Source organism: Methylobacterium sp. 10 (genome assembly GCF_000519085.1).
Classification (GTDB): Bacteria; Pseudomonadota; Alphaproteobacteria; order Rhizobiales; family Beijerinckiaceae; genus Methylobacterium.
The window spans coordinates 4,799,289-4,853,717 of the sequence record NZ_KI912577.1 but is presented as its reverse complement, the minus strand read 5'-3'; the positions used below and the strand labels follow the sequence as shown (position 1 = coordinate 4,853,717).

Below are 54,429 nucleotides of genomic sequence, written 5' to 3'. Positions count from 1 at the left end.
CCGATGCCTTTGGACGCCGCGACCCTGGAGCCCGACACCGTTCCACGCTTCCGCCCCGTCGTCCCGCGCCCCCGGCGCGAACAGCCGGGGTTGTTCGCCTTCCTCAAGGCCGTGCGTGCCAACCCGATCACCACCTGGCTCGACGAGCATTTCGTGGAGCCCGTGGTGGCGCGCGAAGGCGCCATGGGCCGCGTCACCGTGGTCAGCGACCCGGCCCTGATCCGCTATCTGTTCGTGGAGAACGCCGCCAATTACCGCAAGGACGACCTGCAGCGCCGGGTGCTCGCGCCGGGCCTCGGCAACGGCCTCCTCACGGCGGAGGGCGAGGAGTGGAAGCTGCAACGGCGTACCCTGGCGCCAATCTTCTCCGCCCGCCACGTCCTCGGCTTCGCCGCCCCCATGAACGAGGCCGGCGCTCGGATCGGCCGTCGCCTCGCCCGGCGCGATGCCACCACCGTGGACGTGGCGCTGGAGATGACCCGCGTCACCCTCGACGTGCTGGAGAGGACCATTTTCACCGAAGGTCTCTCCAGCGACCCCGATGCGCTGGGCCGCGCCATCACGCGCTTTCTCGAATCGGTCGGGCCGGTGGATCCGATGGACGTGTTCGGCGTGCCCGCCTTCGTGCCGCGCATCGGTCGCCTCCGGGCGCGGCCGGCGATCCGCTTCTTCGAGGAGGTGGTGAATGCCCTCATCGCGCGTCGGCGCACCCAGCTCGACGCCGGGACGGCACCCTCCGACCTCCTGACCCTGCTGCTTCAGGCGCAGGATCCGGAAACCGGCAAGGGCCTGAGCGATTTCGAGGTGAGGGCCAACATCGTCACCTTCATCGCCGCCGGTCATGAGACCACGGCAAACGCGCTCACCTGGGCGCTCTACTGCCTGTCACAGGATCACGAGGCCCGGGCCTGCGTCGAGCGCGAGGTCGATGCGGTGCAGGGCGACGGGTTTGATGCCGACGCGCTGCCCTACACCAAGGCTGTGATGGAAGAGACGATGCGGCTGTTCCCGCCGGTGCCGTTCCTGAGCCGGCAGGCGATCGCGGAGGACCGGATCGGCAGGATCAAGATCCCCAAGGGCTCGCTCATCATGGTGGCGCCCTATGTGCTCCACCGCCACCGCACCCTATGGGACGATCCGGAGGCGTTCGTGCCGGAGCGCTTCCTGCCCGAGAACAGGGCTGCGGTTCAGCGCTTCTCCTACCTGCCGTTCGGCGCGGGACCGCGCGTCTGCATCGGCCAGAGCTTTTCGCTGCAGGAAGCAGTGATCGTCCTGGCGCATATCGCCCGCGCCGCGCGCTTCTCGGTGGCGCCCGACCACGCCCCCGTCACGCCGCTGCAGCGGGTGACACTGCGCCCCGAACACGGCTTGCGGATGGAGGTGGAGCGGCGGACATGACACCCGCTGCGGCCGGAGCCCAGCGCGAGACGTAGTGAAGCGCCCCTAACCTCAGCTCTTCTTGCGGAACGCGTCGAGGCTGACGACCTCGGCACCGGCCTCGCCGCCTTCGGTCTTCTTGGCCGCCGGACGGGCCGACTTCCCGTCCGCGCCCTCGTCCGTCTTGTCGAGGTTCTGGCTCGCGCCCTGCGCGGGCAGGAGCTTGGGGACGCTGGCGCCGATCGCCGAGACGGCATTGCCCTTCGGCATGATCTCGCTCGGCTCGGAGGCAGCACCACGCGCGGCGTTCTTCGTGCCGGGAGGTTGCGGCGCATCGTCCTGCGCGTCCTCGTCCGCCGTCTCGTTCAGGTCGAACTTGAGGCCGAACTGGACCGACGGGTCGAAGAACCCGCTCAAGGCGTCGAACGGCACGAGCAGGCGCTCGGGAACGCCGGAGAAGGACAAGCCGACCTCGAAGGAATGCTCGGTGACGCCGAGATCCCAGAACTGGTGCTGGAGGACGATGGTCATGTCCTGGGGATACTTCTCCCTCAGGCGCTGCGACATCCGCACCCCCGGCGCCTCCGTCCGGAACGACACGTAGAAATGGTGCTCCCCGGCGAGACCTTCGCGGGCCGCGTCGGTCAACACCTTGCGCACGACGCCGCGCAGGGCATCCTGAACCAGGAGGTCGTAACGGATGAGATCGTCTGCCATCGCTTGTCGCTTTGCCCGGCACCTGCCGGAATGTCGCGCCGACGGCGCACCGGGTCGGTGAATTGACGTGAAGGCTTGCCGGACTTGGGCACCGGTTTCAATCGCGCCGTTTCCACCGTGGTCTCCACGGGGAGTGGTGAATTGACACCGTATCCACGTACCCGGGATTCTGGTGAAAGCGCCGGGATCGAGCGGCCTTCGCCGAAGATTGTCAGGCACCCAGTTCGGCCTCTCGACCGAACGAAAGGAATATAGAGGGAGAGGCGTCGCTTTTGAAGCCCGATCCTGACGTGGAGTTGTCCGACGACCGGGCAATCGGCGCAATGCTGGCCGCCACCGGTGGCGGCCCGCCGCGCCGCCAGCCGCTCCGCCTCGCCATTGCCGCCTTTCGCGATGCCATCGGCCTCGTCCTGGCGACGTTGTTCGTGATGGTGGCGGCGGCCATCGCCGCCCTGCTCATCGTGCGCGTCGGCGCGGACATCCTGCAGGGCATAGACCCCTTTGCCGCCGAAGCGCGCCGCCCCCGGTTGTATCCGCAGCAGCTCGTCCTGCGCGAGGTGGCGAGCGACATCCTGCGGCAATGCCTCATCGTCGCCATCGTCATCGGCGCGGCGATCCGGTCCAGTGGCGATGCGTGGCACGCCAGGCTCGCGCTGACCCCCGTCGGGGCGCCGGGCCTCGCTCCCTCGCGGCTCCTCGCCATCCTGCTGCTCTGGCCGTTCCTCCACATCCTGTGGGTGATCGGGACGGCGGAGGTCTTCCACATGGCGTTCGGCCGCAATGTCGGCCTGTCGCCGCTGCTCAGCAGGACCGGGGCGATCGGCTGGCTCGCCTTCACCATCGTGCTGGCGCCGGTGGCGGAGGAAATGCTGATGCGCGGGGCGATGTTCGAGCGGGCCTCGCGATTCCTCAAGCCGTGGGGTGCGATCCTCTCCACCTCCGCCCTGTTCGTGCTGCTCCACATCCAGGTCGGCAGCATCGCCCGCCCGGTCTCGCTCATTCCCCTCGCCCTGATGCTCGGCTGGCTGCGCTGGCGGACCGGGCGGCTCTGGCCCTGCATCCTGCTCCACGTCTGGAGCAATCTCGCCGTGGTCGCCTACTTGCTGTGGCCGGGCCCCGCCTGACCGCTCGCCTCGCGGCCCCGTTCGCGGTATCGCGGGGGACGGAACACGGGACCCCGATGCACACGTATCACCAGCTCCTCGAACGCATCCTTTCCGAGGGAACGCGCAAGGACGACCGGACCGGCACGGGGACGCTCTCGGTCTTCGGCCACCAGATGCGCTTCGACCTGGCGAAAGGCTTTCCCCTCGTCACGACGAAGCAGCTGCACCTGCGCTCGATCATCCACGAATTGCTGTGGTTCCTCACCGGTGACACCAACGTGCGTGCCCTGCAGGCCAACGGCGTCACGATCTGGGACGAATGGGCCGATGCGAACGGCGATCTCGGCCCGGTCTACGGGAAGCAATGGCGCTCGTGGGCGAAGCCCGACGGCGGCGCGGTGGACCAGATCGCCTGGCTCGTGGACGAGATACGGCGAAACCCCGATTCCCGCCGGTTGATCGTCTCGGCCTGGAACCCGGCCGACCTCGACAGGATGGCGCTGGCGCCCTGCCATTGCCTGTTCCAGTTCTACGTCGCCGACGGCCGGCTCTCGTGCCAACTCTACCAGCGCTCGGCGGACGTGTTCCTCGGCGTGCCCTTCAACATCGCCTCCTATGCGCTCCTCACCGCGATGATCGCCCAGGTGACGGGCCTGGAGCCGGGAGACTTCGTCCACACCCTCGGCGACGCCCATCTCTATGTGAACCATCTCGAACAGGCCCGGCTGCAGCTCACCCGGGAGCAGCGTCCCCTGCCGCGCCTCGTCCTCGCCCCGGAGGTCCGCTCGGTGTTCGATTTTCGTTTCGAGGACATCGCCATCGAGGGCTATGAACCGCATCCCGCCATCCGCGCGCCGGTGGCGGTCTGATGGCGCCCGGCACCCATCGCCCTCTCGTCAGCCTCATTGCGGCGGTGGCCCGCAACGGGGTCATCGGCCGCGACAACGGCCTGATCTGGCGCCTCGGCAGCGACCTGCGCCGCTTCAAGGCGCTGACCATGGGCAAGCCGGTCCTGATGGGCCGCAAGACCTACGATTCCATCGGCCGGCCGCTGCCGGGCCGGCGCATCCTCGTCCTCACCCGTGACCGGTCGTTCTCGGCCGCCGACGTGGCCGTCGTCCACGATTGGGCGGGCGCCCTGGCAGCGGCGGGGGAGGCCGAGGAACTGATGGTGGCGGGGGGCGGCGAGATCTATGCCCTGGCGCTGCCCCATGCCGACCGCATCCATTTCACCGATGTGGAGATCAGCCCGGAGGGGGATACGGTGTTCCCGGCCTACGAGACGGGTGACTTCCGCGAAGTCTCGCGTGTCGCGCACCCGCCCGGCGAGCGGGATGAATGCGCCTTCGCGTTCGTTGATCTGGAACGGGTCCGGTAACTCTACGCCGCGACGCATCGCGCAAGAGCGCTCGGCGCTGTTGCCTTTCCTCTTGGCGATGCCCACTTGCCAGCCTTGACAGGACGGAGTGGCGACACTCAGTACCGTGAGACGGATCGGCCCGAGGCGAGAGCGCGCCGGGTCGGCCCCGAACGACACTGCCTCAGCAGGAGATATCGGCGAGCATGCCTTGGAGCAATCAAAGCGGCGGCGGTGGCGGCAACGGGGGAGGGCCCTGGGGCCGTGGCGGCGGCGGCAATGGAGGCGGGGGCGGCCCGTGGGGTAGCGGCGGTGGCGGCGGCGGCGGAAAGACGCCTCCGGACCTCGAAGAGATCCTCCGTCGCGGCCAGGACCGTCTGCGCGGGATCATCCCCGGCGGCTCCATGGGCGGTGGCAAGGGTGTCGCCATAGCCGGTAGCCTCGTGGTGGCGGCGTGGCTGCTCACCGGCTTCTACACCGTGGCACCGCAGCAGGTCGGCATCGAGACGATCTTCGGGCGCTACACCAGCACAACGGGCCAGGGCCTGAACTACAATTTCCCCTATCCGATCGGTGCCGTGACCAAGCCGAATGTCGGTCAGGTGAACAGCGTCCAGATCGGCTACCGCGTCGGCGTCGGGTCGCAGTCGCGATCCCGCGATCTGCCGGAAGAGAGCCTGATGCTCACGGGTGACGAGAACATCGTCGACCTCGATTTCGAGGTGCAGTGGCGCATCAACCCGCCGAAAGCGTCTGACTACGTCTTCAACCTCGAGAATCCCGAAGGCACCATCAAGGCGATCTCCGAGAGCGCCATGCGCGAGGTGATCGGTCGCCGCAACATCCAGGCGATCCTTACCAACGAGCAGTCGAGCGTGGCCCAGGAGGTCAAGGAGATCACCCAGAAGGCCCTCGACGAGTACGGTGCCGGCGTACGGATCGAAGTGGTCCAGCTCGTGGCGGTCAATCCGCCGCCGGATGTCAGGCCCGCCTTCATCGACGTCAACGCCGCCCAGCAGGATGCCGAGCGCGCGCAGAACGAGGCCCGCACCTATGCGAGCCGCGAGGTTCCGCAGGCTCGTGGTAAGGCTTCGCAGATCGTGCAGGCGGCCGAGGCCTACAAGACGCAGGCGACGGCGGATGCCACCGGTCAGGCGGCCCGCTTCCAGCAGGTCTACGAATCCTACAAGCTCGCACCGGCGATCAGCCGTGAGCGCATCTTCCTCGAAACGATGGAGCGGGTCCTGGGCTCGGTCAACAAGGTCATCATCGACCAGAACGGAACCGGCGTGGCCGGTGGTGCAGCGGGCGCGGGCGTCGTCCCTGTGCTTCCGCTGACCGAATTCGGCAACCGCAACGCCAATACTGGAGCCGCCCGATGAACGGTTCCGCACTTCGCACGGGCGGTGTCTTCCTCCTGGCAGTGATCGCCGTCGCCCTCTACGCCTCGGTCTTCACCGTCGGGCAGATGCAGCAGGCCCTGGTGATCCAGTTCGGCCGTGTCCGCACGGTCCTTAACCAGACGGGAACCGAGAAGCCCGGCCTCTACTTCAAGGTCCCCTTCATCGAGAACGTCGTGCTGTTCGACAAGCGCGTCCTCGATCTCGACCTTCCGGTCCAGACGCTCCTGACCGCCGACAGGCAGAACCTCGAAGTCGACGCCTTCGCGCGCTATCGCATCATCGACCCGCTGCGCTTCTACCAATCGGCCAACAACGTGCTGCGCGCCAACACGCTGCTGGCGAGCTTCACCAACTCGGCACTGCGCAACGTGCTGGCCCGCTCGACCCGTGACGCCATCGTGCGGACCGAGCGCTCGCACCTGATGAACGTGATCCAAGGCGACGTGAACACCCAGGCAAAGGAACTCGGCGTCGAGATCGTCGACCTGCGCATGACCCGCGTCGATCTGCCGGCGCAGAATTCCACCGCCGTCTACAAGCGGATGATCACCGAGCGTAACCGCGAGGCCGCCGACATCCGTGCCAACGGCGACCAGATCTCGGCGACGATCAAGGCGAAGGCCGACCGCGACGTGACGGTGCTGCTCTCCGAGGCCAACCAGACCGCCGAGACCCTGCGCGGCCAAGGCGACGGCGACAGGAACCGCATCCTCGTCGAGGCATTCGGGAAGGATGCGGATTTCTTCGCCTTCTACCGGTCGATGCAGGCCTACGAGACGAGCTTGAAGGGGCCGGAGACGCGCCTCGTCATCAACCCGAACTCGGACTTCTTCCGCTACTTCAACGACCCGCAGGGCCGTGCTCCGGCAACCGCCCCGCGGGCCGCCGGAGCGGCGGAGGCGGGTGCGACGAGCGGCGCGCCGCGCTGAAGCCCGGTCCTCATCGCCGACCGGCCCTTGATCGTCCGCCCCGGCGGACGATCTAATGCCTCGTTCCAACAAGAGGTCGACCATGATTTCCGCTGCGGGCGCCACGACGGCGCGACGTCCCCGGGCATTCCGCCACTCCGCGCGCTCGGCCTTCGCCGCCCTGTCGCTCGCCACCGCGGTGGCCGTCACCGGCCTCGCCGGCCCAGCTCTGGCGAAAGGCCCCGAATCGCTCGCCGACCTCGCGGACAAGGTCACCGACGCGGTGGTGAACATCTCGGCCTCCACCACGGTGGAAGCCAAGGCGCCCGGCCGGACGATGCCCAAGCTGCCTGAGGGCACGCCGTTCGAGGATCTCTTCGAGGAGTTCTTCAACAAGCGGGGTCAGCGCGGCGACGGGGAGTCCCAGCGCCCTCAGTCGCGCAAGTCGAACTCCCTCGGCTCGGGGTTCATCATCGACGCCTCGGGCATCGTGGTGACCAACAACCATGTCATCGGCGACGCCAACGACATCCAGGTGATTCTGCACAACGGGACCAAGCTGAAGGCCGAGATCATCGGCAAGGATCCCAAGATCGATCTCGCCGTCCTGAGGGTGAAACCCGAGGCCGACAAGCCACTGAAGGCCGTGCCGTTCGGCGATTCCGAGAAGATGCGCCCCGGCGACTGGGTCATCGCCATCGGCAACCCGTTCGGCCTCGGCGGCTCCGTCTCGGCCGGCATCGTGTCCGCGCGCGGACGCAACATCGAATCTGGCCCCTACGACAATTACATCCAGACCGACGCGGCCATCAACAAGGGCAATTCTGGCGGGCCGCTGTTCAACATGGACGGCGAGGTCATCGGCATCAACACGGCGATCCTGTCGCCGACGGGCGGCTCGGTGGGCATCGGCTTCGCCGTTCCCTCCGCCACTGCGTCGCAGGTCATCGATCAGCTCCGCGAGTTCGGCGAGGTCCGCCGCGGCTGGCTCGGCGTGCGCATTCAGAACGTCGACGATGCCACCGCCGATGCCCTCGGCCTCAAGGGCGGCGCCAAGGGTGCGCTCATCGCGGGCGTCGACGAGAAGGGCCCCGCAAAGACGTCGGGTCTCGAGGTCGGCGACGTCATCACCAAATTCAACGGGACGGTGGTGAAGTCCTCCAGCGACCTGCCGCGCATCGTCGCCTCCACGCCGGTGGGCAAGGTGGTCGAGGTCATCGTGGTCCGGAAGGGCGCCGAGACGACGAAATCCGTCACCCTCGGCCGTCTCGACGACCCCGAGAAGCCACAGCTCGCCAACGCCAAGCAGCCGGAGGCGGCGGAACCCGCCATCCGTCAGGCCCTCGGTCTCAACCTGTCGGGGATCACCGACGAGCTGCGCCGCCGCTTCAGCATCAAGGACAGCGTGAAGGGCGTGGTCGTCACGCGCGTCGACCCGAATTCCACCGCCGCCGACAAGCAGATTAAGCCGGGTGAGGTGATCGTCGAGGTCGGCCAGGAATCCGTCTCTTCCCCCGCCGACGTGACGAAGCGAGTGGATCAGTTGAAGAAGGAGAACCGCAAATCCGTTCTCCTGCTCGTGGCCGCCGCATCGGGCGACGTGCGCTTCGTGGCGATCGGTCTCGACTAGGCCACGTCCTATGGATGGCACATTGGCCCGTCCCGCCTGATGGGACGGGCCGATCTGTATCGCGTCGCATGGCCGGCCGGCTTGTACGACCCGCCGGCCGATGCCTATTCTGGTTCCTCGACGAGAGACCGAAGAACCGATGAGTGCCGTTGCTTTCGACACGTTGAAATTTGCCCGCTCGCTCCGCGAGAAGGCGAAGCTGTCGTCCGAACAAGCCGAAGGCCTCGCGGACGCGTTCACCGAACTGTTTCAAGGCGACATCGCCACGAAGTCCGATATCGGATCGGTGAAGGTCGATATCGAGGCGCTTGGCCTGTCGATGCGATCCGATGTCGAATCTCTTCGCCTGTCGACACAAGCTGATATCAAGGCGCTTATGCTGTCGACCCAGGCGGATATCAAGGCACTTAGCTTGTCGACCCAGACGGATATCGAGGCGCTTCGGCTGTCGACCCGCGCAGATATCGAAGCTCTCAAGTTGTCGACCCAATCCAATTTACGAGAAGCCGAGTCACGGCTGGAAGCCAAGATCGAAGCGACGAAGACCGAGATCATCAAATGGATGTTCGGGACGATCGGCTTTCAGACCCTGATCATCCTCGGCGCCGTCATCACCCCGGCCCGGATCGTCCGCTGACCGGCCGGTGCTAGGCGACGAACTCGCTCGCCCCATACCCCTGCAGGTAGAGGAGCGCGGTCAGGTCGCCGTGGTCGATGCGAACATCGGCCGCCGCGGCGACCTTGGGCTTGGCCCGGAACGCCACGCCGAGGCCGGCCTCGCCGAGCATGTCGAGGTCGTTCGCCCCATCGCCAACAGCCAGCGTATCCGCACGGTCGAGGCCGAAACGCGAGCGCAGGGCGACGAGCGTCGCGCGCTTGGTCTCCTTGCCGACGATGGGCTCCAGCACCTCGCCGGTGAGATGGCCGTCCTTCACCCCGAGGGTGGTGGCGTGCGCCTCGTCGAAGCCGATCGTCGCCGAGATCGGTCCCGTGAACAGGGTGAACCCGCCGGACACCAAGCAGGTATGGGCGCCGTTGGCCTTCAGCGTCCGGACGAGGCTGCGCCCCCCCGGCGTGAAGGTGATGCGATCCCGGATGAGGTCGTCCACCACGCCGACGGGCAGGTCGCGCAGCAGGGCGACACGCTCGCGCAGGGCCGGTTCGAAGGCGATCTCGCCGCGCATGGCCCGCTCGGTGATGGCGGCGACGCGGTCCTTCAGGCCGATCGTGTCGGCGAGTTCGTCGATGCATTCCTGCTCGATCATGGTGGAATCCATGTCGGCCAGGAACAGGCGCTTGCGGCGGTGGGCGCCGGTCACCTGTACGGCGACGTCGAAAGGTTCGGCGGCGAAAGCCGCCCGTAGCCGTCGCGCCATCGCGGGCACTTCTTCGACCGATCCGGGAAACAGGATCTCGGCGGCCACTTCGCCATGGAGGATGCGCGGCTGATGCTCCGTCCGCAGCACGGCGCGGGCTTCCGCCAGCACCGCATCGGTGATGGCGGGCCGGCTCTCGTTTGCTATCAGGGTCGCGACGAGGGTCATCGGGGAGTGTCCACGCCTTGCCGCCGGTCACGGACGGATCACACAGACAGGCGCCCCCGGCGGCGATCCTCATCGCAGGGCCCACCGCCTCGGGCAAGTCCGGCCTCGCGACGGAACTCGCGCGCCGTCACGACGGCGTGGTGGTCAACACCGATTCCATGCAGGTCTATGCCGACCTGCGGCGGCTTTCGGCGCGGCCGAGCGTCGATGAGGAAGCGCAGGCACCTCACCGGCTCTACGGCGAGGTGGATGGAGCGGTGAACTACTCCGCCGGCCATTTCGCCCGCGATGCCACGAACCTTCTCGACAGCCTGGAGGGCCGGCTTCCGATCTTCGTCGGTGGCACCGGCCTGTATTTTCGCGCCCTGGAGGAGGGGTTGTCGGACCTGCCTCCGGTCCCCGATGAGATCCGGACCGCGCTTCGCTCACGGGCCGAGGACCGGGCCACCGAACGGCTCCATGCCGACCTCGCGGAGGTCGACCCCGCCGGGGCGGAAACGCTGCGACCCACCGACCGCGCCCGGATCATGCGGGCGCTCGAAATCTTCGCCGCCACCGGGCGGCCGATCTCGGCGTTTCACGGCGAGCGCGTCGCCGGGCCACTGGCGGGCAAACGCCTAGTCAAGCTGTTCCTCGCCCCCGAGCGGGAGACCCTGCGCGCCCGGATCGATCGGCGTTTCCTGGCGATGATCGAGGAGGGCGCCCTCGACGAGGTCGCGGCGCTAAGGGAGCGCCGCCTCGATCCGCTCCTGCCGATCATGCGCGCCCACGGCGTGCCGGGTCTCATCGCCCATCTCGACGGGGCGATCCCTCTCTCCGAGGCGATCCAGCGCGGCCAGGGCGATACGCGGCGCTACGCCAAGCGCCAGTTCACCTGGTTCCGCCACCAGATGGGCGAGGACTGGACCTGGACGGATCCAGACACGGCCCTCGCCGTGGCGACCGGCCTTATTTCTCCAGGCGGGCGATGAGGCTCGACGTGTCCCAGCGGTTCCCGCCCATGGCCTGCACGTCGGCATAGAACTGGTCGACGAGGGCGGTGACCGGAAGCTTGGCCCCGTTGCGCCGGGCTTCCAGAAGCAGGATGCCGAGATCCTTGCGCATCCAGTCGACGGCGAAACCGAAATCGAATTTTTCGGCATTCATGGTCCGGCCGCGATTCTCCATCTGCCAGGACCCGGCTGCACCCTTCGAGATCACGTCGAGGACCGCGTCCACGTCGAGCTCGGCGCGCTTGGCGAAGTGGATCGCCTCCGACAGGCCCTGGACGATACCGGCGATGCAAATCTGGTTGACCATCTTGGTGAGCTGGCCGGAGCCCGCCGGTCCCATCAGGCGCGAGGCCTTGGCGAAGCTCAGGATCGCGGGCTCGACCGTCGCGTAGGTGGCCTCGTCCCCGCCGCACATCACGGTGAGCGCCGCGTTCTCGGCGCCGGCCTGTCCGCCGGAAACGGGGGCGTCGATGAAGCCGAGGCCGAGTTCGGAAGCGGCCTGGGCCAGTTCCCGCGCAACCTCCGCCGAGGCCGTGGTGTGATCGACGAAGATCGCGCCCTTCTCCATCCCGGCGAAGGCGCCGTCCTCACCGAGGGTGACCCCGCGCAGGTCGTCGTCGTTGCCGACGCAGGCGAAGACGATCTCCTGCCCGGCCGCCGCCTCGCGGGGCGTCGCCGCGAAGGTGCCGCCATTCGCCGTAACCCAGGCTTCCGCCTTGACCGTCGTCCGATTGTAGACGGTGACGGAATGACCCTTTTTGGCGAGGTGACCCGCCATCGGGCCGCCCATCACGCCGAGGCCCAGGAACGCGACCTTCGCCATCATCCGTCTCCATCCGTCACTATGTGTGCGGCGGGTCTAGATTCGATGGTTCAAGGGGTCAAACGCGCGGGCGGGCTCAGCCGCCGGTGACGCTCATGTGCCGCGGCACGGCGGCCGGGCGGGCGCGCTCGATGACGAAGTCGTGGCCCTTGGGCTTGCGCGCGATGGCGTCGGTGACGGCCTGCGTGACGAGGGCGTCGTCCGGAGAGGCGCGCAGAGCATGGCGCAGATCGGCGGCATCCTCCTGGCCGAGGCACATGTAGAGCTTGCCGGTACAGGTGAGGCGGACGCGATTGCAGCTCTCGCAGAAATTATGGGTCAGCGGCGTGATGAAGCCGAGCCGTCCGCCGGTCTCGGCGATGCGGACGTAGCGCGCCGGTCCGCCGGTCCGGTCGGGCAGGGGCACCATGGTGTAGCGCTGTTCGAGACGGGCGCGGGCGACGGAGAGGGGGAGGAACTGGTCGGTGCGGTCGCCCTCGACCTCGCCGAGCGGCATGACCTCGATGAGGGTCATGTCCATGCCGTCGCCATGGGCCCAGGCGATCATGTCGGCGATCTCGTCCTCGTTGACGCCCTTCAGCGCCACGGCGTTGATCTTGACCTTGATCCCGGCCTTGCGCGCCGCCTCGATCCCGTCGAGCACCACCTTCAGGTCGCCGCGCCTCGTGACGGCGCGGAACTTGTCGGGGTCCAGGGTATCGAGGGACACGTTCACGCGCCTGACGCCGAGTTCGGCGAGTTCCGGAGCGAACCGTCCGAGCTGTGTCCCATTCGTCGTCATCGTCAGCTCTTCGAGAGCGCCGGTGCCGAGATGGCGGGACAGCCGCCGGAAGAGATGCATGATGTCACGGCGCAGGAGCGGCTCGCCGCCCGTGATCCTGAGCTTGCGCACGCCCCGGTCGATGAACACGCCGCAGAGCCGGTCCAGCTCCTCGAGGGTGAGCAGGTCGCGCTTGGGCAGGAATTTCATGTCGTCCGACATGCAGTAGACGCAACGCAGGTCGCAGCGATCCGTCACCGAGATGCGAAGGTAGGTGATCGCGCGTTGGAAGGGGTCTATCAAAGGCGCCGGCGCCCTCGATGCGACGCGTTCGGCTAAGGCAACACCCATGGTGGACTCGGGACTCGGGCCTGGGGGGACTTCCGGAGCGTGGTCGCGCGATGAACCTAGCATGTCCGGCATATGAGGCGCGACGGCGGATAGGGCAAGCAGGGTGGGACGCATGCCCCCCGCGCACTACACATATATTGCATCCAATCCGGTTTCGGGCATGAGATTTCCCACATGAGCCAGCATCACGCCGATCCCCACTCCACCGGCCGGCAGGTCGCCCCGCCGGAGCGCTGGCCCACCGAGATCCGCCTGTCCGGCGACAAGCGAACGCTCAACGTCTCCTTCGAGGATGGCGGCAAATTCGCCCTGCCCGCCGAGTACCTGCGCGTGTCCAGCCCCTCGGCGGAAGTGCAGGGTCACTCGCCATCCGAGCGCAAGGTCATCGGCGGCAAGCGCGACGTGGCGATTCTCTCGGTGGAGCCGGTGGGCAACTACGCGGTGAAGCTGACCTTCGACGACATGCACGATACCGGGCTGTTCGGCTGGGGCTATCTCTACGACCTCGGCCGGGAATACCGGAACCGCTGGGCGACATACCTGTCCGAACTCGACGAGCGCGGTCTCGCGCGCGACGCAGCCCGGCGGCCGGCCGCCAGCCCGGCCAAGGGCGAGCCGCCCAAAGGCGAGGGAAGCTGCGGCAGCGGGTGCGGATGTCACTGACCGCCACCGCCGATTCCTCTGTCGGGGTGACGCCGGTTCCGGCCACAAGCCGCCGCATCCTGGCCCTGGCTCTGCCGATGACGCTGGCCAACGTCACCACCCCGCTCCTCGGCTTCGTCGGGGCGGCGGTGATCGGGCGCCTCGGCGATCCCGCGCTCCTCGGCGCCATGGCGCTGGGGGCGGTGATCTTCGATGCGGTCTTCTGGTCCTTCGGTTCGCTGCGCATGGCGACGGCGGGTCTCACCGCCCAGGCGGTGGGCGCGCGAGATGCCGCGGAGATCGACCGGATCCTCGCGCGCTCCCTGGCGGCGGGCCTCGTCGTCGGCCTTCTCATCACGGCGGCCCAGGTGCCGATCGCCGCCGGGGCCTTCGCCCTCAGCGGCGCCAGCCCGGCGGTGATCGCGGGGCTCGCCACCTATTTCCACATCCGCATCTTCGCGGCGCCCTTCACATTGGCAAACTACGCCATCCTCGGTTCGGTGCTCGGGCGCGGGCGGACCGATCTCGGCCTCCTGCTGCAGGTGGCGATCAACCTCGTCAACATCGCGCTCACCCTCGTCCTCGTGCTCTGGGCGGATCTCAGCGTCGCGGGCGCCGGCATCGCTACCCTCCTGGCCGAGGCCGCCGGGACCGTCCTCGGGCTCGTTCTCCTGGCGAGGCTCGGTTCGCGGCCGTTCTCGGTGCCGCTCCGCGTCATTCGCGATCCGATGGCGCTGGCGCGCATGGTCAGCGTCAACGCCGACGTGATGATCCGGACCCTGCTTCTCGTCGGCGCCATCGCCCTGTTCTCGGCCCTCGGGGCGCGGTCGGGCGACGTGGTCCTGGCGGCCAATGCGGTGCTGTGGAATCTCTTCCTCATCGGCGGCTTCTTCCTCGACGGGTTCGCCACGGCGGCCGAAACCCTGTGCGGGCAGGCGGTGGGCGCCCGGGACGAGGACGGGTTCCGCCGAGCGGCCCGGCTGAGCCTGGTCTGGTGCGTCGCCTTCGGTCTGGCGGTGGCGACGCTGTTCCTCGTGTTCGGCGCGGCCTTCATCGATACCGTGACCACGAGCCCGGAGGTGCGCGAGACGGCGCGCGCCTATCTCGTCCCCGCCGCCCTCGCGCCCCTCGTGGCCTCGGTACCCTTCGCCTATGACGGGATCTATATCGGCTCGACCTGGACGCGGGCGATGCGCAACCTGATGATCGCGGCAACCGGCATCTATGCCCTCGCCATCGGCCTCGCCCATGCGGGCGGCTTCGGCAACATGGGCCTCTGGCTCGCCTTCCTGACGCTGCTGGCCGCGCGCGGCGCCAGCCAGGCCCTGGCCTATCCGGGCCTCGCCCGGCGGACCTTCGCGACGCCGTCCGGCGCCTGATCCTCGCACCGGACGGCTGCCGTTCAGTTTGACGCCGGTAAGGTCCGGCTCTCTCACCTGCCGGGAAACGGAAGCGGGCCAAGCCCGCGCCGCCCCATCGGAGTCCCTCGTGCCCTACTCGACCCTCGCCGACGTCGCCCCCGGGATCGACACGTCGCCCCGCTTTCCCAACGCGGCCCCGGACACCGTCATCGCCATCCCGGTCCGCAACGAGGCCGAGCGGATCGAGGCCTGCCTTCGCGCCATCGACGCACAGGAGGGTGTGCGGCCGGGGAGCCTCGGCCTGTACCTGTTCCTCAACAACTGCACCGACGGCACGGACCGGATCGTGGTGGCCCTCGCGCAGGGGATGTCGATCCCCGTCCGCATCCGCAGCGTGACCTTCGAGGGCGCCCATGCCGGCTGGGCCCGGCGCGCCGCCATGGATGCCGCCGCCGAATGGATCGGCCCGGAGGGCACGGCGGGAACGATCCTGACCTCGGACGCCGACAGCCGCGTGCCCACGGATTGGGTGGCCCGGAACCTCGCCGCCTTGGACGCCGGCGCCGATGCCGTGGCCGGGCGCATCCAGATCGATGAGGACGAGTGGGCAGCCCTGCCCCAATCCCTGCGCTCGCGCGGCAAGCTGGAGGACGCCTACAGCGACCTCCTCACCGAGGCCGAGGCGCGGATCGACCACGACCCGCACGATCCCTGGCCCTGCCACCGCACGACGATCGGCGCCACGCTCTCCGTCCGGCTCTCGGCTTACCGGCTGGTGGGTGGCATGCCGATGATCCCTCTCGGCGAAGACGGGGCCTTCGTGGCGGCCCTGCTCCAGCACGGGCTGCGGGTCCGGCACGCCAAGGACGTGGTCGTCACCGTGTCGGGGCGACTGGTCGGCCGGGCACCCGGCGGCGTCGCCGATACGATCCGGGCTCGTTGCGAGATCCCCGACAGCCTGTGCGATGCCCGCATGGAAGCGGTTCCGCGGGCACTCTACCGATATTTGTGGCGTCGTCGCCTGCGCCGGCTCCACGCCACGGGGCGTCTGGCGACCACGCAGGCCTGGTTCCGCAAACTCGCGATCCCTGCGGCGGATGCGGCCCGGATCGCCCAGCAACCCCTCGTCGGCCTCGCCGTCGCGGAGATCGAGCGTCTCAGCCCCAGACTGGTCTATCGCCCCCTCGGACCGAAGCAGCTGCCCCGCCATATCCGCGTGGCGTCCCTCGTCCTCGTCGTGCTGCGCGCGGCCTCGGCGCTGCGGAGCCGCCTGCCGTCCCCGGCCCCCGCATCGCCCCTGCTGCCGGAGGCGAAAGCCATGGCGGCCGATCCCGTTTCCCGCTGAAACGACAGCAGGGCGCGACACGCCGGCCGATCAGTCATGGTCGGCGTCGATCTTCCGTCGGGCCGCATTCATCCGGACGACGCGCTGCGCCGTGATGACGGAGAGGGCCTGGAACGCCTCCGTCATCCCGCGCATCACCTCGGGCGGCGTCTCCCGCTCCGATTTCGAGGCCATGAACAGCCTCAGGATCTTCCAGCCGAACCTCACCGAGCGGACGAGGTAGAGCAGCGGCTCGTAGGAGGGCGCCTGGTAGGCCTCGATGGCCATCGCGCTGGGAACCCCGGCGAGGCGGGCGAGCGCCACCAGCGCTTCCGTCTCGCGGCCCGAATCGAGCCAGCCGACGATGAGGGTCTCGTTGACCTCGCCCTGGCGGAACTGGGCACCCACGAACACCTCGGCCGCGAAGATCGCGCGGACCGGATCGTCCGGGGATGGCGGGGCGATGCCGTCCCATAGTTCATCCTCCCGCGCCAGGATGTCCGGGACGTCGTCGCGGTCGCCGAGCCGCGCGGCGAGTTCCGGATCGGACAGGCTGCGGTCGAAGAGCTGCCTGTAGCCCTCGAGGGAGAATCGCGCGCCGGGATTGCCCGCCACCGAGCGCGATACTGCGGCGTCCCCCCGCTCGACGATGATGTTCGTGAGGAGCTCGATGAGGATCTTCCGACGGGAGAGGGCCATAAGCTGGGGCTGCCCGCAGACCCGCGCGATCGCGGTCAGGTCGTCGAGGGTCAGCAGTACCGCCGCCTCGAGGGTCGGAACGGACACGGAGGCGGCGGGATCGAAGGCGAGGTCGCGGATCAGGCGCGGCGGCGCGTTCGCGATCGGGGCGAGGCGGCGCGACAGCTCGCCTCTCGCGACCTCCTCCATCGACCGGGAGAGATGCAGCATCACCATGTCGAAGGCGCGGACGTGGTCGATGCCGAGACGCGGCGCGTATTCGGCGAAAAGAGAGGTGAGATTCCGCAGGATCGACTGGCGGCGCTCCATCGAGGCACCCGCCATGGTGCGGTCGAGTTGTTGAACGAGGGCCACGAGTGGAGTCGCCATAGGCGCTGATGTCTCCGGCCAACCTTGGGTGCCAGCGTCTCGACGGGAACGCGATGATGGCCGCGCCACCGTTAACGGGCGGTTCGTCCGGCCGAGGCGACCGGCGGCCCGTTCACTCTGCGAGCAGCCGGTGCGGCATAGAGACCGTCGCACGAGCCATCGGCCATCGTTTCAAGGGCAACCGCAACACCTTGGAATCATTCTGATATATCGATTCGGCAAAGAAGCGCCTTTGCATCGGCGGAACGCTGGTTTACGCGCTAGAGACGATGCGCAAGATCACTCACTCCGCACTGATTTCCGCCTCCCTGCTGGCCTTCGCGGCCCTGGGCACCGGCTTCGCCTCAGCTAAGGAGACGCCGATCGGCCCTCCCATGCTGAAGGACGGGCTGGAAGTGACGGCGGTCTATCTTCAGCCGATCGAGATGGACCCGCCGGACATGATGCGCGCCGCCGCGCAATCCGACATCCACCTCGAAGCCGACATCCGCGCGACCAAGGACAACCGCAACGGCTTCGCCGAGGGCGATTGGCTCCCCTCCCTCGACGTGAGCTTCGAACTGACGAAGCTGGAGGGCGAGGCCGCCACGGGTCCGAAGGTGAGCGGCTCGCTGATGCCGATGGTCGCCAATGACGGCCCGCATTACGGCGACAACGTCAAGCTGAGCGGCCCCGGCCGCTACCGCCTCAAGCTGACGGTGGCGCCCCCCGGCAAGAACCAGCATTTCGGCCGCCACGTGGACAAGGAGACGGGCGTCGCCGAATGGTTCAAGCCGTTCGACCTCATCCAGGACTTCACCTTCGCCGGCACCGGCAAGAAAGGCGCGTATTGAGCACCGTGATGCAGCACGTCCGCGGCCTCGTCCTCGCCGGCGCCTTCATGGCAGCCGGTATCGCTGCCGCATGGGCCAACGACATGCCGGTGATCAAGGTCGAGATGAAGGACGGCGTGATCATCCCGGAGATCATCGAAGTCCCGGCCAATACCCGCTTCAAGCTGGAGATCAGCAATACCGGCACCTCGCCGGTGGAGTTCGAGAGCATGGAACTGAAGCGCGAGAAGGCCCTGGCCGCCGGCTCGACCTCGGGAATCGTCTTCCGCACCCTCGACCCCGGCACCTACGACGTGTTCGACGACTTCCACCCGGAAGCCAAAGCCAAGCTGGTGGCGAAGTAGCCCGATGACGGCGAGCGTCTCGACGGACCTGCGTGAAGCCTGGATCGACCAGCGCCTCGCGGAACTCGGCCATTGGCTGCAGCGCCACGGTGGAATCATCCGAAGCGTGCAATGGGCGGTGGTGGCGGTCTACCTCGTCCTCGTGGCCGTGCCTGCCTTCCTGCCGCTTCCGGACCGGACCGCCCATCTCTGGAACAACCTGACGGTCCTCGCGCAATTCGCGTTCTGGGGCATCTGGTGGCCCTTCGTCCTCGTGAGCATGGTCCTCGTCGGCCGGGCCTGGTGCGGGGTGCTGTGCCCCGAGGGTACGCTCACCGAATTCGCCAGCCGCTGGAGCCTCGGCCGTGCGGTGCCGCGCTGGATCACCTGGGGCGGCTGGCCCTTCATCGCCTTTGCCGGAACCACCGTCTACGGCCAGATGGTCAGCGTCTACGGCTACCCGAAGCCGGTGCTGGCCGTCCTCGGCGGCTCCACCGTGGCGGCGATCGCGGTGGGCCTCGTCTATGGCCGCAACAAGCGCGTCTGGTGCCGCTATCTCTGCCCCGTGAACGGCGTCTTCGCGGTCCTGGCCAAGCTCGCTCCGGTGAGCTTCCAGGTCGACCGCCCCGCCTGGGCCGCCTCCGACAAGCCGCAGGGCGCCGCCTTCAACTGCGCCCCCCTGGTGCCGGTGAAGACCATGCGTGGCGCCGGCTCCTGCCACATGTGCGGGCGCTGCAGCGGCTACCGCGGCGCGGTCCGCCTCGCCCGGCGCTCCCCCGCTTACGAGATCGTCCACGTGGCGGGCTCCGAGCCGAGCCTCGAACAGACGATCCTGATCCTGTTCGGGATGATGGGTCTGGCGGCCGGCGCCTTTCAATGGTCGTCGAGCCCCTGGTTCATCGACGCCAAGCAATGGCTCGCCACCTGGTTCATCGAGCACGGCATGGTCTGGCCGCTGGAGACCACCCTGCCGTGGTTCGTGCTCACCAACTACCCCGAGCACAACGACGTCATGACGCTCCTCGATGGCGGCCTGCTGCTGGCCTATATCGCCGCCGCGACGATCATCCTCGGGGTCGGCCTCTCCGCCCTCGTGGCCCTCGGCACCCGGTTTCTCGGCCCCTTGTCGTCGTCGCGTTTCCATCACCTGACGCAGACGCTGATCCCCATCGCGGGATGCGGCGTGTTCCTCGGCCTCTCCGCCCTCACCGTCACCTTCCTGCGCGGGGAGGGGTTCGCCCCGCCCTACGTGGCGGAACTGCGCGCGGGCCTGCTCAGCGGCGCGAGCCTGTGGAGTGCTTGGCTCGCCTGGCAGGTGGCGGGTCTCTCCGTGGGCGGATGGCGCCGGGCGGGTGCCACCGCCTGCATCGCCGCCGCCGCCGCCCTGTCGGTCTCCGGCTGGGTGCTTCTGTTCTGGATCTGGTAGGGCGCCCACACCGCCCGCCCGCGACATCGAAGGAAATCTCCGCATGATCGGAGCATTCGTCATCGCCTTTCGCGAGGTCATCGAAGCCGGCCTCATCATCGGCATCGTGCTGGCGGCCACGCGAGGCATTGCCGGGCGCGGCCGCTGGATCGGCCTCGGCGTCGTCGGCGGCCTGGCAGGCGCCTGCCTCGTGGCGCTCTTCGCCGAAGCGATCTCCGACGCGTTCGAAGGCGCCGGACAGGACATCCTCAACGCGGCCGTCCTCGCCACCGCCGTCCTCATGCTGATCTGGCACAACACCTGGATGAGCCGCCACGGGCGTGAACTCGCGGGCGAACTGAAGGCCGCGGGAGAATCCGTGCGCAGGGGCGAGACCACATCCGCAGCCCTGGCCTTCGTCGTCGGCGCGGCGATCCTGCGCGAGGGCGCGGAACTCGTCCTTTTCCTCTACGGCCTCGTGGCCTCGGGCACGTCCGGCCCCGACCTGCAGATCGGCGCGCTGGCCGGGGTCGGCGCCGGTATTCTGATATCGGCGGTGAGCTATTTCGGCTTGGCCGCGATCCCGACCCGCTACGTCTTCTCGGTCACCAGCGCGCTCATCATATTCCTCGCCGCCGGCCTCGCCGCGCAGGCGGCGCAGTTCCTCACCAATGCCGGGCTCATCACCGTGCTCGACCGGCCGCTCTGGAACACCGCCGACATCCTGTCCGAGGGCAGCCTGGTCGGGCGCGTGCTCCACGCCCTCGTCGGGTATACCGACCGACCGACGGGGCTGCAGGTCCTCGTCTATCTCGGCACGATCCTGGTCATGGTCGCCCTCATGCAATGGTCGTCGGCTGACAAGCGGCGACGGACCTTGCGGACGGCGTGAACCGGGGAGGCGGGCCATGCATGTGAACCACGATGCGGCAGCCCCTGCGGCGGCCCCGATCAGCTTCGACGAGTTCCTTGCCGTGGACATCCGGATCGGCACGGTGGTCTCCGCAGAGCCGTTTCCGGAAGCGCGCAAGCCGGCCCTGAAGCTCGCCATCGATTTCGGGCCGACCATCGGCACCCGGCGCTCCAGCGCCCAGATCACGGAGCATTACCGGCCCGAGGATCTTGTCGGCCGGCAGGTCGCCGCGGTGGTGAATTTCCCCCCGCGCCAGATCGGCAAGTTCCTCTCGGAGGTCCTGACCCTGGGCTTCGCCGACACGAACGGCGCCGTCGTCCTGTTCCGCCCCGACCATGCCGTGCCGGACGGAAGCCGCCTGTTCTGACTTCAGCGCCGTGGGGCCGCCCCGGCGATCCAGGCATCGAGACGCGAGGCGAGCAGCGCGGGGTCGCCGCTGAGCGCCAGGATCTTCTGTCGCGCCGTGTCCCCGGTGACGATGCGGATGTCGGACCGGCGCAGGTGCAGGGTTTCCGCGAGGGCGGCGATCAGGGCCGTGTTGGCCGCCCCCTCCACCGGAGGTGCGGCCACCCGCATCTGGAGCCAGACACGTCCGTCGGCGCCCTCCACGAGGCCATCGAGGCCGGTCCGGCTCGCGCGCGGCGTCAGGCGCACAGCGAGCCGGACGCCCTCCGGCGTCGCCGTGTAGGGGAGGGCTTCTGTCCTTGGCGGCATGATTCCAATCCGTGCATGACCCCGGCCGGGTTGCCTCGAACCCGGCGGATGTCCGCGACGCTCTCGCGGCGATGCGCTGTGATAGGCATTTCGCTGCAAAGGCCACGCCTGCGCCGGTCAAACGCGGGTCATCGACACGCATTTTATATCCGCAGGGCTGTCTCGGCAGCCGTGTTGCATTAAGCTGCACCGCATCATCACTGGAATGGATCCATGTCCGATCTCCGCCTGCGCCGCAGCGTCCTCTACATGCCCGGCTCGAACCAGAGGGCCCTCGACAAGGCGAAGTCCCTGCAGGCCGATGCCCTGATCCTGGACCTCGAAGACGCGGTGGGACCGGACGAGAAGGTGCTGGCCCGCGAGCAGGTCTGCGCGGCGGTGAAGGGCGGCGGATACGGCGACCGCGAGCTCGTGATCCGCGTCAACGCTCCGCAGACCCCCTGGGGCGAGGCGGACCTGAAGGCGGCGATCGAAGCCCGGCCCGACGCCATCCTGATGCCGAAAGTCTCCTCGCCCGCGGTGCTGGAGAGCATCGCCAACCATCTCGAAGCCCTGGACGCTCCCGAGAGCATCGACGTCTGGGCGATGATCGAGACCCCGGCGGCGATCCTCAACATCCAGGACATCGCCAAGGCGCGGCGCGACCGGCGCACCCGGCTCACCTGCTTCGTCCTCGGGACCAACGACCTCGCCAAGGATACCTGGGCGCAGCTCGTGCCCGGCCGGGTGCCGATGCTGCCCTGGATGATGTTCACCCTGGCCGCCGCCCGCGCGGAGGGCCTCACCATCCTCGATGGCGTGTGGAACGACATCGGCGACATCGAAGGGTGCCGCACCGAGTGCCGCCAGGCGCGCGACCTCGGCTTCGACGGCAAGACGCTGATCCATCCCAACCAGCTCGAGCCGGCCAACACCTCCTTCGCTCCGACGGAGGAGGAGGTGCGCCGCGCCACCCTGGTGATCGAGGCCTTCGACAAGCCCGAGAACGCCAAGCGCGGGGCCATCAAGGTCGAGGGCCGCATGTACGAGCGCCAGCATATCAGCATGGCGCGCCGCGCGGTGAACTGGTCGGATTCCATCGCCGCCAGAGGGTATTGAGGTCGAGGCTGCGTCGCGAAGGCTCGGCCGGGCGGGGGAACTAGGCGAGGCGGCACGGGATTTCCCGCTCATCCCGCCTCACCCCCGTCCTTTGCGTTCGCCCCACCGTCATCCAAGGGACAGGTCGGGACCGCCCGGGCCGGATCGGGTGAGGTCAGCACCGGAGGGCCGCACCGCCTTCCGACGACATCTTGCCCCAAGGATTTTCACGCGTCATGAGCCCGATCCTCGAACCCTTTACCCTCGGCGACCTCACCCTCAAGAACCGCGTCGTCATGGCGCCGTTGACGCGGAGCCGGTCGTCCGACGAGGGCATCCCCCCGGATTTCGCGGTCGATTACTATGCCCAGCGCGCCAATGCCGGCCTCATCATCTCCGAGGCGACGAACATCTCGCCTCAGGCGGTCGGCTACGCGCTGACGCCGGGCATCTGGACCGATGCGCAGGTGGAGGGATGGAAGCCCGTCACCGCCGCGGTTCACGCCAATGACGGTCGCATCTTCCTGCAACTCTGGCATACCGGCCGCATCTCGCATCCCGACGTGCAGCCCAACGGTCAGTCGCCGGTGGCGCCGTCGGCACTGAAGCCCGAAGGCATGGCGTTCACGAAATCCGGCATGAAGCCGCACGAGACGCCCCGTGCACTGGAAACGGACGAAATCCCGGGCATCGTCGAGGATTATCGCAAGGCCGCCGAGAATGCGAAGCGCGCGGGGTTCGACGGCGTCGAGATCCACTCGGCCAACAATTACCTGCTCGAACAGTTCGTGCGCGATTCCACCAACAAGCGGACCGACCAGTACGGCGGCTCGATCGAGAACCGCCTGCGCTTTCCCCTCGCCGTTGTAAAAGCGGTGACCGAGGTCTGGGGCGGCAAGCGCGTCGGCATCCGCCTATCGCCCGCCACCACGGAACCGGGCAAGACGCCGCTGGACAGCGATCCGAAGGCGACCTTCGGCGCCTATATCGACGCCCTGAACGGGTTCGACCTGCTCTACGTCCACACGATCGAGGGCGTGACCCAGCAGACCCGCGACGTGCCGGACGAGGTCGATTTCGGCCAGATCCGCGAGCGGTTCCAGGGCGCCTATATCGGCAACAACCAGTACACGCTCGAACTCGCCGAGAAGGACCTCGCCGAGGGGAGGGCGGACCTGTTCAGCTTCGGCCGGCCCTACATCGCCAATCCCGATCTGGTCGAGCGCCTCCGTACCGGCGCACCGCTCGCCGAGGCTCCGAAGGCCTATTGGTATGGCGGCGGCGCCAACGGCTATTCCGACTGGCCGGGCATGAACGGCCCCGTGGCGTTCCGGCGCTGATGCCTGATCCCGAAAACCGGGTCGGGTTTTCGGGATGGATCGGTTCAGGACGGGAAGGCGTGCCTCAGCCCTTGGGTAAGGGCGGTGCCTCGCCCGCCTTCGCCTCGACCTGCGACCCTTCGACCTGCGCGCCTTCGACCTGCGCGCCCTGGGTCTTGGCCGGCTGCGGCACCGACATCTCCGGGTAACGCTTGCGATACTCCTTCAGGAAAGCCTGGAGCGTCTCCGCCTTGCTGGCTCGCTGCGCGACTTCGCGGAAGGCCTGGCTCCGCACCGCGTTCGGCTGGGTGAGCAGGGCGAAGGTGCGGGCGTCGACGCTCTCGGCCATGGGTTCGGCGAACTTCGCCCTCAGGCGCTCCAGCCCGAGGGATTCGTTCGACAGGCCGTAGGCGATGGCCGAGCGGATGATGTCCGAGCGCATGGCGTCGTCGAGGGGTTTGCGCAGGCGCCATGCCTCGCCGACCATGGCCTCGTGCGCCTCGCCCGCCTCGCGCCAGCGGCGGCCGCTCCAGAGAATGTCCGCGCGCAGCCGATCCGCGTCGGCGCCGGTCTCCGCCTCGATGGTCTCCAGGGCGAGATCCGTGCGCGACAGGTCGGAGAGCGCGCGCGCCCGGATGAGCGCACGGGCGCGGCGCAGATCCTCGGGCAGTTCGGGCAGGTAGGTGGCGTCGATGACCCGGAGAGCCTGAAGGGGCTTCTCGTCCATCATCCAGATGGTCGCCAGCCGCGCGGCGACGCTGGAGCGGGCCGGGCCGGACAGCCGGTGATCGACCTGATGCTGGAGCAGTTCCCCGGCCGAATCGAGCAGGTCGAGTTCCACCAGCTTGTCGGCGAGCCGGCGCACGATTTCGTCGCCACGGCGGCCGATCGGCGCGAAGTCCTTGAAATCGAAATACAGCGCCAGCGCCTCCACGCCGGACATCCGCGCCCCCTTCTCGCTGAGGAAGAGGTCGTCGAACAGGTCCTGGGCGCTGTCATGGACCTCGCGGCTGATCGGCGACCCGGGTGCCAGCGCATCCGCCTTGCGCGAGGCGGCGAAAGCCTGGCGCCAGCGCCCGGCTTCCACGTTCAGCTTGGAGAGCCCCGCGATCGTCCTCAGTTCGATCTCGTCGCCATGCCAGGTGAGGAGGAGCGTTTCGAGCCGTTCGATGGCCTCGGCCACCGGCATCTTGCCGAGGGCATGGGCGAGGATCGTACCGCGCAGGGTCGCCGCGGCGGCGATCGGCCGGTCCGCGGTGTCGGACAACCGCTGATAGGTGTCGAGCGCCGCGCTCGTCTGGCCCGTCACCTCGTCGATCCGCGCGCGCAGGAAAGCCAGCCGGTCGGCGACCGGACGCTCGGCCGCGCGCGCCATCGCGGTGGCGATCTGCTGAGAGGCCGTGGCCCAATCACCGGTCTCGATGGCGGCCTCCGCCGCGGCCGAGCGAAGCCGACCCTGGAGGTCGTCGGGATAGCGCTCGATGATGCCGGCCGTGTCCCGGAACGCCGTATCGGCGATGGCCCAGCGCCCCGCCCTGGCATCGAGATAGCCCTTCCACAGACGCGCCTCCGGGTCGGCCCGCAGGAATTCGGTGTCGAGCGCCTTCCGCGCATCGGCGTAGCGGCCCATCTGCGCGTTCACCACGGCGGTGAGGATCGCGAGTTCCCGCTGTCCGGCCATCACCGGATCTTCGGCGGCCGCCACCTGGAGAACGCCGAGGGCTTCCACGCCGAGGCCGTTGGCGAGCATGCTCCGTGCCAGGGCCAGCCTGAGCGGCCCTCGCGCCGGCCTCGGCGCGTCGACCACCGCGTCCAGTTGCTCGCGCAGGGTCTCGCCGATATTGCCGCTCCTCGCCGCGTCCCAGGGCTGGCGTTCGATGGCGAGATCGCTCACGGCGGCGAGGGCCGGTTCGGCCGGGCGCGCGACCCCGGAGACGGCCATGCCGCCTTCGCGGGCGATGACGACGCCATCCATGTCCGGCCGCACCAGAAGATCGTCGGCCTTGGCGAGGACGGCCACGCCCTGCCGACTGGGCAGGAGCTCGAAATCCACGAAGACCTGCCGCTTGGGGATGCCGGCGGGCTTCGGCCCATAGCCGGTCACCACGCCGATCCGCTCGCCGCCCCGCTCGATCCAGGTCGCCCCGCCGGGATGGGGCAGGCGGATGCCGATACCGATGCGCCCGCTGGCCTCCGTGTTGCGGATCGCGGACAGCGCTTCGCTGGCCGACAGGTTCTCGCCGGCGACGAGTTCCCATCCGGTGGGCGCATCCGCATCGCCGATGGGGACGAGATCGAGGAGCCGCTCGCGGGGTACCTTGAAGCTCAAGGAGACGAAGGCACCCTGCCGCCGGGGCTGGCTGACGAGATCGAAGACCGGGTCTCCGGGGGGGACGGCGACCGTATCGGGCGTCTCGAACACCAGGGTGGCGATGCCGGCCCGCTCGAACAGGGCCGCCGCCGGCTGGCGTTGGAACGGAAAGGCGAGGCCGGGTCCTGCCGGGCGCAGGACGATGGTCTTCTGCGGGACCGTGGGCGCCGAAATGCCGGCCGGTTTGGCCTGCGCGGCGCTCACCGGCGCCGTCGCGGGTTTGGACGATGCGTCTCCCGCCGCGGCCTTCACGTCCGCCGCGGATGGCTTGACGTCCGCAGCTTTGGCATCCGGGGGCGCGGCCTTGCGGACGACGTCCAGCGTCACGCCGTCCTCGTCCCGTCCGGTCCGGATCTCGTAGCCGGCGGCGGGCGTCACAAGCAGGCGTGCGCCGTCACCGTCGTTCTCGACGGACAGAGCCTCGATGGCGGGCTTCGTGCGCCCACGGGGCGCGAGGTCGTCGATGCGCCAGGCGCCGGGAATCGTCAGCCGCGTCGCCAATCCGGCCTCGTCGAACCGCGCGGTCGTGTCCGGTGGGAGCCGCAGGCTGAGCCGGGTCAGGGTCGGCAGGCGCGAGAGTTCGAGGGGCAGGCGCTTCGGTTCGACGACGGGCTTGGCCGCACGCATGGCGGCTTCCGCGATCTGCGCCCGGCGGACGAGTTCGGCCACGATCTCGGGCGGCAGCGGAGGAGGGAGCCCGGACCAGTCTTCGGGCAGCAGGTCCACGAAGACGTGTTCGCCCGCCGTCTGGACGTTGAGGCGATACGGCTTCTGCAGGGCGATGCGCAGGCCGCTCCCGTCGGGGTCCCGCCGGACCATGGTGACGAAATCGGGGATCTCGCCCGCGATCTTTTCGGGCGCGGACGTGCTGGGCTCACCGAAATTCACCAGCAGGACGAGGCCGGAGATCCTGGCCTTCACCGGAACCGCCGAATCGAAAGTCATGGCGATCCGGGCATAGCGCCCGATCTGGTTCGCCTTCAGGGTGAGGAGGCGGGCCGCCTCGGCCTCGCTGCCGGAGATCAGCGTCCCGCCGAGGATCGAGGTCGCGACCAAGCCCGCCATGAGCCGGCGCCGACGTCTCGCGATTTCGGCCCCCATTCCCATCGCAGGTCACGCCACACCGGATTGCGCGGAGAATCCCAAACCGATTCCCGCGACACGCTACACCGCCGGGGAGTCTCCACCTTCGAGGCTAACGCCCGCCTAACGCCCGCTCGCGGCGATGTCTCGAAACTGCGCGCGCCTTGGGTCCCTCCCGGAAAGACGGTCTTCCGCCGATGCCCGATCAAAAAAACCCCGCGCCGGCTTTCGCCGGGCGGGGAAGTGTTCAGAAGGACCTTCCTTGGGAGGAAGGTCTCACCGTTACCATGTGACATCCCACATTTGCCACATCGGGAAACGGACATGTCCACCGCCGAGGCGGCTCGCGCGGCGATGTCGCGGGCCGAGAGAAGGCCGGCCCGTCCGACGCCGCGCGGCGACCGAGGAGGCGGTTCCGGCCTACATCCCGCCGGTTCCGCCGCTGCCGCCGCCAGCGCTTCCGGCCCCGGACCGGCGTGAGGGCTGGCTGGAATTGCCGCCCGCCGCCGAACTGTCGCGACCTCTCCGGCCGCCGGTGTTGTTCGAGAGGCTATGCGTTCCAAATCCGCGTTTGGAATGGCGAGACCGCGCATCGGCGGAGGTCGTCATCTGCGCGAGAGCGAGCGTCGAGACGGCGAGCGCGCAAAACGTGAGGGCCAAGGTCTTCATGAATTCTCCTGTCGATCCGGTGAACCAACGGCGGAGCGACCCAAAATATCCATGCCCGGACGATGAAGACCTCGACAGTAAAGACCCCGCCCGGCACGAACCGGACGGGGCGAAGTCGGAGAATCCCCCTCGGGGCGGAGGGTATGGGGTCAACGCTCGACCACAGGGAAATCATCCCCGCAACGGACAGGCCGCAGATGTCGCACCACCCCCGGCCGTCGCCGCCCTAGATGAAGACGTTCATCGACGGAGCCGGACACCGATGTGGTATCTGTACGGCGCCGTTCTTCTCGCGGGCATCGCGAATGCCGTACAGGCGGGACAGAACGGCGCTTTGGCCAAGAGCCTCGGCGGATCCCTGAGCGGCGGCCTCGTCGTCGCCGCGGGGACGGCTACCTTCATCACCGTCGCCGGCCTCGTCTCGGGCAAGCTGACCCTGCCGTCCGCCGCCCAGGTCCTGGACGTACCGTGGTGGGCCTGGTTCGGCGGCGTGCTCGGGGGCGGCATCGTCGTGACGCAGCTCATGGTGGCCCGCCAGATCGGGGCGGCCCCGTTCCTCGGAATGCTCGTGACGGCGGGCGTCGTCACCTCGATCCTGCTCGACCATTTCGGCTGGGTCGGCTTCGAACGCCACCCGGCGACCCTGTGGCGGATCGCCGGCGGTGTGCTGATGATCGCGGGCGTCGCCCTCGTGGCAACTTTCTAGTCCGCCGGGCTGAACCGTTCCCACGGTATCCGTCGTTATAGCGCTACCCTCAACCAGGAAGACCCATGCACCGTTACTTCCCCGTCCTCATCGCCGTCGTCGCGATCCTTGCGGTCGGGATCCTGTACGCGTTCGTCCGCAACGGCGACACGGCCCATACCGCGCCCGTCCAGCAGACGGCGCCCCGCTGATGCGCCGCCTGATGCCCCTGGTCATCCTGGGTCTGGCCGCGATCCTCGCGGTGATCTGGGTCGGTGTATGGAATTTCGAGGCGCTTCGCACCGAACGGGCGGAGAATGGCGGAGCCCCCGCCGTCCCCGCCTGCGATCCGAACAACACGGTCGGAAAAGCGATCCTGCCGAACTGCCCGGACGCGTCCATCACCGCGACACCGAAGCGGTGACGCCCGCCGACGGCAGGCCCTTCGGGCGGGGCTGAGCACGGAAACGGGATGGGGCGCGATCCGGTGAGTGGCTGATTGCGCTTGAAGTGTCGCAGGTTTTGGGACGCAAAGCCGGCGACCGCTTTCGCCAAGCCTGCCTAGATCAGAAAGTTGTCCACCGTCAGGGCCGTCGACAGGACGTCGTGCAGGATGATCTTGTCGGCCGGGTTGGTGCTCGTGGCGAAAGTGATTTCGGTATCCTGGTTCTTGTTGATCGAGCGGATGTTCACCTCGGCGAAGCTGTCGACGATCCCTTCCAGGTTGAACCGATCGTGGGCCGCGTCGAACCGATAGATGTTGTCGCGGCCGAACCCGCCGGGAAGATCGCCCAGGTAGGTGAATTCGTCGGAGCCCGAGCCGGCGAACATCTTGTCCTTGCCCGCGCCGCCGACGAGAATGTCGGCTCCGCCTCCGCCATAGATCCGGTCGCCGGCCTGCGAGCCGATGATGGTCGCCGCGTTGCCGGCCGTGCTTTGCGACACGATGGCCTGGGCGCTGGTGACGAGTGAGAAATCGGCCGATCCGTTGTTCCTAACGTAGACCTTGTCGATATTCTCGAAGGTCTGGTCCGTGAAGAGGGACGGACCGGTGACGATCATGATGTCCGTGCCGGTGCCCCCGTCGACGATCGTGGGTGTCCCCGACACGACGAGGCGATCGTTGCCGCCCCCGCCGAAGAGGGAATCGTAGACGCTGCCGCCGATCAACGTGTTGGCCGCGCCATCCCCGGTGAGGACGTCCTCGTGCGCGCTGCCGATGATCCGCGAGATCCCGGTCAGCGTATCGCCTTCCGCGTCGCCCCCGCTGTTGATGCCGGTGTCGAGATTGACCGTCACGCCTGCCGAGGATCCCGCGTAGGAGACCGTATCGAACCCCCCATTGCCGAAGATGACGTCGGCGTCCTCCCCGCCCTCAAGGTAGTCGTTGGCCGCGCCTCCGTTCAGGGTGTCGTTCCCGGCCCCGCCGGAGAGCGTATTCACGCCGGCCCCACCCGTGATGACGTCGGCGAAATCACCACCCTGGATCGTCACCCTTCCGGAGCGGTCGGAGAAGTCGAAGAAGTACCCGCCCGTCTCCAGCGTGGCATCTTCGCTTCCAGATCCGTTGTTGTAATAGACTCCGGCGCTTCTTCCGCCGCTGCCCTCGATCTCGTAGCGGCTCAAACCGGCATTGAAGACAATCGCAAGATCTTCTGCCGGATCGTTATTGAAGAGGAACGGCGGAAAGACTATGACGGTGTCATTCTCGTCGAAATCAGCGCCGAGAGTTACGTCGATGGTAGGCATTCCACTGCTCCCCATTAGGGCGTAGGCTGTCTCCCACAATTCTACCAAGGATCGATGAAGCTTCCATTAACTCGTTCATCGATTTTGTGGCGTTCGCACCTTGGAGGACGATCGGTGTCAATTCGGCGCGTCGATACAAGTCGAGAGGGCGCCCCGACTTGAACAGGCAACCGCATATTGGCCGCCATGAGTGCCCTACTGCCGCTCGCCGGGGCGACGCGGAACGGTCTCATTTCCTGACGACGAGCCCCGGAATGATAGTGCCGCTGTCACCGAAATTGGCGACGGCCTTGGCGCAATTGGCCGGCACGTCCTTGCCGTAGACGTCCGCATAGGCCTTGACGCGCAGGATCAGTTCCCCCCCCGCGAGGGCATCCGGCTCGATGCCGAGGCCCCGCACCACCGTCTTGAACGTCTCGTAGTTCGGCTTCGACTCGGGGCAGGATTCCGAGACGAACTGGAGCAGCCCGGCGAGCTTGGCGGCATTGTTCTTCTGCCGCTCCTCCTTGGTGTCCGGCGGCGGGGCCGCATCCGGCGCGGGCTGGGCGGTAAGGGGGAGCGTCAGGCTTCCCAACAGGAGCGAGGCGATCAAGATCTGCTTCATGGATGGCGTGTTCCTACCTGTCTGTCCCCTCGCCCGACCGTTGACCGTCAGTGCGAGAGTGCGCTGGCCCTCGCGAGGGCGGCACCGAAGCCGTTGAGCGGCACGGTGATCGTCGTGGGTTCGGTGGCGTCCTGCTTGGGGGCGAGGATGAGCAGGTTCTTGGCGGTCTTCATCGTATCGGTGGCCAGCGTCGGCAGGCTCACCGGCACGAGGCAGCCCTCCGAACTGCAGGTGTAATAGGGGGCGCCCTTGCCGAGAACCGCGTCGTCGATCTTGAAGCTCACCCCCGCCTCGATCTGGAACCCGAACGGCATCAGGATCAGCCCATCGGTGCGATCGTTCGCGGGCGGCTTCAGCTCGATGGCGAATTCGCGGCGGTTCTCGCGCTTCGACCCCTGGGCCTGCACCACCGAACAGATCGAGACCTGGTTCTCGCGGGAGCAATTGATGCTCCAGTCGCCATAACTCTCGCTCAGGGCGCTGGCGCCTTCCGGCCAGGCCGCCTTGGCCGGGGCAGAGGCGGCGGCGGGCGCAGCGGCAGCCGGGGCGGGAGCTTTCGGCACGGGCTTCGGCCTCGGCTTCGGCTTGGGCTTCGCCGGCGCGTCGGAGGCGGCCGGAGCGTCCTGGTCCGGCGCGGCCTCCTGCGCCGAGGCGCCGTTCCAGGCGGTGATCGTCGCAGCGAACGCCATCACGCCGACCACGGGCAAAACATGTCTCCAACGCATCGAGCGGGCATCCGGCGTTCGAACGAAATCAGACCTGCCGCCTAGCCCTCCCGGCCCGCGAGCGCAATGGACCCGCCGGCATCGCGATTCGTCGCCCACCGGCAATCCGACCCGCCCGTCATTGCCGAATCCGCCCGCCGGCCCCGTCCGCCACGCGCGAACGCCCTGTTCAGCGGCGCTTGTCCTGACCGCCCTGATCGATGGCCGGCAATTCGTTGGGGCCGAGGCCCATGACGACGGGTTGCTGCGTCGGGGTCTGGCCGCGCGCGCGGTTGGCCAGCGCCACGGTGAGCTTCTCGGCGGGTTCCGACTGCATCAGCGCCAGCACGTCGGCCATCTTGCGCGGATTCATCGCCAGGACGATGGGCACCAGCACGTCGAGGGAGAGACGATCGAAGACGCGGGCGGCATCCTTCGGCTTCATCGTCTCGTACATGGTGACGATGTTCTTCAGGCCCGTCCGCTCGGCCTCGGCCTGCTGCGCACCGGCCCCGTCGGGCCTGTCCTCGTTGCGCTTGAGATCCTTGACGCCCTCTTCGAGCTTGCGCTCGGCGGTCCCGAGCATCTGCTCGCGCAGGCTCAGGGTCTCGTCGCGCTGCCTGAGGGCGTCGCGCCGGGCGGAGAGCTTTTCGAGGATGGCGCGCTCGCTGGCCGGCATGGGCTCGGCCGGGGGCGGGGGGCGCGGAGCGGGCGGCTCCGGTTCGGCTGCGGGCTTTTCCGGTTCCTTCGGCGTCACGGAGCCGGTGGTCTGCGGGTCCGGCAGTTCGTAATTGGTCCGGGCCTTGGCGAGGACCCGCGCGAAGTCCGGCAGCTGCGCTTCGGCCGAGGCCGGGCTCGGCCCGAGATCGTCGACGGCGATGGCACCGAGCTTGAGCACGAGGAGGCCCACCGCCGCCAGCGTCACCGCATCGATCAGCCGCAGCTTGTAGGGGCGCGCCTGCGCGGCACCGGGCCGGCCGGTGCGGAGCTTTCCCAGGCGGGCGTGCCCCGCGCGCACGAGGGAGCCGGGCGTCGTCATGCGGCGCGGCTCCGCAGGCGGCCGAGGGCGCGCTCGGACATGGCGAGGGCGGCGGCGGCGGCGGCGCCGAGGCGCTCACCGTTGGGGCTCGACGGCGCAGCCTTCGGCGCGTCCCCTACCTCGACCGGCGCGGCGCGGATCTCGGAGGGGCGGATCTCGACGGGGGGCACCACGGCCATCCGCGCGGGTTGGGCATGGGAGACGATGGCGGAGATGCGGGCGATCACGGTCTCGCCGGCCTGGACATGGGCGGAGAGGTCGGCGGCGTAGCGCTCCGCGGTGCCGAGGCGGTCGGCCAGGGTCCGGTCGCACTCGTCGAGGGTGGCGCGCAGGCCGATGATGGCCCGCTCGGCGGTGGAGCTCGCCACCACGAGATCGCCGATGGTCTGGCGCAGGGCCGCTTCGTCGGCCTTCATCCGGGTGATGCGCCGGCTGAGTCGCACCGAGGAGACGATGCTGGCCACGAGGAGGACGGCGACGAGGACGTCGGCGGCGAGGGTGACGAGGAGGCTCATGCGCGGGTCACCCGTCGTTGCGGTTGTTCATGGAGGCCTCGAAGGCCTGGAGCGTGGTGCGGGAGCGCCGCAGCGGTCGCGTGAGCTGCACCGAGATGTTGTCGTCCACCCGGCCGATGCGCCCCTGCGTCAGGGCCCAGTCGCCGCAGCGGACGTTGATGAGGTCGGTGGGCTTGGTGTCGAACATCAGCGTGTCGCCGACCTTCAGGGACATCACCTTCTTCAAGGGCAGCATCATCTCGTGGAGGACCGCCTCCATGGTGGCGTCGGCCTGCCAGATCTCGGTGGCGAGGTGGCTTTCCCAGGTGTGGTCGCGGCCGAGCTTCTCGCCCATGAAGCTCTGCATGAGCAGTTCACGGATCGGCTCGATCGTGGCGTAGGGAAACAGGATCTGCAGCTGGCCGCCGCGGCCGTCCATGTCGAGCTTGAGGCTGATCAGGATGGCGGCGTTGGCGGGCCGGGTGATCGTGGCGAAGCGCGGGTTGGTCTCGATCCGGTCGATGCCGAAGCGGACCGGGGAGAGCGGCTGGAACGAGAGTTCGAGGTCGCTGAGGATGATCTCGACGAGGCGGCGCACCAGCTGCATCTCGATCGTCGTGAACGGACGCCCGTCGAGGCGGGTCGCGGAGCCGCCGCGCTTGCCGCCCAGCAGCAGGTCGAGGGTCGAGTAGGCGAGGTTCGACTCCACCGTGACGAGGCCGGAATTCTCCCAGGCATCGGCCCGGAACACCCCGAGCAGGGTCGGCAGCGGAATCGCGTTGAGGTAATCGCCGAAGCGGACCGAGGTGATGTTGTCGAGGGTGACCTCGACGTTGTCCTGGAAGAAGTTGCGCAGGCTGGTGGACAACAACCGGATCATCCGGTCGAAGACGATCTCCAGCATCGGCAGGCGTTCGTACTGAACGACGCCCGAATCGACGATGGCGCGGACACCGCCGGCGCCCGAGGCCGACAATTCGCGCAAGGAGAAGCCGAGGACGCCGTCGATCTCGTCCTGGTTGAGGATGCGGTCGTTGCCCGCGAGCTCGGGGAGATTGTCGGTCTCCCCGTCCTCGATCATCGTCGCCCATTCGGCGGCGACGTCGCTGGCATGCGTGCTCGTGCCCTGCTCGGCCAGCGCCGCGCCCCACTCGTCGGCCAGCGAGGTCTCGCCGCCCTCGGCGTTCTCCGCGATCAGGGCGGCTGCCCAATCGTCCTCTTCGATCTCGTCTTCGGGACCTGCCATGACCGTCTCGACACCGATGGGGGTTACTGGACGATCACGTCCTTGAAGAGCACGGCTTCGGCCCGTGCCGGGTAGATCGCGACGTTGACCCGGCGGAGCAGTTCCTCGCGGAGCCGGTACAGTCCGGCCGAGCCGGCGAGGTCGCTCGGGCGCAACTCGCGCAGGTAGATCTGGAAGGTATCCTCGATGCGCGGCATCAGCGGCTTCACCTCGCCCTCCACCTTGGCGTCCTTCAGTTCGAGGGACACTTTGACCTTGGCCGTCCGCTGCTTGTCCTGGCCGGGCTCGGTGGTGAGGTTGATCGTCATCTCGCGGACCTCGAGGAAGACCAGGGGCTTCTTCACCTCGATTGCGGCGTGATCGTCGCCGCCCTTCTTCTTCATCATGAAGAACCCGCCGCCGCCGGCCAGGAGCAGCACGGCCGCGCCGATCATGATGATCTTCTTCTTGCTGCCCTTCGGGACTTCGCCGGCGGCGTCCTCGCCGTCAGCCGCGGGGACCGTCTTGGGCTTCTTGGCCATGGTCGCCCCCTCCGAATCTCGTCCCAGGGTGCGGCCGGCGCTGAGCCCCCCGCGACCCCATGGAGGGATCTATCGACCGTTACGGTTAACGTCTCGTTAAGGCGGCAAAACCTGCCGGGTGGTTCTTGCCGCGGGGATGCGGCGGCAGGACGGCACGAAGCCCCTCACAGGGGAGCAAGGTACTGTATCGATTGCGATTTTTCTAATCTACGGCGCTGGCACGGGCCGTGCGGGTATCGTTAACGTCGCCGCAGCCCAAGGCTTATTCGATCCATGCAGAACGCGCTGTTTGTCGGAGTCTCCAGTCAGGTCGCCCTGCAGCGTGAGCTCGACGTGATCGCCAACAACATGGCGAACGTCTCCACCACGGGATTCAAAGGCCGTACTTCGCGGTTCCAGGAATATCTGATGCCGGTGGCGAGCGCCGACTCGTTCCAGCGGACCGACCGGCGCGTCTCCTACGTCGTCGACCAGGGCACGGCCCTCGACCTCGCCCAGGGACCGATCGAGCAGACGGGCAACCCGCTCCACGTGGCGGTGCGCGGGGAGGCTTTTCTCGTGGTCCGCACGCCGAACGGCGACCGCTACACCCGCAACGGCGCCTTCGAGACCGACCCCCAGGGCAATCTCGTCACCAGCGACGGCTACGCCGTGCAGGGCGAGGGCGGCCCGATCCAGATCAACGCCCAGGAGACCGGCCTCTCGATCGGGCCGGACGGCACGGTCTCCACCAATCTCGGCATCCGCGGTCGCGTGCGGATGGTGACCTTCGCCAACCCGCAGGCCCTCACCAACGAAGGCACCAATCTCTACGGGTCGGCGGCGGCCCCGGTGGCCGCCGGCCTGAACGGCCGCCTCGAATCGGGTGCCCTCGAACGCTCGAACGTCAAGCCGGTCATCGAGATGACCCGGCTGATGGACGTGAACCGCACCTACACCATGGTCTCGGGCGTCATCTCGCGCCTGGACGAATTGCGTGGCACGGCGATCCGCCGCCTCGCCGACGTCGCCTAAGGAACCCAGGCCATGCGCGCCCTCTACGCAGCCGCCACGGGCATGGCGGCCCAGGAACTCAACGTCCAGGTCATCTCGAACAACATCGCGAACCTGCGCACCACCGGCTACAAGCGCCAGACCGCCCATTTCCAGGACCTGCTCTACCAGAACCTGCGCCGGGCCGGCTCGTCCACCTCGGACCAGAACACGCAGCTTCCCGCCGGCCTCGCCATCGGCTCGGGCGTGAAGACGACCTCCACCGCCCGGACGATGTCGCAGGGCACGCTCACCTCGACGGAGAAGGAATACGACGTCGCCATCCGCGGCGAGGGCCTGTTCCGGGTGACCATGCCCGACGGCCGCACCGCCTACAGCCGCGACGGCTCGTTCGACCTCTCGGCCCAGGGCCAGCTCGTCACCCGCGACGGCTATCTCGTGGACCCGGGCATCACGGTGCCCAACAATGCCACCGCCGTCACCATCAGCGCGCAGGGCTCGATCCAGGCGACGGTGCCGGGGCAGACCGCGCCGCAGAATCTCGGCCAGTTCCAGCTCGCCCGCTTCGTCAACAAGGTCGGCCTCGAATCCATCGGCGACAACCTGTTCATCGAGACCGCCGCCTCCGGCCCCGCCATCAACGGCCTGCCGGGCTCGGAGGGCTTCGGCAACCTGCAGCAGAGCTACCTCGAAGAAGCGAACGTCAACGCCGTCACCGAGATCTCGTCGCTGATCGCCGCGCAGCGTGCCTACGAGATGAATTCGAAGGTCGTCACGGCGGCCGACCAGATGCTCTCCACGACTTCGCAGATGTTCCGCGCCTGACGGTTCGTCCGTCCTGGCGTCCCCACTTCGCCTCTTCGTTTCAGCCCGCCTCCGAAAGCGTCGCGCCATGTACGCCCTGAGACAGATCCCCACCGCCCGGCCGCGCCGCGTCGGCACGCTCACGCCCGGTATCGTCGTGCGCGCGTTCTTCGCCCTCGCGGCCCTCGGCTTCATGACCGTCCAGGTTCTCGCCGAGGAGGGTGGCCAGCGGCTGCGCCTGCGCGGCGACGTCACCGCGCGCGGGGACATCCTGACCCTCGGCGATCTGGTGGAAGGCGCGCCGGCGGATCTGGCGCGGCGCCCGCTGTTCCGCGCCCCGGCGCTCGGTGCGTCGGGGACCATCCAGGCCCGCCGCATCGCCGATGCGGTAGCCCCCCTCGGCCTCGGCGAGATCGAGACCGGAGGCCGGAACCAGGTCTCGGTGCAGCGCGCCGCCCGGCGTGTCGGCCCCACCGAGATCGAGGCCGCGATCAAGCGCGTGCTCGAGACGGCCTACGGCCTCGACCCGCGCAACCTTGCCCTCCGCCTCGATGGCGAGAACACCGTCCTCCTGGCGCCGCTGGATCTCGATGGCCAGGCGGCGGCCCTCGACGTCACCTACGATCCGCGCCTGAAGCGGGTCGCCGCCCTCATCACCCTGGGCGAGCGCCAGGCATCCCTGCGCGTGGCCGGGCAGGTGCAGGAAATCCGCGAGGTCCAGATCGTCTCCCGCACGCTCAACCGCGGCGACACGGTGAGCGCCGGCGACGTCACCGTCGAGCGCCGCCCCCGCGAGGCGACCCCCCCGGATGCCCAGGCCGGGTCCGTGGTCTCCATCGGTCAGGTCGCCCAGCGCAGCCTGAGCGCCGGCTCCATTCTCCGGTCCGGCGACATCGCCCCGGCGGATCTGGTCCAGCGCGGCGAGGCCGTGACCATCGTGTTCGACGCGCCCGGCCTCAACCTCTCCCTGCGTGGACAAGCCAACGAGAACGGACGGCTGGGCGCGGCGATCACCGTCACCAATCCCGTCTCCAAGAAGACCCTCGCCGCCACCGTGATCGGCCCCGGCCGCGTCTCGGTCAGCTCCACCGCCAGCATCGGCCGCCAGGCCAGTGCGGCGTTCGACGCCGGCCGCTGACACCGCCCCGATCATCTGACCGAGAGAAGCTGGCTCCCATGACCGACCGCTCCCTACCCCTCGTCAAGACGCCGCTCGCCCTCGCCGCTATCCTGCTCGCCTGCTCGGCCCTGGGCGCGTGCAACACGGTGGACAGGCTGTCGCAGGTGGGCGCCACGCCGGCGCTCTCCTCCATCGAGGATCCGACCTCGCAGCCGGGCTACCGCCCGGTGCGCCTGCCGATGCCGGACGTGCAGCCCGTCTCCTACGCACCCAATTCCCTGTGGCGGACGGGATCGCGCGCCTTCTTCAAGGACCAGCGCGCCGCCCGGATCGGCGACCTCGTGACGATCAAGGTCAACGTCACCGACAGGGCCAACCTGAACAACGAGACGAAGCGCTCCCGCTCCAACGCCGAAGGACTTGGGCTCCCCAACGCTTTCGGCCTGGAGAGCAGCGCCGCCATCGCCGCCGCCGGGATCAGCCCGGACAAGCTCATCGCCGGGACGTCGACCTCGTCCAGCGACGGTTCCGGCTCGGTCCAGCGCAACGAGACGGTGACGACCAACATCGCCGCCATCGTCAATCAGGTCCTTCCCAACGGGAACCTGGTGGTGGAGGGCAAACAGGAGATCCGCATCAACTTCGAGGTGCGCGAGCTCATCGTCGCCGGCGTGGTGCGGCCGGAGGACATCGAATCCGACAACACGATCGATTCCTCAAAGATCGCCCAGGCCCGCATCGCCTATGGCGGTCGCGGCCAGATCACCGACGTGCAGCAGCCCCGCTACGGCCAGCAGCTCGTCGACATCCTGCTGCCGTTCTGAGGCTGAGCGGTTTTGCCCAAGCGGTCACGGGTTCTGCGTCTCGGAACCTGCACGCCGGGCTTCGGTGTCCAAAGATCTCGCCGACCGCTCGGGTCCCCCCTCCTTCCAGGAGAGGGGGACCGTCGCGCCTCACGTCGAACCCTCTTGGATAGAGGAACAGCCATCGGGCGGATGTGTAAATCCAGTAGACAAGCTGGGACGGACGGTCCCGATCAATGCTCGGTGCCGGGCCGATTGGGGCGCGGGGCCGTGCCGTGGTTGTCGACGAAGGCCGAGCGTTCGGGGTCCTTCTTGAGCTTGGCGACGCGTGCGCGCTGCCACATCGCCACGCCGACGACGAGCGCGAAGGTTGAGAGCGCGAGCACTAAGATGAGAACTTCATTGTCCATTTCACGATCCTTGATAGACGCGGAGTCGTATCAGTAATCGTGACAACAGGGCGAAGGTTCCGGACCGGCAAAAGCCGGTTAAGGCCAAGCTTTTATTGAACGCTCAGCGAGACAATCAGGATCGAAAACTTCAAGGCCGCCCATAGAAGCCTGCCGCCGAAACCTGCCACGACGACCGGTGTCGCGGCAGGTCCGTTCGACGAGCCACCCCAGCGACGCTACTCGTCGCGATAGACGCGTTCGCGTCGCTCGTGGCGCTCCTGCGCCTCCAGCGACAAGGTCGCGATGGGCCGGGCGTCGAGGCGCTTCAGCGAGATCGGCTCGCCGGTCTCCTCGCAATATCCGTAGCTTCTGTCCTCGATGCGGGCCAATGCCGCGTCGATCTTGCCGGTGAGCTTGCGCTGGCGGTCGCGGGCCCGCAATTCGATCGCCCGGTCGGTCTCCGACGAGGCGCGGTCGGCCAGATCGGGATGATTCTCGTTCTCGGTCTGAAGTGCCACGAGCGTATCCTGCGCTTCACGCAGGATGTCGGCCTTCCATCCCACCAGCTTGCGGCGGAAATACTCACGCTGCCGTTCGTTCATGAACGGCTCGTCCTCGGACGGCACGTAACCGTCGTCGATCTTGACTGTCGCCATCCTCGCCCCTTCGCAAGTCCGTCACAGCCGGTACGCGGCGATGTTTCGCGTGCCTATACTTGAGGGCGCCCGACACTACAACGCACCCGATGGTCCTAGCCCCTCTGGATGTGATGTTGCGCGGCCCCTGCGACAAACACGCAACGGGTGCATCCGCCATGCGACGCCCCCGTCCCGAGGGCGAAAGCCAGGCCGGATGGCGGTGCCAGGGACCGTTCGATGGCGGTCGAAACGGCGTCGGATGGCGGTGGTTCGCCCCCTCGCGAATGCCTCGGAGGGAGGAGACAGGCCGGTTTGCGGCCGGTCCGGCGTCACCTATAGGGTCGGTTCACGCAAGTCCGTGTAACCGACCGCCTGATCCCGCCCGCCATACGCAACCGAGGCCCTGAGAGTGCCGGAAAGCCGATCCTTGCCGAAGCCCAGAGCCGGACATTCGGAGATCTTCGTCGGGGCAAGCGAGATGGCGGCCCTGATGCGGGCCAAGGACTGGTCGCAGACCCCGCTCGGGCCGCCGGAAGGGTGGCCCGAGGCGCTGAAGGTCGCCTTGCGCATCCTCCTGACCTCGCGGTTCGAGATGTGGCTCGGCTGGGGGCCGGACATCGCGTTCTTCTACAACGACGCCTACCGTCCGACGCTCGGCCTCAAACACCCGGAATCCCTCGCGAAACCCACCAAAATCCTCTGGGCCGAGATCTGGGACGACATCGAGGCGCGCATCCGAAGCGTCTACGAGGATGGCGAAGCGACCTGGGATCGCGGGCTGCTGCTGCTCCTGGAGCGCAACGGCTATCCCGAGGAAACGTATCACACTTTTTCCTACAGTCCGGTCTTCGCCGACGACGGAACGGTGGGCGGCCTGTTCTGTGCGGTCAGCGAAGAGACGGACCGTGTCATCAGCGAGCGGCGGCTCGGAATCCTGCGTCTTCTCGGCGAGAGTCTCGCGCGGGCGGAGAGCCGCTCCGATGTCCTGCGGGCGGTGGAGGCCAGCCTCGGCGAGGCCCGCCGCGATCTGCCCTTCAGCGCCATCCATCTCTCCGACGGGGGCAGCCTCGCCCGTCTCGCCGCCGCCACCGGAATGTCGGCGGACCATGCCGCCCAACCGGAGGTCGTCGATCCCGCCGGCCCCGTCGCGGGCTTGCTCGGCGGCACCGGACGCGAGACGATCGTCGATCTCGATCCGGCGCAGAACTGGCCGACAGGCGACTGGTCGAGGCCGCCGGCGAAGGCGGTGAGCCTGCCCCTGGTCGGACAGGGTGGAAGCGCGCCGCTGGGCATCGTGACGGTGGGGCTGAACCCGCACCGACCCATCGATGACGATTACCTGAGCTTTCTCAAGCTCTTAGCCGGACAGATCTCGTCGAGTCTCGCCAGCGTCTCGGCCTATGAGGCCGAGCGCGAGCGCAACGCCGTCCTGGCCGAAGCCGTCCGCATGCGTCAAGAGGCGGCCGAAGCCCTGAGGCAGGCCAACGAGGCTCTTCTCTCGGAAGTCCGGCAGAGGACGGCGGAGCGCGACCGATTGCGCACGCTGTTCCAGGACGCGCCCGGTTTCATGTGCGTCCTGAACGGGCCCTCGCACGTGTTCGAGTACACCAACGAGGCCTATCTCCAGCTCGTCGGCCACCGCGACATCATCGGGATCAGCGTCCGCGAGGCGTTGCCGGAGGTGGAGGGGCAGGGCTTCTTCGAGCTTCTCGACGAGGTCTACGCGACGGGGCGGCCCTTCATCGGCCGGAACATGCCGGTGACGATCCAGTCCGGACGCGACGGCGGCCTCGAACAGCGCATCCTCAACCTCGTCTACCAGCCGATCACGGAGGCTGACGGCACCGTCACCGGCATCTTCGCCGAGGGGCACGACGTCACCGACCGAGCCCTCGCCGAAGACGCCCTGAGGCGCCTGAACGAGACGCTGGAACAGCAGGTCCAGGCCCGAACCCAGGAAGTCCAGGAGCGGACCCAGGAACGCGACAGGGCCTGGCGTCTGTCGCAGGATCTGCTGATGGTCACGGAAGCGGACAGCCGGATCGCGGCGGTCAACACCGCCTGGACGACCCTTCTCGGCTGGACATCCGACGATCTCGCCGGCCGATCCTTCGCGGATCTCGCCTATCCCGACGACCGCGACGCCGTCTGTTCCACCTTCTCGGCCATCGTTGCCGAACCGCTCACCGAACCCTTCGAGTTCCGGCTGCGCCACGCCGACGGCAGCTACCGCTGGTTCGCCTGGACGGGCGCGTTCGAGGATGGGCGGATCTATGCCAGCGGCCGCAACACCACGGCCGAGCGCGAGCAGGCGGTCGCCCTCGAACTCGCCGAAGACGCCTTGCGTCAGGCCCAGAAGATGGAGGCCGTCGGACAGCTCACCGGCGGTATCGCTCATGATTTCAACAACTTGCTCACCGGTATCGTCGGCTCCCTCGACCTGATGCAGACCCGCCTGTCGCAAGGCCGGATGGAGAACATCGAGCGCTACGCCAAGGCGGCGATGTCCTCCGCCAACCGGGCCGCGGCGCTGACCCACCGGCTCCTCGCCTTCGCCAGGCGCCAGCCGCTCGATCCGAAGCTGGTCGATGGCAACGCCCTGATCGCATCCCTCGAAGACCTCCTGCGCCGGACGATCGGCGAGACGATCTCCCTCGACATCGTCATGGGGGAGGGGCTGTGGCTGACCCTGTGCGATCCGCACCAGCTCGAGAACGCGATCCTCAACCTCGCCATCAATGCCCGCGATGCCATGCCGGATGGCGGCCGCCTCCGCATCGAAACCGCCAACACCGAACTCGACCGCGCCTATGCCCGGCTGCATCCGGGGGTGGAGCCGGGCGCGTATGTCAGCATAGTCGTGTCGGATACGGGCACCGGCATGCCGGCCGAGGTCATCGCCCGGGCCTTCGACCCGTTCTTCACCACGAAGCCCCTGGGGCAGGGGACCGGCCTCGGCCTGTCGATGATCTACGGCTTCGCCCGGCAATCGGACGGCCATGCCAAGATCGACTCGCACGTCGGTCACGGCACGGCGGTGAAGCTCTACCTGCCCCGCTCCGTCGAAACGGTGACGGAGTCGGGCCCGGCGGACACCCTCGCGGGGGTCGCCCGCATCGGCGCGGGTGAGACCGTCCTCGTTGTCGAGGACGAGGGGGTGGTACGCGACCTCATCGTCGACGTGCTGGAAGACCTCGGCTACCGCACGATCTCGGCATCGGACGGTCTGTCCGGCCTCAAGATCCTGCTCACGCAGGAGCGCGTCGACCTGCTCGTGACCGATGTCGGCCTTCCCGGCCTCAACGGCCGCCAGCTCGCTGATCAGGCCCGCGAAACCCGGCCCGGTCTGAAGGTCCTGTTCATCACCGGCTATGCCGAGAACGCCATTTTCGGCAACGGTCAGCTCGATCCGGGCATGCAGATGATCACCAAGCCGTTTCCGGTGGAGATCCTGGCTGGACGCATCCGCGAGATGATGGAAACCTGAAGCGGAGGAAGGCCCTCGCTTCCGACGGCAAGCCCCGTCAGGTGGCTTGAGCGGCCGACAGCTTGGCGAGTTCCACCGCTGCGCGAAGCTCGATATCGGCGATGAGCCCGTCTAGGCGCGGATCGCCGCTGGACTCGGCACGCTCCGAGAGGCGGCTTGCAATGGCTTGGAGTTCCCGCGTCGAAACCCTTCCCATCACCAGGGAGGCCTTCAGCCGATCGAGGCCGTCGAGAAGGTCGTGGCCACGCTTGGCGAAGCGCCGGCGGCGCTCGCCGGGCTGCTCTCCCTGGCCCTGCAGGGTCAGGATCGCGTCGAGCCCCGCCAGCGATGTGGTCGGTGCGGTGGTGGCCGAAGAGGTGGTCGCGGCCGCATCAGCGCCAAGCAGGAAGGAAGGGGTCGCACCCGTCCTGCGCAAGGCGGGCGAGGGTGCGGCCGAGGCGTGGGAGACGAGGCGGTTATCGACGCGCATGAGCCGTCTCCGAAAATCAGGGCGTCGCTTCGCCCATCGGCACGACGATCGTTCCGCTCAGCAGAATCCGCCCCCGATGGTTAATCATCCGTAAACGACCGGGCAGAAGCTGCCGGGTCGGCAGGGAAAGCAGTCGGCGCCATAAGCGAGGGCAACGGCCGGTTCAAGATAATTCGTTGTATTTCAGATACTTATTGGATTGAACCGGTTGGCATGGTCCTGGCAGACTAACCGGCATGTCCAACCATCACGACATGCCCCGCCGACCAGCAAAGCGCATCATGCCAATCGCGATCGCCCGGCCCCATCGATACGTCTCTCTCGTTCGCTGCGTCGCCGCGATGCTGGCGCTGGTCAGCGCCTTGAGCGGCCAAGCCCTCGCCCTGTCGCGGGTCAAGGATCTCGCGAGTATCGAGGGCGTGCGCCAGAACCAGCTCGTGGGCTACGGCATCGTCGTCGGCCTCAACGGCACCGGCGACACTCTGAACAACATCCCCTTCACCCGCCAGTCCCTCCAGGCGATGCTCGAGCGTCTTGGGGTCAACACCCGGGGTGCCACCATGCGCACCCAGAACCTGGCAGCTGTGATGGTCACCGCCAGCCTGCCGCCCTTCGCGACGCAGGGAAACCGCATCGACATCACGGTCTCGTCCCTGGGCGACGCCAAGTCCCTGCAGGGCGGCACCCTGCTGGTGACGCCGCTCCTCGGCGCCGATGGCGAGGTCTACGCCCTGGCGCAGGGATCGGTCGCCATTGCGGGCTTCTCGGCCGAGGGCGATGCCGCCAAGATCACGCGCGGGGTGCCCACCAACGGGCGCGTGCCCAACGGGGCGATGATCGAGCGGGAGACGGCGTTCAAGATGAACGACATGCGCTCCCTGCGCCTGTCCCTGCGCAACCCGGACTTCACCACCTCGAAGCGGATCGCCGCCGCGATCAACGACTTCATGGGCGCCGACACCGCCGAGCCCACCGACCCGGCCACCGTCACCCTGCAGATCCCGGCCAAGTACAACGGCAACATGATCCGCATGGTCACCGAGATCGAGCAGCTGAAGATCGAGCCCGACCAGACGGCGCGGGTCGTCGTCGACGAGCGCTCGGGCATCATCGTCATGGGCCGCGACGTGCGCGTATCCACCGTCGCCATCGCTCAGGGGAATCTCACCGTCACCATCACCGAGCAGCCGCAGGTGAGCCAGCCGGCGCCGCTCTCCAACGGCACGACCACGGTGGTCCCGCGCACCGGCGTCAAGGTGGATACCGGCGAGGGCAACAAGCTCGCCATGGTCAAGGAAGGCGTCACCCTGCGTGAGCTGGTGGATGGCCTCAACGCACTAGGGGTCGGCCCCCGTGACCTGATCTCGATCCTGCAGGCCATCAAGGCCGCCGGCGCACTCCAGGCCGATATCGAGGTGATGTGATGCACCTCCTCTCCTTCCTCCTCCCACCCACGAGGCGATGACCATGTTGTTCGCACCCCTCGCCGCCAAGGCCGCCATCGGGGTCGGCCGGGCTATCGTCGGCGACATCGCCAAATCGGTCGGCAACGGCCTCAAGGAAGAGGCGGCAAAGGCGGGCTCAACGTCTGCCACCAACAGACTGGCAGCGACGGTCTCGGCCACGGCCAAGACACCTGCGGAGATCAAGGCCCGCAAAGCGTCCAACGAGTTCGAGACGATGTTCCTAGAGCAGACGCTGGAGCGGCTTACCGCCTCGGAGGGCACCGATGGCCCTCTCGGCGACAACGGCACCGGCGGGGCGGTTTACCGGTCGATGCTGACCAAGGAGTATGCGGGCCAAATGGCAAAGAGCGGCGGGATCGGCATCGCCGATCAGGTCTACCGCGAGATGATCAAGATGCAGGAGGCTGGAAATGCAAGCCGCAATTGAGACGAGATCCCTGCGCATCGCGGACAAGGTCGGGGCAGATGCGCTGATCGCCCATATCATGCAGACGATGCAGGCGCTGGAGGACATCCTCTCGGAGGAGGGGAGCCACGTTCGAGTCGGGCGTCTGCGCCAGGGCCTCTCGCAGACCGAGCGGAAGACTGCTCTGGGAGCGTCCTACATGCAGAGCCTGGAGGTAGCCAAAGCAAATGCCATTGCATTGGCCCGGTTCGCTCCAGAATCCATTGAGGAGCTTAAATCCGCTCACCGGCGATTCGCCCAGGTGGTGGAAACCAGTCAGATCGTGCTGGCGACGGCACGCACGGTCTCCGAGAGCTTAGTCAAGTCCCTGGCCGAAGACATGAGTCGCTCAAGAACGGCTACCGTGTATGGACGCCCGTCTCAGCCGCCGTCACCTTATGGCAGGGGCCCGGCGGGCCGGAGCCAACCTCTGGTGCTATCGCGCAACCTATGAAAGTGGTTCAACGCTGACCCGCGTTGATCCGGACATAGGTCCGAACCGGGCCATAATTTGTCTTCGTGCGGGTATCGACAGCCAGGCGGCCGCTAGCGATCGGTCGGATGGCGGGGCCATCTTCGCGAGAACGGAGATTGAGCCCCGTCGCCGCCCGTCCGCCGACCCGGATACAGGTTTCCGAGCCGGGAATGCGGATGAAGCCCGAACCGTGCCTGGGGCAAGGCTTCGCCGCCTGCTGCGGCACCGACCGCAACGGCTCTAGCGCCATGGCGCGTGATATCAGGTTCGTGATCACGCAGAAAGTCAGGCTGCGGATCAATATCGCCCTCACCATGCGTATCGCCCCCCGTCGCTGCATCGGAACAGTCCTCGATACGCTGCCCGCTGCCAACGATCGATACGGGTTCCCTTCCGACTTATGGTAACCTTTCAGTAAACAAACGTCCTTAACCATTGATGAGGCATTCAAACGGAAAGCATGGGTAATGGCGGATAAGGTCATCGGGACGGCGGAATCCGATCGGTCGCCGGAAGCGCTTTTGAAGCAAGCCGTCAGCGGCGCCAAAGCGAAGTCTACGCCGGTGCTGGCGGAGCGCAGGCGCCTGGCCTTGATCACTCCGCTTCTTGCTGGCGTGACAGCAGCAGCTCTCATGATCGGCCTTGCCGTAGGCGCGGGTACGATGAGCCTTGTTTCGCCCAAAGCCGATTCATCCATAGAGAGACTGACGCAGATCCAATCTCGTCTAGAATTGCGCCAAACGGATGTTGCCCATCTCCAGGCCGACATCGAGAAGCTTGGGAAAGTCCTCGCGCAGGTACAGGATGCCACCGAGTCAGTCCGAAGCGAGGCGAAGAACCGTTCCGCTACCCTTAACGAGCGGATCGGCAAGGCCGAACAAGCCATCGTTTCGACAGTCACGAGACTTGCCGACCGGCAGGATCAGACCGAGCGAGACCAGACGGCGAAGATCGCGGCTCTGACGTCGCAATGGGAGAAGCGGATTGTGGCAGCCGTTCCGGCCACGCCGGTGCCGGCACCACAAGCTGCGAAGGCCCATCAACCTGAGCCTACGGAAACCGGGTCCCTTCCTGACAAAGCGAAGGCTCCCACGCCGGCGGTGATCGAAAGTTGGGCTGTTAGAGAGGTCTATAACGGTGTTGCCGTTATCGAAGACCGCCGTCATCGGCTTGTCGAGGTCGTCCCGGGAGACTCGATCCCAGGCATCGGCAAGGTCGATTCCATTGAGAGGCGCGGGCGGAATTGGGCCGTTTTGACCAAGCAGGGGGTGATCACCAACCAGGCTTGGTAGCTCGGCTAAGGATATCTAAAACTCGCCCACTCAGGACATTTGCACTTCGATCTCAGGGTCACGCAAAGAATGCGGATATCGCGCTTCGATCGTGATCGGATCTGCCATAGCGCACCCGCGCGCGGCGCGATTGCGACCATGAGTCAACGCACGGTCCTGTGCTTCCTGAGTGGGAAACAGGATGGCCGCGAGTAGAACTTGGCCTTCGAATTCGGAATCGAGATTCTTTGCTTCGAACACTGGCATTGCGGTCACCGGACCTTGAGCCGTGCGAACTTCGCATGGGTCGTTATGTGCGTATAAACAGATAATGTGGATTGCGGCAACAAGTTCCCGACCGCCACGATTATTTACGCTTAATTTGCTTTTGCATCGCCGCGAAGTTTTCGCAGTGCGGCAGCGCACTTGATTGCAGGTTTGCGAAGTTTCGAGCGAAGCCTCCGCCATGCGAAGAGACATTCCCGGCGATCACACCCAGTTTATCGACGGTTAGATCTCGCTTTCTGTAACATTCTGAATTCATGAGACCGTAATCTGCAACACAACTTATATATACGGTCTACGAATAACCATCAATCTAGCGCATCGCGGTATTAGTTTGTGAAACAATACGCATTTATTATTCAAAAAATTTCTACCTAACCCTAAATAAATCTGTCGGTGTCCAGTTTGGATAGAGACATAGTATCATTTAGTTCGAATTTTCAGTATTTTTACGAAACTTGACCGTGTCGTATCAAGGTCCGCGATGGACGGCAGATCGGCCGCCATCGCAGGACTTACCACCCAAGGATCAACGGGACGGACCGTCGCACTCTTAGACAGAACAGGGCAAGCGGCACGAAAAAGGGCGCTCGCGCGCCCCTCATCGCTCTCTGACATTGAGCTTTGGTCGTTTCAGGCGACGGCAGTTGCCTTTACCGCCACACCTTTTTCGGTGAGGAACTGCTGTAACTCTCCCGACTGGAACATCTCGCGGGTGATATCGCAACCGCCCAAGAACTCGCCCTTCACGTAGATCTGCGGAATGGTCGGCCAGCTCGAGAAAGCCTTGATACCGTCGCGGATCGCCATGTCGTCGAGAACGTTAACGCCCTTGAACGGCACTTCGAGGTAATTGAGGATCTGGACGACCTGCCCGGAGAAGCCACACATGGGGAATTGCGGCGTACCCTTCATGAACACGACGACGTCCTGGGAATCGATCTCGGTCTTGATGGCAGTGTTCACGTCGGTCATGCAAAGTTCCTTTCCAGGAGTGATGCGGAGCACTAACGCTTGAGGTTAGTGTTTTTCCGGCGATTTCAAGATCGTCGATTCAACGATTCTCAAAAGCGCGGCGTCCATGGCGAATGGGGTAACCAGAAGTTCGTCCACGCATAACGGGCATTGGGACGGCAAGGTCGGGATCAACGTATCGCCGTATGAGGTCAGTCCCAGCCTGGCTAGTTCCTGGGCCGTGCCCCAGACTTTGGACCAGTTGATAGGCTGCCGCATGGAAGGTTCGTAACGCCCGAAGGCCGCGATCTCGAACACCCCGATCTCCCTGCGCCAATTCTCGACGGGGAGGGTGCATGGGGCTGATAATCGTTTCAGGAGATACGCCAGGGTTTGAGTGAGGAGGCTTTCGACCGCCTGGACCGGCAAATGATCCACGCTCTCGATCTGCTCAGCGACAATCTCCCAGTCTAGCATATTGGACAAATCGGGACGCGGCGCGAGCGCCCGCAAAGCGACCGCTTGCTGCTCAATCCAACTCACGGTGTCGTCGTCGTAAAGGCTCGGCTGATCCATGGGGACGCCCCGTTGATCACCGTCAATCTTGCGGGACGCCGGTGGTGAGCGCAAGGGCGTGGAGCACTCCCCCCATCCGCCCCTGGAGTGCATTGTAGACAAGCTGGTGCTGGGCCACGCGCGTCTTCCCCCTGAAGGCGGAGGAGACGACGGTAGCGGCATAATGGTCGCCGTCGCCCGCCAGATCCTTGATCTCGATCGTGGCGTCGGGCAGCGCCTCACGGATCATGGCCTCGATCTCGCGCGCATCCATCGGCATCAAACGTATCCCTCTTGAATGAAACTCAGACCGCGGCAGGCCGGGCGGCCATGTAGGCCGGCAGCCAGCCTTCATGTGCTTCGCGCAAATCCGCCACAGATATGGTTTCGCCACCCGGCAGGGTCAAATCGCGTGACCCGGTGAGGCCGATGACGGCGGCCGGGATTCCCTGCGCGTTAGCACTGTAGAGGAGATCCGCCGCGTTCTCCGGATCGACGCTGAGCAGGTAGCGGGCCTGGTCCTCTCCGAAGAGGTATGCATGCACTGGAAGACCCGCGGGCGCCTCGGGCAAGGTCGCACCGACGTCGCCGGCCATGGCCATCTCCGCCAAGGTCACGGCGAGGCCGCCATCGGAAAGGTCGTGCACGGTATCAACGAGGCCCGAGACGATGAGGCTGCGCACGAAATCGCCATTGCGGCGCTCAGCCGCGAGATCGACTGGCGGCGGCGCACCGTCCTCGCGTCCGGAGACCACCGAAAGATAGACCGACTGACCGAGCCAGCCTTCCGTGGCGCCGACGAGCACGAGCATATCGCCTTCGCGTTTCAGCGAGATGGTGGCGTGTTTCGCGACGTCGTCGAGAAGACCGACGCCGCCAATGGTCGGGGTCGGCAGAATGCCAACGCCGTTGGTTTCGTTGTACAGCGAGACATTGCCGGACACGACAGGGAAATCGAGGGCGAGGCAGGCCTCGCCGATGCCTTTGAGGCAGCCCACAAGTTGACCCATCACTTCGGGCTTCTCCGGGTTGCCGAAATTCAGGTTGTCGGTGATGGCGAGGGGCTTCGCGCCCACCGCCGTGATGTTGCGCCAGGCTTCTGCCACGGCCTGCCGACCGCCCTGGACCGGATCGGCCTCGCAATAGCGCGGCGTTACGTCGGCGGTCAGGGCGAGACCCTTGGTTCCGCCCTCGATCCGCACGATGGCAGCGTCGCCACCGGGCTTCTGCACGGTGTTGCCGCCGATGAAGTGGTCGTACTGCTCGTAGACCCATCGCTTCGACGACAGGTCGGGGGACCCGACCAGTTTCTTCAGTGCCTCGGCATTTCCGACCGGCGCGGGCACATCGGCGGCAGCGATAACCGGCTGGTACGTGTTGGCGATGTGAGGCCGGTCGTAGAGCGGGGCCTCGTCGCCGAGTTCCTTGATCGGCAGGTCGGCCATGGTGACGCCGTCATGCTTCACGACGAAGCGCAGCGTGTCGGTGGTGTGCCCGATAATCGCAAAATCGAGGCCCCACTTTACGAAGATGGCCTCGGCCTCAGCCTCCATGCCGGGCTTGAGCACCATGAGCATGCGCTCCTGGCTCTCCGAGAGCATCATCTCGTAGGCGCTCATGTTCTCCTCGCGCGCCGGCACCTTCTCGATGTGGAGCTCTACGCCAAGGTCGCCCTTGGCCCCCATCTCGACGGCAGAGCAGGTCAGCCCCGCCGCACCCATGTCCTGAATTGCGATGACGGCACCGGTCGCCATCAATTCGAGGCAAGCCTCCAGCAGCAACTTCTCGGCGAAGGGGTCGCCGACTTGAACCGTGGGGCGCTTCGATTCGGACGCGTCGTCGAACTCGGCCGAGGCCATACTGGCGCCGTGGATGCCGTCGCGGCCGGTCTTCGAGCCGAGATAGACGATCGGGTTCCCGACGCCGGTGGCCGCGGCATAGAAGATACCGTCGGTGCGGGCGAGCCCCACCGCCATGGCATTGACGAGGATGTTGCCGTCGTAGCGCGGATGGAAACCGACGGCGCCGCCGACCGTGGGCACGCCGAACGAATTACCGTAGCCGCCGATGCCGGCCACCACGCCGGAGACGAGGTGGCGCGTGCGGGGATGGTCGGGCGAGCCAAAACGCAGGGCGTTCAGCGCCGCGATAGGCCGTGCCCCCATGGTGAACACATCGCGAAGGATGCCGCCGACGCCAGTCGCGGCGCCCTGATAGGGCTCGATGAAGCTGGGGTGGTTGTGGCTCTCCATCTTGAAGACGCAGGCGAGTCCGTCGCCGATATCGATGATGCCGGCATTCTCGCCGGGACCCTGGATCACCCACGGCGCCGAGGTCGGCAAACCGCGCAGGTGCTTGCGTGACGACTTGTAGGAGCAGTGCTCATTCCACATGGCCGAGACGATGCCGAGTTCGGTCAGGGTCGGATCGCGCCCGATCAGGCCGCGAAAACGCTCGTACTCGTCCGGCGTCAGGCCATGCTGGCGAACCAGCTCCGGTGTGATCGGAACATCGTTACGGAACATGCGACCCCTCTCGACCGCTCAGGTATCTGTCGCACCCCTCCCGATCTCAGGATGGGTTTGCGAGGTTCACCAAGTCCGGTCGGCTCTAGAGGGTAAGCGCCCGTGCTGGCAACTCATCAAAGCGGCGTCCGGCCATTCGCCCTGGCGGAAATGCGCCGTCAGACGGCCTTCTTAGAGGCGGACTCGCCGGCAAGACGCAGTCGATCGATGGCCCTGTGGATAGGCTCGGGGCCAGCAACGAAGGCGACGTAATCGAACGCCTGCGGGTTCAGGCTCGACATCAACAACTGGAAATGCATGCGGAACAGGTTCCACTTGCGCCGAGCGATGATGTTTTTCTCGATCAGGTCGGTGATGCGGACATGGATCTCCACCGGCCGGTGACTAGGCGGGGAGGGCAGGCCGGAGGCGCTGAGGACGTCGCGCTGGTGGACCGAGAGCCAGTCCCACTTCGCGCGCACGTCGAGCCAACGGATGGCGCAGCATGCGGCCACCCGCGCGAGGGCCGCACGCATCTCGCCAGCCGGCGCATCGAGGGTGATCCACGGGATCACGCTGCCGATACTGACGAAAGAAACCGGCGTGCCGTGCTGCCCGAAGCCGGGATCCTGCGTCAGGACCCTATCGAGGGCCTCGATGCCGAGAAAACTCGATGAGGAATGTCCGATGACGACGATCTCGCTCGCCTTGCCCTCAGCGGCGCGGATCTCGTCGGCGAAGGCATCGAGCCGCCGGTGCATGCGCGTATCGGCACCGCTGGCATGATCGTGGGTGAAAGCGGTGTCGTCCACGAGGTGGGCGACGTAGAACGGTTTCCCCCGGGTCAATGCCATCAGGCCGGCGAGAAGGGCGTAGGCGAGGATTGGGATCGCCACGAGCGACCAGGGTCGCCAGCCTGACGATCCGAGCAGGGCCGGCAACCCCGCAAGGATCAGCGAAGCGATGACGAGGCCGGCATAAATCAGGTGGACACCGATGATGACGCGGGCGAAGCGCTTGGCTTCCCGGCGAAAGCTGCGAACATAGCCGCTGCGGTAGAGGCGCCACCATAAGGCAGGGACTTCCACGAGGCGCCGCCAACTCGATCGCGGAAAGCGGGCACGGACAATGTCGTCCCAGCGCAGGAGGGTGTAGCGCGTGGGGGCCCCGTCCACGCTTACGTTCCAGTCGAGGCGCAACCCATCCTCGGACCGCACTGGATCGCTCACGGCTATGGCCATGCCGCGCCTCACCGCCGTCAGCCGGCTCTCGCGCCGGAACAGGCCCCAATAGGTTTCGGGCTCACGCGGATCGAAACCCGGCATGTAGAAAATCTGACGCGGAAGGAGGTCTGTGGCCGATGATTCCGAAGAGATGGGACGTTTATCCGTGTAGCAGGAGCAAAAGGAGGGCGGCGCCCGTGAACGAAGCGCTCGAACCGGTCCCTACACGATCATGTCGACCTCGTACGAGTGCGAATCCGCATCAGGCGTCGCTCCCGGCCCCTTGGGATAGGTGCTCGGCGATGGCGGTGACGAACCGCTCGCCGTAGGCATCGCGCTTGCGCTCACCGACTCCGTGGACCGTCCGCAGGGCATAGAGATCCACAGGCTTGGCCCGCGCCATCTCGATCAGGGTCCGGTCTGGAAATACCATGAAGGCGGCAATGCCCTCGTTACGGGCGATGGTGGCACGGAGGCCACGCAGGTGCTGGAACAGCGCCTCCGTGGCCGCGTCGAGATCGAGGGTTGCGTCCTCGCGAGGCGGGCTGCCGCGCTTGCGGTCTCGCGGTTCGGTGAGTTTCGGCTCAGGGTCGGGGCGCATCTGGATCGCCTCGCGGCCGAACAGGATGGCCTCGCCCTTCTCGGTCAGAGAGAGGCCGCCGAACCCGTCGTCGTTCTCGGCCACCGCCCCCGCGGCGAAGAGTTGGCGCAGCATGGCGCGCCAGGCCGGCAGGGGCTTGTCGGCACCGACGCCGAAGGTCTTCAACGCCGTGTGGCCGTTGCGCCGGATCGTATCGGTTTCCTTGCCGTGGACCACGTCGCAGACATAGGCGGCACCGAAGCGCTGACCGGTGCGGACGATAGCCGAAAGCAGCTTCTGCGCCGGCACGGTGGCATCGACGAGGGAGATTCCAGAGCGGCACAGGTCGCAGCGGCCACAGGGCTCGCTCGCCTCGCCGAAATAGCCGAGCAGGGATTGACGCCGGCAGGTGGCGCCCTCGCAGAGAGCGATCATCGCCTCTAGCTTGCGCCGCTCGACGCGACGGCGCTCGTCGGGCACGTCCTTCTCGTCGATTTGGCGCCGGCGCAGGGACATGTCGTCGAGGCCGTAGATGGTGAGCGTGTCGGCGGGCAGGCCGTCGCGGCCGGCGCGGCCGATCTCCTGGTAATAGCCCTCGACATTGGAGGGCATGTCGGCATGGCAGACGAAGCGCACGTCCGGCTTGTTGATGCCCATGCCGAAGGCCACGGTGGCGGTCATCACTACCCCGTCTTCCTGCAGGAACGTGTCCTGGTTCTTCATCCGCGTGCCCTGATCGAGGCCGGCATGGTAGGGCAGGGCGTTGAAGCCGTCCTTGGCCAGCGTCTCGGCGAGCTGCTCCGTGCGCTTCCTCGACGAGCAGTAGATGATTCCGCTCTCCGAGCGGCGATGC

The 54,429-nt window shown here is 67.2% G+C and carries 58 protein-coding genes (1 of these 58 cut by a window edge); 32 read left to right on the top strand and 26 right to left on the bottom strand.

The window, feature by feature from the left end:
• Positions 1-3 precede the first annotated feature (3 nt).
• On the top strand, positions 4-1,398 hold the full coding sequence (locus K368_RS0122940; protein WP_027174401.1) for a cytochrome P450: 1,395 nt from the start codon (positions 4-6) through the stop codon (positions 1,396-1,398).
• A gap of 51 nt (positions 1,399-1,449) precedes the next feature.
• Here K368_RS0122940 and K368_RS0122935 read toward each other — a convergent pair whose 3' ends face one another.
• On the bottom strand, positions 1,450-2,094 hold the full coding sequence (locus K368_RS0122935) for an SspB family protein (RefSeq protein ID WP_027174400.1): 645 nt from the start codon (positions 2,092-2,094) through the stop codon (positions 1,450-1,452).
• 272 nt (positions 2,095-2,366) lie between these two features.
• Here K368_RS0122935 and K368_RS0122930 point away from each other — a divergent pair, with 272 nt between their 5' ends.
• From K368_RS0122930 to K368_RS0122900, 7 genes are all read left to right on the top strand, one after another.
• A complete protein-coding gene (locus K368_RS0122930) occupies positions 2,367-3,218 on the top strand; it encodes a CPBP family intramembrane glutamic endopeptidase (protein ID WP_245259646.1) in 852 nt (283 codons plus the stop codon).
• 56 nt (positions 3,219-3,274) lie between these two features.
• Positions 3,275-4,069 carry a thymidylate synthase gene (locus tag K368_RS0122925; RefSeq protein WP_027174398.1) on the top strand — a complete coding sequence of 265 codons (795 nt, stop codon included), beginning with the start codon at positions 3,275-3,277 and terminating at the stop codon, positions 4,067-4,069.
• Positions 4,069-4,578, top strand: coding sequence for a dihydrofolate reductase (locus K368_RS0122920; RefSeq protein WP_027174397.1), 510 nt, complete (start codon positions 4,069-4,071; stop codon positions 4,576-4,578). The genes K368_RS0122925 and K368_RS0122920 overlap by 1 nt, the downstream gene beginning before the upstream one ends.
• A gap of 185 nt (positions 4,579-4,763) precedes the next feature.
• Positions 4,764-5,939, top strand: coding sequence for an FtsH protease activity modulator HflK (gene hflK, locus K368_RS0122915; RefSeq protein WP_027174396.1), 1,176 nt, complete (start codon positions 4,764-4,766; stop codon positions 5,937-5,939).
• Complete coding sequence (locus K368_RS0122910; protein ID WP_027174395.1) at positions 5,936-6,889, top strand: protease modulator HflC; 954 nt, start codon at positions 5,936-5,938, stop codon at positions 6,887-6,889. The genes hflK and K368_RS0122910 overlap by 4 nt, the downstream gene beginning before the upstream one ends.
• A gap of 82 nt (positions 6,890-6,971) precedes the next feature.
• Positions 6,972-8,498 (top strand): Do family serine endopeptidase, encoded by a 1,527-nt coding sequence (locus K368_RS0122905; protein WP_027174394.1) that lies wholly within the window; start codon positions 6,972-6,974, stop codon positions 8,496-8,498.
• 139 nt (positions 8,499-8,637) lie between these two features.
• Positions 8,638-9,135, top strand: a complete 498-nt coding sequence (locus tag K368_RS0122900) for a DUF1640 domain-containing protein (RefSeq protein ID WP_027174393.1) — start codon at positions 8,638-8,640, stop codon at positions 9,133-9,135.
• Between the two features lie 10 nt (positions 9,136-9,145).
• Here K368_RS0122900 and serB read toward each other — a convergent pair whose 3' ends face one another.
• Entirely contained in the window at positions 9,146-10,042 is an 897-nt protein-coding gene (serB, locus tag K368_RS0122895) for a phosphoserine phosphatase SerB (RefSeq protein ID WP_027174392.1), read from the bottom strand.
• Positions 10,043-10,059: 17 nt separating this feature from the next.
• Between serB and miaA the strand changes: the two genes are divergently transcribed.
• Complete coding sequence (gene miaA / locus K368_RS0122890) at positions 10,060-11,013, top strand: tRNA (adenosine(37)-N6)-dimethylallyltransferase MiaA (RefSeq protein ID WP_027174391.1); 954 nt, start codon at positions 10,060-10,062, stop codon at positions 11,011-11,013.
• Here the strand turns inward: miaA and K368_RS0122885 are convergent.
• Together K368_RS0122885 and moaA are read right to left on the bottom strand one after the other, a co-directional pair.
• A complete protein-coding gene (locus tag K368_RS0122885; protein ID WP_027174390.1) occupies positions 10,991-11,857 on the bottom strand; it encodes an NAD(P)-dependent oxidoreductase in 867 nt (288 codons plus the stop codon). The two genes, miaA and K368_RS0122885, sit on opposite strands and share 23 nt — an antisense overlap.
• Positions 11,858-11,933: 76 nt before the next feature.
• Positions 11,934-12,968 carry a GTP 3',8-cyclase MoaA gene (moaA, locus tag K368_RS0122880; protein ID WP_027174389.1) on the bottom strand — a complete coding sequence of 345 codons (1,035 nt, stop codon included), beginning with the start codon at positions 12,966-12,968 and terminating at the stop codon, positions 11,934-11,936.
• Between the two features lie 174 nt (positions 12,969-13,142).
• On the opposite strand from moaA, the gene K368_RS0122875 reads away from it, so the two are divergent.
• The 3 genes from K368_RS0122875 to K368_RS0122865 all read left to right on the top strand — a co-directional run bounded on the left by K368_RS0122875 (position 13,143) and on the right by K368_RS0122865 (position 16,316).
• Entirely contained in the window at positions 13,143-13,631 is a 489-nt protein-coding gene (locus K368_RS0122875) for a DUF971 domain-containing protein (RefSeq protein ID WP_051439973.1), read from the top strand.
• On the top strand, positions 13,622-14,989 hold the full coding sequence (locus K368_RS0122870; protein ID WP_051439972.1) for an MATE family efflux transporter: 1,368 nt from the start codon (positions 13,622-13,624) through the stop codon (positions 14,987-14,989). Before K368_RS0122875 ends, K368_RS0122870 begins: the two co-directional genes overlap by 10 nt.
• 145 nt (positions 14,990-15,134) lie before the next feature.
• Positions 15,135-16,316 (top strand): glycosyltransferase family A protein, encoded by a 1,182-nt coding sequence (locus K368_RS0122865; protein WP_036267275.1) that lies wholly within the window; start codon positions 15,135-15,137, stop codon positions 16,314-16,316.
• Positions 16,317-16,346: 30 nt separating this feature from the next.
• Here K368_RS0122865 and K368_RS0122860 read toward each other — a convergent pair whose 3' ends face one another.
• Positions 16,347-17,363, bottom strand: coding sequence for a DUF2336 domain-containing protein (locus tag K368_RS0122860; RefSeq protein WP_027174385.1), 1,017 nt, complete (start codon positions 17,361-17,363; stop codon positions 16,347-16,349).
• Between the two features lie 269 nt (positions 17,364-17,632).
• Between K368_RS0122860 and K368_RS0122855 the strand changes: the two genes are divergently transcribed.
• From K368_RS0122855 to K368_RS0122835, 5 genes are read left to right on the top strand one after another with little or no spacing between them, the layout of a single operon-like run.
• On the top strand, positions 17,633-18,196 hold the full coding sequence (locus tag K368_RS0122855) for an iron transporter (RefSeq protein WP_027174384.1): 564 nt from the start codon (positions 17,633-17,635) through the stop codon (positions 18,194-18,196).
• Between the two features lie 8 nt (positions 18,197-18,204).
• The gene (locus K368_RS0122850; RefSeq protein ID WP_036266618.1) at positions 18,205-18,540 is read left to right on the top strand and encodes a cupredoxin domain-containing protein; all 336 of its coding nucleotides are present in this window, start codon (positions 18,205-18,207) and stop codon (positions 18,538-18,540) included.
• A gap of 4 nt (positions 18,541-18,544) precedes the next feature.
• The gene (locus tag K368_RS0122845; RefSeq protein ID WP_027174382.1) at positions 18,545-19,945 is read left to right on the top strand and encodes a 4Fe-4S binding protein; all 1,401 of its coding nucleotides are present in this window, start codon (positions 18,545-18,547) and stop codon (positions 19,943-19,945) included.
• A gap of 43 nt (positions 19,946-19,988) precedes the next feature.
• Positions 19,989-20,816 carry an FTR1 family protein gene (locus K368_RS0122840; RefSeq protein WP_027174381.1) on the top strand — a complete coding sequence of 276 codons (828 nt, stop codon included), beginning with the start codon at positions 19,989-19,991 and terminating at the stop codon, positions 20,814-20,816.
• 16 nt (positions 20,817-20,832) lie between these two features.
• Complete coding sequence (locus tag K368_RS0122835) at positions 20,833-21,204, top strand: tRNA-binding protein (RefSeq protein WP_027174380.1); 372 nt, start codon at positions 20,833-20,835, stop codon at positions 21,202-21,204.
• Between the two features lie 2 nt (positions 21,205-21,206).
• Here K368_RS0122835 and K368_RS0122830 read toward each other — a convergent pair whose 3' ends face one another.
• Positions 21,207-21,551: a DUF167 family protein gene (locus K368_RS0122830; RefSeq protein WP_036266616.1), complete on the bottom strand. Its 345-nt coding sequence runs from the start codon at positions 21,549-21,551 to the stop codon at positions 21,207-21,209.
• Positions 21,552-21,764: 213 nt separating this feature from the next.
• Between K368_RS0122830 and K368_RS0122825 the strand changes: the two genes are divergently transcribed.
• On the top strand, positions 21,765-22,649 hold the full coding sequence (locus tag K368_RS0122825) for a CoA ester lyase (RefSeq protein ID WP_027174378.1): 885 nt from the start codon (positions 21,765-21,767) through the stop codon (positions 22,647-22,649).
• A gap of 215 nt (positions 22,650-22,864) precedes the next feature.
• Positions 22,865-23,968 carry an alkene reductase gene (locus K368_RS0122820; RefSeq protein ID WP_027174377.1) on the top strand — a complete coding sequence of 368 codons (1,104 nt, stop codon included), beginning with the start codon at positions 22,865-22,867 and terminating at the stop codon, positions 23,966-23,968.
• Positions 23,969-24,032: 64 nt separating this feature from the next.
• On the opposite strand, the gene K368_RS25365 is transcribed toward K368_RS0122820, so the two are convergent.
• On the bottom strand, positions 24,033-27,383 hold the full coding sequence (locus tag K368_RS25365; protein WP_081739649.1) for a hypothetical protein: 3,351 nt from the start codon (positions 27,381-27,383) through the stop codon (positions 24,033-24,035).
• A 438-nt stretch (positions 27,384-27,821) separates the two neighbouring features.
• Entirely contained in the window at positions 27,822-28,070 is a 249-nt protein-coding gene (locus K368_RS0122810; RefSeq protein ID WP_027174376.1) for a hypothetical protein, read from the bottom strand.
• 262 nt (positions 28,071-28,332) lie between these two features.
• Between K368_RS0122810 and K368_RS0122805 the strand changes: the two genes are divergently transcribed.
• The 3 genes from K368_RS0122805 (at position 28,333) to K368_RS0122795 (ending at position 29,179) form a co-directional block, all read left to right on the top strand.
• Complete coding sequence (locus tag K368_RS0122805; protein WP_027174375.1) at positions 28,333-28,776, top strand: DMT family transporter; 444 nt, start codon at positions 28,333-28,335, stop codon at positions 28,774-28,776.
• A gap of 65 nt (positions 28,777-28,841) precedes the next feature.
• Positions 28,842-28,967, top strand: coding sequence for a hypothetical protein (locus K368_RS27640; RefSeq protein WP_018042593.1), 126 nt, complete (start codon positions 28,842-28,844; stop codon positions 28,965-28,967).
• On the top strand, positions 28,967-29,179 hold the full coding sequence (locus K368_RS0122795) for a hypothetical protein (RefSeq protein ID WP_036266612.1): 213 nt from the start codon (positions 28,967-28,969) through the stop codon (positions 29,177-29,179). Before K368_RS27640 ends, K368_RS0122795 begins: the two co-directional genes overlap by 1 nt.
• A 137-nt stretch (positions 29,180-29,316) precedes the next feature.
• Here K368_RS0122795 and K368_RS25360 read toward each other — a convergent pair whose 3' ends face one another.
• The 7 genes from K368_RS25360 to fliL all read right to left on the bottom strand — a co-directional run bounded on the left by K368_RS25360 (position 29,317) and on the right by fliL (position 35,112).
• Positions 29,317-30,504 carry a calcium-binding protein gene (locus tag K368_RS25360; protein ID WP_051439971.1) on the bottom strand — a complete coding sequence of 396 codons (1,188 nt, stop codon included), beginning with the start codon at positions 30,502-30,504 and terminating at the stop codon, positions 29,317-29,319.
• A 229-nt stretch (positions 30,505-30,733) separates the two neighbouring features.
• Positions 30,734-31,108, bottom strand: a complete 375-nt coding sequence (locus K368_RS0122785) for a hypothetical protein (protein WP_027174373.1) — start codon at positions 31,106-31,108, stop codon at positions 30,734-30,736.
• A gap of 47 nt (positions 31,109-31,155) precedes the next feature.
• Positions 31,156-31,833, bottom strand: a complete 678-nt coding sequence (locus K368_RS0122780) for an invasion associated locus B family protein (RefSeq protein ID WP_027174372.1) — start codon at positions 31,831-31,833, stop codon at positions 31,156-31,158.
• 169 nt (positions 31,834-32,002) lie between these two features.
• A complete protein-coding gene (locus tag K368_RS0122775; RefSeq protein WP_027174371.1) occupies positions 32,003-32,851 on the bottom strand; it encodes a hypothetical protein in 849 nt (282 codons plus the stop codon).
• The gene (locus K368_RS0122770; RefSeq protein WP_027174370.1) at positions 32,848-33,366 is read right to left on the bottom strand and encodes a DUF6468 domain-containing protein; all 519 of its coding nucleotides are present in this window, start codon (positions 33,364-33,366) and stop codon (positions 32,848-32,850) included. The genes K368_RS0122775 and K368_RS0122770 overlap by 4 nt, the downstream gene beginning before the upstream one ends.
• 7 nt (positions 33,367-33,373) lie before the next feature.
• A complete protein-coding gene (gene fliM / locus K368_RS0122765) occupies positions 33,374-34,591 on the bottom strand; it encodes a flagellar motor switch protein FliM (RefSeq protein WP_027174369.1) in 1,218 nt (405 codons plus the stop codon).
• Between the two features lie 23 nt (positions 34,592-34,614).
• Entirely contained in the window at positions 34,615-35,112 is a 498-nt protein-coding gene (fliL, locus tag K368_RS0122760) for a flagellar basal body-associated protein FliL (protein ID WP_027174368.1), read from the bottom strand.
• A gap of 273 nt (positions 35,113-35,385) precedes the next feature.
• On the opposite strand from fliL, the gene flgF reads away from it, so the two are divergent.
• From flgF to flgH, 4 genes are all read left to right on the top strand, one after another.
• Positions 35,386-36,126 carry a flagellar basal-body rod protein FlgF gene (gene flgF / locus K368_RS0122755; RefSeq protein WP_027174367.1) on the top strand — a complete coding sequence of 247 codons (741 nt, stop codon included), beginning with the start codon at positions 35,386-35,388 and terminating at the stop codon, positions 36,124-36,126.
• A 12-nt stretch (positions 36,127-36,138) separates the two neighbouring features.
• Positions 36,139-36,930 (top strand): flagellar basal-body rod protein FlgG, encoded by a 792-nt coding sequence (flgG, locus tag K368_RS0122750; RefSeq protein WP_027174366.1) that lies wholly within the window; start codon positions 36,139-36,141, stop codon positions 36,928-36,930.
• Positions 36,931-36,997: 67 nt separating this feature from the next.
• Positions 36,998-38,047: a flagellar basal body P-ring formation chaperone FlgA gene (gene flgA / locus K368_RS0122745; RefSeq protein WP_027174365.1), complete on the top strand. Its 1,050-nt coding sequence runs from the start codon at positions 36,998-37,000 to the stop codon at positions 38,045-38,047.
• 38 nt (positions 38,048-38,085) lie between these two features.
• On the top strand, positions 38,086-38,853 hold the full coding sequence (flgH, locus tag K368_RS0122740) for a flagellar basal body L-ring protein FlgH (RefSeq protein ID WP_027174364.1): 768 nt from the start codon (positions 38,086-38,088) through the stop codon (positions 38,851-38,853).
• A gap of 212 nt (positions 38,854-39,065) precedes the next feature.
• Here flgH and K368_RS27175 read toward each other — a convergent pair whose 3' ends face one another.
• A complete protein-coding gene (locus K368_RS27175) occupies positions 39,066-39,242 on the bottom strand; it encodes a hypothetical protein (RefSeq protein ID WP_197031052.1) in 177 nt (58 codons plus the stop codon).
• A gap of 218 nt (positions 39,243-39,460) precedes the next feature.
• On the bottom strand, positions 39,461-39,880 hold the full coding sequence (gene dksA / locus K368_RS0122730; RefSeq protein WP_018042608.1) for an RNA polymerase-binding protein DksA: 420 nt from the start codon (positions 39,878-39,880) through the stop codon (positions 39,461-39,463).
• A 460-nt stretch (positions 39,881-40,340) separates the two neighbouring features.
• Here dksA and K368_RS0122725 point away from each other — a divergent pair, with 460 nt between their 5' ends.
• The gene (locus K368_RS0122725; protein ID WP_051440145.1) at positions 40,341-43,349 is read left to right on the top strand and encodes a PAS domain-containing protein; all 3,009 of its coding nucleotides are present in this window, start codon (positions 40,341-40,343) and stop codon (positions 43,347-43,349) included.
• Between the two features lie 37 nt (positions 43,350-43,386).
• Here the strand turns inward: K368_RS0122725 and K368_RS0122720 are convergent, their stop codons facing one another.
• Positions 43,387-43,818 (bottom strand): flagellar assembly protein FliX, encoded by a 432-nt coding sequence (locus K368_RS0122720; RefSeq protein ID WP_027174362.1) that lies wholly within the window; start codon positions 43,816-43,818, stop codon positions 43,387-43,389.
• A gap of 281 nt (positions 43,819-44,099) precedes the next feature.
• Between K368_RS0122720 and K368_RS0122715 the strand changes: the two genes are divergently transcribed.
• Genes K368_RS0122715 through K368_RS0122705 form a run of 3 tightly spaced genes read left to right on the top strand, consistent with a single transcriptional unit; the run spans position 44,100 to position 46,183 of the window.
• The gene (locus K368_RS0122715; RefSeq protein ID WP_036267271.1) at positions 44,100-45,242 is read left to right on the top strand and encodes a flagellar basal body P-ring protein FlgI; all 1,143 of its coding nucleotides are present in this window, start codon (positions 44,100-44,102) and stop codon (positions 45,240-45,242) included.
• Positions 45,243-45,285: 43 nt separating this feature from the next.
• Positions 45,286-45,711, top strand: coding sequence for a rod-binding protein (locus tag K368_RS0122710; RefSeq protein ID WP_027174360.1), 426 nt, complete (start codon positions 45,286-45,288; stop codon positions 45,709-45,711).
• The gene (locus K368_RS0122705; protein ID WP_027174359.1) at positions 45,695-46,183 is read left to right on the top strand and encodes a hypothetical protein; all 489 of its coding nucleotides are present in this window, start codon (positions 45,695-45,697) and stop codon (positions 46,181-46,183) included. The genes K368_RS0122710 and K368_RS0122705 overlap by 17 nt, the downstream gene beginning before the upstream one ends.
• A gap of 7 nt (positions 46,184-46,190) precedes the next feature.
• On the opposite strand, the gene K368_RS26355 is transcribed toward K368_RS0122705, so the two are convergent.
• Complete coding sequence (locus K368_RS26355; RefSeq protein ID WP_245259708.1) at positions 46,191-46,454, bottom strand: porin; 264 nt, start codon at positions 46,452-46,454, stop codon at positions 46,191-46,193.
• Between K368_RS26355 and K368_RS27515 the strand changes: the two genes are divergently transcribed.
• Entirely contained in the window at positions 46,381-46,611 is a 231-nt protein-coding gene (locus K368_RS27515; RefSeq protein ID WP_245259715.1) for a hypothetical protein, read from the top strand. The two genes, K368_RS26355 and K368_RS27515, sit on opposite strands and share 74 nt — an antisense overlap.
• A gap of 60 nt (positions 46,612-46,671) precedes the next feature.
• Positions 46,672-47,496 carry a hypothetical protein gene (locus tag K368_RS0122695; protein ID WP_051439970.1) on the top strand — a complete coding sequence of 275 codons (825 nt, stop codon included), beginning with the start codon at positions 46,672-46,674 and terminating at the stop codon, positions 47,494-47,496.
• A gap of 30 nt (positions 47,497-47,526) precedes the next feature.
• On the opposite strand, the gene K368_RS27510 is transcribed toward K368_RS0122695, so the two are convergent.
• The 7 genes from K368_RS27510 to recQ all read right to left on the bottom strand — a co-directional run.
• Positions 47,527-47,943 (bottom strand): hypothetical protein, encoded by a 417-nt coding sequence (locus tag K368_RS27510; protein ID WP_245259645.1) that lies wholly within the window; start codon positions 47,941-47,943, stop codon positions 47,527-47,529.
• Positions 47,944-48,393: 450 nt separating this feature from the next.
• The gene (grxD, locus tag K368_RS0122690) at positions 48,394-48,735 is read right to left on the bottom strand and encodes a Grx4 family monothiol glutaredoxin (RefSeq protein WP_027174356.1); all 342 of its coding nucleotides are present in this window, start codon (positions 48,733-48,735) and stop codon (positions 48,394-48,396) included.
• A 45-nt stretch (positions 48,736-48,780) separates the two neighbouring features.
• Complete coding sequence (locus K368_RS0122685) at positions 48,781-49,290, bottom strand: DUF29 family protein (protein ID WP_027174355.1); 510 nt, start codon at positions 49,288-49,290, stop codon at positions 48,781-48,783.
• Positions 49,291-49,312: 22 nt separating this feature from the next.
• On the bottom strand, positions 49,313-49,549 hold the full coding sequence (locus K368_RS0122680) for a BolA family transcriptional regulator (RefSeq protein ID WP_027174354.1): 237 nt from the start codon (positions 49,547-49,549) through the stop codon (positions 49,313-49,315).
• A 25-nt stretch (positions 49,550-49,574) separates the two neighbouring features.
• Positions 49,575-51,794 carry a phosphoribosylformylglycinamidine synthase subunit PurL gene (gene purL / locus K368_RS0122675; protein WP_027174353.1) on the bottom strand — a complete coding sequence of 740 codons (2,220 nt, stop codon included), beginning with the start codon at positions 51,792-51,794 and terminating at the stop codon, positions 49,575-49,577.
• A gap of 158 nt (positions 51,795-51,952) precedes the next feature.
• Complete coding sequence (locus tag K368_RS0122670) at positions 51,953-53,098, bottom strand: hypothetical protein (RefSeq protein ID WP_036266610.1); 1,146 nt, start codon at positions 53,096-53,098, stop codon at positions 51,953-51,955.
• A 160-nt stretch (positions 53,099-53,258) separates the two neighbouring features.
• Positions 53,259-54,429, bottom strand: partial view of a DNA helicase RecQ gene (recQ, locus tag K368_RS0122665; protein WP_027174351.1) — the 3' portion only. Its footprint extends 686 nt past the window's final position; 1,171 of the gene's 1,857 nt are visible here — the last part of the coding sequence; its start codon lies beyond the right edge, outside the window — the gene reads right to left on this strand; it ends in the stop codon at positions 53,259-53,261.

Excerpts from the sequence above, each read along its gene's own strand:
- K368_RS0122940 (WP_027174401.1), top strand. The coding sequence starts at position 4 with ATGCCTTTGGACGCCGCGACCCTGGAGCCCGACACCGTTCCACGCTTC.
- K368_RS0122935 (WP_027174400.1), bottom strand. The coding sequence starts at position 2,094 with ATGGCAGACGATCTCATCCGTTACGACCTCCTGGTTCAGGATGCCCTG.
- K368_RS0122925 (WP_027174398.1), top strand. The coding sequence starts at position 3,275 with ATGCACACGTATCACCAGCTCCTCGAACGCATCCTTTCCGAGGGAACG.
- K368_RS0122920 (WP_027174397.1), top strand. The coding sequence starts at position 4,069 with ATGGCGCCCGGCACCCATCGCCCTCTCGTCAGCCTCATTGCGGCGGTG.
- hflK (WP_027174396.1), top strand. The coding sequence starts at position 4,764 with ATGCCTTGGAGCAATCAAAGCGGCGGCGGTGGCGGCAACGGGGGAGGG.
- K368_RS0122910 (WP_027174395.1), top strand. The coding sequence starts at position 5,936 with ATGAACGGTTCCGCACTTCGCACGGGCGGTGTCTTCCTCCTGGCAGTG.
- K368_RS0122905 (WP_027174394.1), top strand. The coding sequence starts at position 6,972 with ATGATTTCCGCTGCGGGCGCCACGACGGCGCGACGTCCCCGGGCATTC.
- K368_RS0122900 (WP_027174393.1), top strand. The coding sequence starts at position 8,638 with ATGAGTGCCGTTGCTTTCGACACGTTGAAATTTGCCCGCTCGCTCCGC.
- serB (WP_027174392.1), bottom strand. The coding sequence starts at position 10,042 with ATGACCCTCGTCGCGACCCTGATAGCAAACGAGAGCCGGCCCGCCATC.
- K368_RS0122885 (WP_027174390.1), bottom strand. The coding sequence starts at position 11,857 with ATGGCGAAGGTCGCGTTCCTGGGCCTCGGCGTGATGGGCGGCCCGATG.
- moaA (WP_027174389.1), bottom strand. The coding sequence starts at position 12,968 with ATGGGTGTTGCCTTAGCCGAACGCGTCGCATCGAGGGCGCCGGCGCCT.
- K368_RS0122875 (WP_051439973.1), top strand. The coding sequence starts at position 13,143 with ATGAGCCAGCATCACGCCGATCCCCACTCCACCGGCCGGCAGGTCGCC.
- K368_RS0122870 (WP_051439972.1), top strand. The coding sequence starts at position 13,622 with ATGTCACTGACCGCCACCGCCGATTCCTCTGTCGGGGTGACGCCGGTT.
- K368_RS0122860 (WP_027174385.1), bottom strand. The coding sequence starts at position 17,363 with ATGGCGACTCCACTCGTGGCCCTCGTTCAACAACTCGACCGCACCATG.
- K368_RS0122855 (WP_027174384.1), top strand. The coding sequence starts at position 17,633 with ATGCGCAAGATCACTCACTCCGCACTGATTTCCGCCTCCCTGCTGGCC.
- K368_RS0122850 (WP_036266618.1), top strand. The coding sequence starts at position 18,205 with ATGCAGCACGTCCGCGGCCTCGTCCTCGCCGGCGCCTTCATGGCAGCC.
- K368_RS0122845 (WP_027174382.1), top strand. The coding sequence starts at position 18,545 with ATGACGGCGAGCGTCTCGACGGACCTGCGTGAAGCCTGGATCGACCAG.
- K368_RS0122840 (WP_027174381.1), top strand. The coding sequence starts at position 19,989 with ATGATCGGAGCATTCGTCATCGCCTTTCGCGAGGTCATCGAAGCCGGC.
- K368_RS0122835 (WP_027174380.1), top strand. The coding sequence starts at position 20,833 with ATGCATGTGAACCACGATGCGGCAGCCCCTGCGGCGGCCCCGATCAGC.
- K368_RS0122830 (WP_036266616.1), bottom strand. The coding sequence starts at position 21,551 with ATGCCGCCAAGGACAGAAGCCCTCCCCTACACGGCGACGCCGGAGGGC.
- K368_RS0122825 (WP_027174378.1), top strand. The coding sequence starts at position 21,765 with ATGTCCGATCTCCGCCTGCGCCGCAGCGTCCTCTACATGCCCGGCTCG.
- K368_RS0122820 (WP_027174377.1), top strand. The coding sequence starts at position 22,865 with ATGAGCCCGATCCTCGAACCCTTTACCCTCGGCGACCTCACCCTCAAG.
- K368_RS25365 (WP_081739649.1), bottom strand. The coding sequence starts at position 27,383 with ATGGCGGGCTTGGTCGCGACCTCGATCCTCGGCGGGACGCTGATCTCC.
- K368_RS0122810 (WP_027174376.1), bottom strand. The coding sequence starts at position 28,070 with ATGAAGACCTTGGCCCTCACGTTTTGCGCGCTCGCCGTCTCGACGCTC.
- K368_RS0122805 (WP_027174375.1), top strand. The coding sequence starts at position 28,333 with ATGTGGTATCTGTACGGCGCCGTTCTTCTCGCGGGCATCGCGAATGCC.
- K368_RS27640 (WP_018042593.1), top strand. The coding sequence starts at position 28,842 with ATGCACCGTTACTTCCCCGTCCTCATCGCCGTCGTCGCGATCCTTGCG.
- K368_RS0122795 (WP_036266612.1), top strand. The coding sequence starts at position 28,967 with ATGCGCCGCCTGATGCCCCTGGTCATCCTGGGTCTGGCCGCGATCCTC.
- K368_RS25360 (WP_051439971.1), bottom strand. The coding sequence starts at position 30,504 with ATGCCTACCATCGACGTAACTCTCGGCGCTGATTTCGACGAGAATGAC.
- K368_RS0122785 (WP_027174373.1), bottom strand. The coding sequence starts at position 31,108 with ATGAAGCAGATCTTGATCGCCTCGCTCCTGTTGGGAAGCCTGACGCTC.
- K368_RS0122780 (WP_027174372.1), bottom strand. The coding sequence starts at position 31,833 with ATGCGTTGGAGACATGTTTTGCCCGTGGTCGGCGTGATGGCGTTCGCT.
- K368_RS0122775 (WP_027174371.1), bottom strand. The coding sequence starts at position 32,851 with ATGACGACGCCCGGCTCCCTCGTGCGCGCGGGGCACGCCCGCCTGGGA.
- K368_RS0122770 (WP_027174370.1), bottom strand. The coding sequence starts at position 33,366 with ATGAGCCTCCTCGTCACCCTCGCCGCCGACGTCCTCGTCGCCGTCCTC.
- fliM (WP_027174369.1), bottom strand. The coding sequence starts at position 34,591 with ATGGCAGGTCCCGAAGACGAGATCGAAGAGGACGATTGGGCAGCCGCC.
- fliL (WP_027174368.1), bottom strand. The coding sequence starts at position 35,112 with ATGGCCAAGAAGCCCAAGACGGTCCCCGCGGCTGACGGCGAGGACGCC.
- flgF (WP_027174367.1), top strand. The coding sequence starts at position 35,386 with ATGCAGAACGCGCTGTTTGTCGGAGTCTCCAGTCAGGTCGCCCTGCAG.
- flgG (WP_027174366.1), top strand. The coding sequence starts at position 36,139 with ATGCGCGCCCTCTACGCAGCCGCCACGGGCATGGCGGCCCAGGAACTC.
- flgA (WP_027174365.1), top strand. The coding sequence starts at position 36,998 with ATGTACGCCCTGAGACAGATCCCCACCGCCCGGCCGCGCCGCGTCGGC.
- flgH (WP_027174364.1), top strand. The coding sequence starts at position 38,086 with ATGACCGACCGCTCCCTACCCCTCGTCAAGACGCCGCTCGCCCTCGCC.
- K368_RS27175 (WP_197031052.1), bottom strand. The coding sequence starts at position 39,242 with ATGGACAATGAAGTTCTCATCTTAGTGCTCGCGCTCTCAACCTTCGCG.
- dksA (WP_018042608.1), bottom strand. The coding sequence starts at position 39,880 with ATGGCGACAGTCAAGATCGACGACGGTTACGTGCCGTCCGAGGACGAG.
- K368_RS0122725 (WP_051440145.1), top strand. The coding sequence starts at position 40,341 with ATGGCGGCCCTGATGCGGGCCAAGGACTGGTCGCAGACCCCGCTCGGG.
- K368_RS0122720 (WP_027174362.1), bottom strand. The coding sequence starts at position 43,818 with ATGCGCGTCGATAACCGCCTCGTCTCCCACGCCTCGGCCGCACCCTCG.
- K368_RS0122715 (WP_036267271.1), top strand. The coding sequence starts at position 44,100 with ATGCCAATCGCGATCGCCCGGCCCCATCGATACGTCTCTCTCGTTCGC.
- K368_RS0122710 (WP_027174360.1), top strand. The coding sequence starts at position 45,286 with ATGTTGTTCGCACCCCTCGCCGCCAAGGCCGCCATCGGGGTCGGCCGG.
- K368_RS0122705 (WP_027174359.1), top strand. The coding sequence starts at position 45,695 with ATGCAAGCCGCAATTGAGACGAGATCCCTGCGCATCGCGGACAAGGTC.
- K368_RS27515 (WP_245259715.1), top strand. The coding sequence starts at position 46,381 with ATGAAGCCCGAACCGTGCCTGGGGCAAGGCTTCGCCGCCTGCTGCGGC.
- K368_RS26355 (WP_245259708.1), bottom strand. The coding sequence starts at position 46,454 with ATGGCGCTAGAGCCGTTGCGGTCGGTGCCGCAGCAGGCGGCGAAGCCT.
- K368_RS0122695 (WP_051439970.1), top strand. The coding sequence starts at position 46,672 with ATGGCGGATAAGGTCATCGGGACGGCGGAATCCGATCGGTCGCCGGAA.
- K368_RS27510 (WP_245259645.1), bottom strand. The coding sequence starts at position 47,943 with ATGGCGGAGGCTTCGCTCGAAACTTCGCAAACCTGCAATCAAGTGCGC.
- grxD (WP_027174356.1), bottom strand. The coding sequence starts at position 48,735 with ATGACCGACGTGAACACTGCCATCAAGACCGAGATCGATTCCCAGGAC.
- K368_RS0122685 (WP_027174355.1), bottom strand. The coding sequence starts at position 49,290 with ATGGATCAGCCGAGCCTTTACGACGACGACACCGTGAGTTGGATTGAG.
- K368_RS0122680 (WP_027174354.1), bottom strand. The coding sequence starts at position 49,549 with ATGCCGATGGATGCGCGCGAGATCGAGGCCATGATCCGTGAGGCGCTG.
- purL (WP_027174353.1), bottom strand. The coding sequence starts at position 51,794 with ATGTTCCGTAACGATGTTCCGATCACACCGGAGCTGGTTCGCCAGCAT.
- K368_RS0122670 (WP_036266610.1), bottom strand. The coding sequence starts at position 53,098 with ATGCCGGGTTTCGATCCGCGTGAGCCCGAAACCTATTGGGGCCTGTTC.